Source organism: Pseudoxanthomonas sp. (assembly GCF_051953815.1).
GTDB lineage: Bacteria > Pseudomonadota > Gammaproteobacteria > Xanthomonadales > Xanthomonadaceae > Pseudoxanthomonas_A.
In genome coordinates this window covers 1-53024 of record NZ_JBQCIJ010000029.1, presented here as the reverse complement: position 1 = coordinate 53024, position 53024 = coordinate 1, and the positions used below count along the sequence as shown (strand labels likewise).

Here is a 53024-nt window from a genome sequence, read left to right as displayed (position 1 = left end):
ATACCGGCGACCTCCCCTCGGAAGTTCAATGTCAGGCGTAAGACGTCGGGTCTTCCGGCCGAGGCAGTACTACGGGATAATGGACGTCCTCCCCGATCACACCTAACGCCACCCGCCAAATTTGAACCCCGCCCCACGTCCATGAGCCCGAAGACCTGCCTCGGCCGGAAGACCCGACGTCTTCCGCCTGACCTGGAACTTCCGAGGGGAGGTCGCCGGTATGCCGTGGCCGCATCGCGCCCACGCGCCTGCCCGTGCCTGTCCTGGTGATTCCGGTTCGCCCGAGGGGGCGAAGGTCGCTGGCGTTCCATCGAACCATCGCAACGGTGCGAAAGGGCGCGGTCCTTCGTTCCTCATCCGATAACGAATGAGGACTTGCATCATGACCATTGTTGGCAATCTCGGCTTCCCGCGCATCGGCGCGCGGCGGGAGCTCAAGCGCGCGCTGGAAGCCTGTTGGCGCGGGGACATCACCGGTGCGGAGCTGCAGGCCACCGCGCGCAGCCTCCGTCACCGCCACTGGCGATTGCAGGCCGACGCGGGCGTCGACGTGGTGCCATGCAACGACTTCTCGTTGTACGACCACGTGCTCGACACCGCGTTCCTGTTCGACGCCATTCCGGCACCGTACCGGGAACTCGCCGACGCGGACGCGCTGGAGGCTTACTTCGCGCTGGCGCGCGGATGCCAGCGGGACGGCGTCGATCTGCGCGCGCTGGAAATGACCAAGTGGTTCGACACCAACTACCACTATCTGGTGCCCGAACTCCATCGCGATCAGGCCTTCCGCCTGCGCGGCGACAAGCCGCTGGCCGAATTCAACGAGGCGCGCGCGGCAGGCTTCCAGGCAAGGCCCGTGCTGTTGGGTCCGGTGAGTTTCCTGCGCCTGTCCAAGACCACCGACGGCAGCAATCCGTTGGCGCTGCTCGACCGCCTCCTGCCGGTCTATTCCGAATTGCTGTCGCGGCTCGCCGCCGCCGGTGCCGAATGGGTACAGATCGATGAGCCTTGCCTGGTGCTGGATGCGGACCCCGAGCTGCGACAAGCCTATCGGGATGCCTATGCCGCCCTGGCCGAAGCGGCGCGCCCGAAACTGCTGCTGACCACCTATTTCGGCGACCTGGGCGACAACCTGCCGTGGGTGGCGACATTGCCGGTCGAGGGCCTGCACGTGGACCTGGTGCGCGGGCTGGATCAGCTCGATGCGGTACTGAAGGCGTTGCCGCAGGGACGGGCGCTGTCGCTGGGGGTGATCGATGGCCGGAACATCTGGCGCGCCAACCTGGACAACGCGCTGGTTCTGGCGCGCTACGCGCAGGGCCATGTCGGCGCGGAGCGTCTGTGGCTGGCGCCCTCGTGTTCCCTGCTGCACGTCCCGGTGGACGCGCAAGGCGAAACCGGCCTGGATCCGGAACTGCGGAACTGGTTGGCCTTCGCGCGGCAGAAGCTGGAAGAACTGCGCTTGCTCGCCGATGCGCTTGCTGGCAATGGGCCGGAAGTCGAAGCCGCGCTGGCCGCGGCGCGCGAGCGCCACGAAGCGCGCCGGCGCTCCACGCGCGTGCACCGGCCCGAGGTGGCCTCGCGGATCGCCGGCCTGGATCCGGCCACGGCCGCCCGGTCATCACCGTACCCGGTGCGCCGCCGCCGCCAGGATGCGGGCCTGCGTCTGCCGCCCTATCCGACCACCACGATCGGCTCCTTCCCGCAGACGCATGAAGTCCGGCAGGCCCGCGCGCTGAATCGCGCCGGCAGGCTCGCCGACCGCGATTACGATGCTTTTCTCGCCACCGAGGTCGCGCGCTGCGTCCGCCTGCAGGAGGAGATCGGCATCGATGTGCTGGTGCACGGCGAGTTCGAGCGCAACGACATGGTCGAGTACTTCGGCGAGCGTCTCGACGGTTTTGCCTTCACCCGCAACGGCTGGGTGCAGAGCTATGGCTCGCGCTGCGTGAAGCCGCCGATCATCTTCGGCGACGTGGCGCGTCCGGCGCCGATGACGGTGCGCTGGTCACGGCATGCGCAATCGCTCACGTCCCGGCCGATGAAGGGCATGCTGACCGGCCCGGTGACGGTGCTGCAATGGTCGTTCGTCCGCGACGACCAGCCTCGGGCGCAGACCTGTCGCCAGATTGCGCTGGCCCTGCGCGACGAGGTCCGCGACCTGGAAGCCGCCGGCATCGGCGTGATCCAGATCGACGAACCGGCGTTGCGGGAAGGCCTGCCTCTGCGCAAGGCCGAATGGCAGCGCTATCTGGACTGGGCGGTGGAGTGCTTCCGCATCACGGCCGGGGTGGCGGCCGACGAAACCCAGATCCACACCCACATGTGCTACTCGGAATTCAACGACATCATCGAGGCGGTCGCCGCCATGGACGCCGACGTGATCTCGATAGAGACCTCGCGCTCGCGGATGGAACTGCTGGAGGCCTTCGTGAAGTTCCGCTATCCCAACCAGATCGGTCCCGGCGTCTACGACATCCATTCGCCGCGTGTGCCGGACCGCGCCGAGATGCGCGCGCTGCTGGGCAAGGCGCGGGAAGTGCTGGCGCCGGAGCAGATCTGGGTCAATCCCGATTGCGGGCTGAAAACCCGGGGTTGGCCGGAGACCCGCGCCGCGCTCGAGGAGATGGTGGCGGCGGCACGCATGATGCGGGCCGGGGCCTGAGGCGGCAAACCGGCGCCTCCCTGTCCATCCAGGGGAGGGCCGAGGTCCGCGCCGTCGGTGGGCGGGAATCAGTCCTGCACCACCGGCGGCGGCAGCGGCGGAGCCTGGGTCGGCCGGCCCAGCGGATCCAGCGCGATCATCACGAAGTGCCCGCGCGTGCACAGCTTGCGCTCGCCGCTCAGCAGGTCCTCGGTGATGACCTCGACGTCGACATTCATCGAGCTGCGGCCGACCTTGACGATGCGCGCGATGACCTCGACCAGATCGCCCTTGTGGATCGGCTGGTTGAAATCCACCTGCTCCGAGCGCGCGGTGACCACGGTGGTGCGCGCGTAGCGCGAAGCGGCGATGAAGGCGGACATGTCCATCCATGCCAGCGCCTGGCCGCCGAACAGCGTGCCCAGGTGGTTGGTGTGGTCGGGGAAGACCATGTGCAGCAGGCGCGCCTCGGTCGGGCGCGGTTCGTGCGAGGGATGTTCGGACATGCGGGTTGCTCCGTGTGGCCAGCGCCTCCCGACCGGCATCCTAGCGCAGTCGGGGAATGCCGGAATGAACCCCCGAGGGAGCGACGCCAGTCGCGAGAACTTCCGGCCGGGCCGAAGAACACCGCGACCGGCGTCGCTCCCACGAGGGATTTGCAGGGATGCGATCAGAACGCGTGGTCGAAACCGACCTCGCCCTGCACGCCGACCTGGTAGGCCGAAACGCGACGCTCGAAGAAGTTGGTCAGTTCCTGCACGTCCTGCAGTTCCATGAACGGCAGCGGGTTGCGCACGTTGTACTTCTTCTCCATGCCCAGCTTGACGAAATGCTGGTCGGCGCAATGCTGCAGGTACTGGCGCATGTCGCGGGTGGAAATCCCGGCCACGCCGCCGGACAGCACGTCCTCGGCGAACTGCACTTCGCACTCGATGGCCTCGGCCAGCATGTCGTAGACCTGCTGGCGCATGCGGTCGTCGAACAGATCCGGTTCCTCCTCGCGCACCGTGCGCACCGATTCGAATGCGAACTCCATGTGGCAGCTCTCGTCGCGGAACACCCAGTTGGTGCCCGAGGCCAGTCCCGGCAACAGCCCGCGCGAACGGAAGTAGTACACGTAGGCGAAGGCGGCGAAGAAGAACAGGCCCTCGATGCAGGCGGCGAAGCAGATCTGGTTGAGCAGGAACTGCCGGCGCTGGTCGCGCGTCTCGATCCGGCGCAGGTCCTGGAGCGAGTCGATCCACTTGAAGCAGAACTCGGCCTTCTTGCGGATCGACGGGATGTTTTCCACCGCCGCGAACGCCTTGGCGCGCTCGGCCGGATCCGGCAGGTAGTTGTCCAGCAGGGTCAGATAGAACTGCACGTGCAGCGCTTCCTCGTACAACTGGCGCGACAGGTACATGCGTGCTTCCGGCGCGTTGAGATGCTGGTAGAGATTGAGCACGAGGTTGTTGGACACGATCGAGTCGCCGGTGGCGAAGAAGGCGACCAGCCGGTGGATCAGGTGGCGATCGGCCGGGTTCATCTTGTCGTGCAGATCGCTGATGTCGATCTGGAAGTTGATCTCCTCCACCGTCCAGGTGTTCTTGATGGCGTCGCGGTACATCTCGTAGAACTGCGGATAGCGCATCGGACGCAGGGTCAATTCGAAGCCGGGGTCGAGCAGCATCTGGCGGGGGTGGGCGGACATGGTGCGTTGTTCCTGTTGGTTTGCTCCTTCCCCCGTTCGCGGGGGAAGGCCGGGATGGGGACGAACGGATCGGGACATCCATTCGCTTTTGTTCTTGCCCCCTTCCCTCGCCTGCGGGGCAAGGCCGGGATGGGGGTGAGCGGAGTGACGACGTTCGATTGCGATAAAGCGGGATGCAAAAAAAGGTCTTCGGCCTGCTCTGCATCCATTCGCCGCCAATGACTTCGGCTTTCCCGCACCCCAGCCCTTCCCCCGCAAGCGGGGGTGGGGCGGTTCAATGGGAGTGGCGCATCCGTGCGCAGGAACGTCCTCTTCCGTGGTCCGTCGGCAGCACCGGCAGGGGAGAGGGCTACTGGCAGGCCTCGCAGGCTTCCGGATTCTCCAGCGAGCAGGACACCGCCTCCACCGCCGTGTAGGCCGGCTTCGGCGCTTCGCTGCCGGCGCTGCTCACCGTGGTCTTGGCGATGCGGGTGGCCGGGCGCGAGCGCAGGTAGTAGGTGGTCTTGATGCCCTGCTTCCAGGCGTACATGTACATGGACGACAGCGCGCCGATGTTCGGGCTTTCCATGAACAGGTTGAGCGAGGCCGACTGATCGATGAAGGCGCCGCGCTCGGCGGCCATGTCGATCAGCGAACGCATCGGCAGTTCCCAGGCCGTGCGATAGATCTGCCGCAGCGGTTCCGGGATCTGCGCGATGCCCTGGATCGATCCTTCGGCCAGCTTGATGGCGTCGCGCATCTCCGGCGTCCACAGGCCCAGCTGTTTCAGTTCGGTCACCAGGTAACGATTGACCTGCAGGAAGTCGCCGGACAGGGTCTCACGCTTGAACAGGTTGGAGATCTGCGGCTCCACGCACTCGTAGCAGCCGGCGATCGAGGCGATGGTCGCGGTCGGGGCGATGGCGATCAGCAGCGAGTTGCGCAGGCCGTGCTCGCGGATGCGCCCGCGCAGCGCGTCCCAGCGCGCCATGTCCTGCGGCGCGACGTTCCAGGCGTCGAACTGCAGCTCGCCGCCGGCCGCGCGGGTATCGGCGAAGGACGGATGGCGGCCGCGTTCCTCGGCAAGTTCGCACGAGGTCTCCAACGCATGGAAATAGATGGTCTCGGCGATCTTCTGCGACAGCGCGCGGGCCTCGGCGCTGTCGAACGCCAGCCGCTTGCGGAAGAACACGTCCTGCAGGCCCATGCAGCCCAGGCCGACCGGACGCCAGCGCAGGTTGCCGCGACGCGCCGATTCGATCGGGTAGAAGTTCAGGTCGATCACGCGGTCCAGCTGGCGCACCGCCAGCCGCACGGTCTCGGCCAGGCGCTCGAAATCGAAGTCGCCGTATTCGTCGAAATGGCGCGCCAGGTTGATCGAGCCCAGGTTGCACACCGCGGTTTCCTCGGCGGAGGTGATCTCCAGGATCTCGGTGCACAGGTTGGACAGGTGGATGACGTTGTTCGCGCGCAGGGTCTGGTTGCTGGCGCGGTTGCACTTGTCCTTGAAGGTCATCCAGCCGTTGCCGGTCTCGGCCAGCGTGCGCATCATCCGCGCGTACAGCTTGCGCGCCGGCACCGCCTTGGCCGCCTTGCCCTGGGTTTCGGCCTGCAGGTAGGCCTGCTCGAACGCCTCGCCGTAGAGATCGGTCAGTTCCGGCACCACCCGCGGATCGAACAGCGACCATTCCTGATCCGCCTCCACCCGTTTCATGAACAGATCCGGCACCCAGTTGGCCAGATTGAGGTTGTGGGTGCGGCGCGATTCGTCGCCGGTGTTGTCGCGCAGTTCCAGGAAATCCTCGACATCGGCATGCCAGGTCTCCAGGTACACGCAGGCCGCGCCCTTGCGCTTGCCGCCCTGGTTGACCGCCGCGACCGAGGAATCCAGCGTCTTCAGCCACGGCACGATGCCGTTGGAATGGCCATTGGTCGACTTGATCAGCGAGCCGCGCGAACGCACCCGCGTATAGCTGACGCCGATGCCGCCGCTGAACTTGGACAGTTGGGCGATGTCGCCGTACTTCTGGTAGATCGATTCCAGCGAATCCTGCGGCGAGTCCAGCAGGAAGCACGAGGACAGCTGTTCGTGGGTGGTGCCGGCGTTGAACAGGGTCGGCGAGCTGGGCAGGTAGTCCAGGTTGCCCATGCGCCGGTACAGCGCCAATGCCTCGGACACGTCCTCGCTGAGCGCGCAGGCGATGCGCAGGAAGAACTGCTGCGGGGTCTCGATGACCTTGCGGGTGTGGGGGTGGCGCAGCAGGTAGCGGTCGTACAGCGTGCGCAGGCCGAAGTAGTCGAAGTGCAGATCCAGCGAAGCGTCCAGCGCGTCGTTGAGCTTGCGCGCGTTGGTCTGCACGAAGTTCAGCAGGCGGTCGTTGATCAGGCCGACTTCGTGCCCGCGCGTCACCGACTGCGAGAACGCGTGGATTTCCTGCCCGGTCACTTCCTTGGCGATGTAGCTGGCCAGCAGGCGCGCGGCCAGCCGGCTGTATTCGGGCTCCTCGGCGGTCAGCAGCGCGGCGGTGCGGATGGACAGTTCGTCCAGTTCGCGCGTGCTGGCGCCGTCGTACAGGCCGGAGATGGTGCGGGTGGCCACGCGCATCGGGTCGATGGCGTGCAGGCCCTCGCAGCTGCGCTGGACCGCGCGGACGATCTTGTTCAGATCCACCGGCTCGCGGCCGCCATTGCGCTTGGTCACGCTCATCGCGGTGGCGGTGGGCGGCGGGGTCAACAGGAACGCGTCCTTCTGGGACGGCGTGGTGCCGGCGTCGGCGACGGCGGTATCGGTCGGGGTCACGGGGCTTCCTCCATGCGTGATGCACGCGGCGGCCTGTCCCTCGCAGGCAGCGGAAGGCCGGATGGAGCATCAGGGTGGGGAAGCGGCGTCGCAGGGACCGCGACCGTGGGGACGGATGACGGGCCTGCTTCACCAGCCATCTCCCCCCGGAGATTCCGCGGCCGGCACCGCGCGGTGTGCAACGCGCGGCTGTCGGCAGGTCTTCGGACTCGTGGACGCGGAAGCCGAGCTTCCTCCTAGCCCGTCGCTTCCCAAGGCAGGCGCCTCAGTGCCAATGACGGGTTCGTTTCCACCTACCGCTGCGGGGCAGCGCCGGCATTCGACCGGCTTCCCTTTTCATCTCCCGGCGTGCGACCGGAAGAACCGACGGCCACAAGATAGTGGGGGCACATTGGAGCGTCAACACCAAATATGGTGATGGAGGCGGTGTGGAACGCAGCCCCTCGCAACGGCGGGCGTTCCACGTGCTGCTACTTCACGAAGCGGATGGCGTCCAGCGCCTCGCGCAACCGCGCCTGCGCGGTGGCGGTGTCGAAAGGGGGCGTGCGCGGCGGGTCGTAGACCTCGGGCCGGGTGCCGACGATCAGCAGATCGATGGCGTAGCAGCGTTGCTGGCGCACCGCGCGATAGGCGTCGACGGTCAGGTAATGGCTCATCGCGGCGTCGCTGGCGCGGAAATGCCGGAACGGCTGGCCGTCGATGCGGATCTCGTCGCGCGGCGACGGCAGCGCCGAGTCGGACACTTCCAGGCAGTTCGCCACCGCGTCGGGATCGTCGCTGATGCCCAGTCGCAATTCCGCCGCGGTGACATCGTCGGAGCCCTCCAGGACCAGCGCGGCCAGCGCCTTGCCGCGGCTGTCGGGCCGGGCGAAGGCTTTCCAGTCGTCGGTGGCCAGGTAGTCGCGGCGGAAATCGCGGCGCAGGGTGAAGCCCGGCAACGGCAGGATCGCCACGCCCATCGCCTCGTCGACGAACTGCGCCTGCAGGGCGATGCGCGATGCCTGCGCATCGGAGACCGGTGGCGGCGCCATCGGCGGAGCAGGCGTGGCATGCGCGGTTTCCACCGGATGTTCCGGCTGGCATGCGGTCAGCAGGCCCAGCAGGCAGAGCGTGCCCAGACGTTGCTTCATCGATCTTCCTTCTCGTTCACGTCAGCGCGGTCGAGTCTGGCAAAGCCAGGATGAACCTGCGCAGCGGCCTACCGTGAATGGATCCGGCGCCCGCCTTAAGCGATGTGGAGAGGAATTCAGGTTCGCGCGATCACGCGTCGCGCGGCGTGCGCGAATCATCGCGATCGGGTTTCGGCGCGACCCACTGCGCGGCGATGATGCCGGCTTCGTACAGCAGGCACATCGGAATCGCCAGCATCAGCTGCGAGACCACGTCCGGCGGCGTGATGACCGCGGCGACGATGAAGATGCCGACGACCGCGTAGCCGCGGCCCTGGCGCAGCTGCTGCGGCGTGACCCAGCCCAGCAGGGCCAGGATCACCAGCGCCACCGGCAACTCGAAACTCACGCCGAAGGCCAGGAAGATCACCAGCACGAAGTCGAGGTACTTGCCGGGATCCGGCGCGATGGTGACGATGTCCGGGGTGAACATCATCAGCGCATGGAACACGCCGGGCAGCACCAGGAAGTAGGCAAACGCGCAGCCGGCGTAGAACAACGCGATCGACGAGACCAGCAGCGGCATCGCCAGCCGTTTCTCGTGACGGTACAGGCCGGGGGCGACGAATCCCCACGCCTGGTACAGCAGCCAGGGCGCGGTCAGGAACATGGCGGCGAAGAACGCCAGCTTGATCGGCGCGAAGAAGCCGGAGGTCGGATCGTTGGCGATCATCTGCGCGGCCTGGTTGTCCGGCAACTGGCTCAGCATCGGCAGCGCCAGCCGGCTGTACAGCGTCTTCACGAACGGCAGCAGCGCCACCAGCACGATCACCACGCCCAGCAGCGCCCGCATCAGCCGCGTGCGCAGTTCCAGCAGATGGCCCATCAGGCTGCTTTCGGCCTGGTCCTCAGGTGCGTCGTGGTTCATCGCTGCTGCCGTGGGACAGGGGGGCGTCTTCTTCACCCGCGGGTGGCGCGGATTCCGGATCTTGATCTTGCGGCGGCGAAGGCGGTGCCGCCGGGTTTTCCACCGAGGCGCGCAGATCGTCGAACTCGCGTTCGGTCTCGGCCGCGCTCTCGCGGACCCTGCGTTCGGTTTCGCGCAGCGCTTCCTGGGTGTCGCGCAGGCTGCGTTTGAGTTCGTCGGCGGCCAGTTCGCGCTCCAGCTCGTCCTTCACCGAGTGCCACTGCGCGCGCGCGCGGCGTACCCACAGGCCGGCGAAACGCGCGACCTTGGGCAGGCGCTCGGGGCCGAGGACGATCAACGCCACGATGGCGATGACCACCAGTTCGGGGAAACCGATGTCGAACATGGCGGCAGGGACCGCGCTTACGGCTGCGAGTTGTCGCGATCCTTGGACGTGCTGGACTCGCTGTTGCGCGACTGCGACTGATCGTCAAGCCGTTCGACCGGCTTGTCCTCGTCCTGCATGCCCTTCTTGAAGCCCTTCACCGCCTCGCCCAGATCCTGGCCGACGTTGCGCAGGCGCTTGGTGCCGAAGATCAGCAGAACGACCACCAGAACGATGATCCAATGCCAGATGCTGAAACCGCCCATGGTCTTCTCGTGCGTTGAGTAATGAAATTCAGGCGATCAGCATAGCGCAGGCACGCCCGGAGATCCCGGGCGCGCGCTGACGTTTTCGCCCTTTCAGGGCGTACCGTTGAGCGGTTCAGTGCGGATTTCGCCTTCGGCGACCGGCTGGAAACCGGACTGGGCCGGAGCCGCGGCCGGCGCCTGGCCCAGCGGTGCGGTTTCGGCGACCGGCGCGGCCGGGCTGGCGGACGCGGGCGCCGACGTCACCGCAGCGGCCGCGACGGGTGCGGATTTGCCGCCGCGCGCGGCACGGGCCGCGGCCGTCACTTCCTCCAGCTGATCGCGGAAACCGACCACGGCGCCGGAAGGATGACCGGCGCGGCCTTCGAAGATGGCGCGCGGCGTGCTGCCGCCGCCATAGACGGCGGTGTTGGCATCGTCATCGATCTGCAACACGGCGCCGTCCAGCGCCACGCCGGCGAACAGGCCGCGGGCGCGCGACCACGACCAGATCTCGGCCTTCAGTTGGCCGTCGGTGGCGGCGGCGGCGTTGCGGCCCACCGGACCGGCGGCCACGCCGGCATCGGCGCCCAGGGTGATCTTGCCGTTGACGATGTTGTCCAGATTGCGGTCGTTGCGGAACACCAGGACGATGTCCGAGGACTGCACGCCGGCCTGGAAGCCGATGCTGCCGCCGGTCAGCTTGACGAACACCGGCTGCGACCAGGTGCCGTCCGGGTTCTTGACCGACATCAGGCCATGGCCGCGACGACCGCCGAACACCAGTCCGGCCTTGAGGGTGTCGGGGATGACCACGATGGCGCGGCCTTCGTCCAGCAGCTTGTCGGGAATGCCTTCCTCGGGGATCCGGCGGATTTCGTCCAGCACCCGCACCGCGTTGGTGGCGCGCTCGTCTTCCTTGGGACCGGCGAGGGCCTGGCCGGCGAACAGGGCGGTGGCCAGCAGGGTCGCTGCCGGCAGCATGAGCAGGCGGGAATGGCGGCGTTTCATGGGCGCTCCGAAGGTGGATTCGCAGAAATTTACTGCAACTGCTTGAAAATAGGTGCAGTCGAATGAATCGGCGCTGAGGATTCCGGGCTTCGGTCGCCGTCCATCGATCCGACCGAAGAAAGTCATTGATGGGAGAAGCGGCTCGCGAGAGTGCGCTCTGCCACAATACGCGGATGCCCGACGCACCCGATACCGCGCTGATCGCGGTCAATCTAGGCACGCCCGAGGCGCCCACGGCACCCGCCGTCCGGCGCTATCTGGGCGAGTTCCTGCAGGATCCCCGCGTGGTCCAGCTCAGCCGCTGGATCTGGCTGCCGTTGCTGTACGGCCTGATCCTGCCGCTGCGCGGTCCGCGCGCGGCCCACAAGTACGCGCAGATCTGGCTGCCGGAAGGCTCGCCGCTGGCGGTGCATACCCGCCGTCTGGCCGAGGCGCTGCAGCAGCGCCTGCCGCGCTGGCGGGTGGTCGACGCCATGCGCTACGGCCGGCCGGCGCTGCCGGAGCGGCTGCGCGAGCTGCGCCGGGCGGGCATCCGCCGACTGATCGTGCTGCCGCTCTACCCGCAATACTCGACCACCACCACCGAGTCGGTGAAGGACGTGCTGGCGCGCGAAGCCCGCGGTTTCGACGTCACCGTGATCGACGACTATTCGGTCGACGCCGGCTGGGTGCGCGCGGTGGCGGATTCGATCCGCGACTGGCGTGCGCGCAACGGCGCCGGCGAGCATCTGCTGTTCTCGTTCCATGGCCTGCCGCAGCGGCTGGCCCGCGATGGCGATCCCTACCCGCGCCGCTGCGAGGCCAGCAGTCGCGCGATCGCCGCGGCGCTGGGATTGGGCGAGGACGAATGGACCCTGACCTACCAGTCCCGTTTCGGCAAGGAACGCTGGCTGGAACCGGCCACCGACGCCACCCTCGACGCGATGGCCGCGCGCGGTCTGCGCAAGGTCGACGTGGTCTGCCCCGGTTTCGCGGTGGACTGCCTGGAAACCCTGGAGGAAGTGGGCATCGGCTTCGTCCAGCGGTTCGCCGGCCAGGGCGGCGAGCTGCGCTACATCCCCTGTCTCAATGCCACGCCGGCCCACGCCGACGCGTTGGCGGCGCTGGCGCGCCAGGTGGCCGGGGAACCGGCATGAAGCTGGAGGAATTCTCCGCCGACATCGCGATGGGCCGCATCGGCGGGCTGCGCGGCGGCGAGCCGGGCGGGTCGCGGGTGCTGGCGCTGCACGGCTGGCTGGACAATGCGGCCAGTTTCCTGCCGCTGTCCGGACACCTTTCCGGGATAGAGCTGGTGGTGCCGGATCTGCCCGGGCACGGCCACAGCGTGCACATCGGGCCGGGCGCCGAATACACCAGCGGCGTGGCGGTCAACGCGGTGCTGGACCTGGCCGATGCGCTGGGCTGGGACGAGTTCTGCCTGCTGGGGCATTCGATGGGCGCGGGCATCGCCAGCCTGTTGGCCGCATCCTCGCCGCGGCGGGTGCGCTGCCTGGTCGCGATCGAGGCGCTGGGCGGTTTGTCGGAAACCGTGGATCGCACCGCCGCGCGCTGGCAGGAGGCCATCGCCGCCGCACGCGCGCTGCCGGGCAAGCGGTTGCGCGTGTTCACCGACATCGCCACGCCGATCCGGGCCCGCATGCAGGCCAACCAGCTGAGCGAGGCCAACGCGCGCCTGCTGGTCGAACGCGGCATCCGGGCGGTGGAGGGCGGCCATGTCTGGAGCAGCGATCAGCGCCTGACCCTGCCCACGCCGCAGCGGCTGGACGAGGCGCAGATCGCCGCGCTGGTCGCGGACATCCGGTGCCCGACCCGGGTGATCTTCGCCGAACCCGCGCAGCCGTATTTCCCCGAACCGCTGCGCAGCCAGCGCGCGGGCCTGTTGCCGCACGGCGAACTGATCGTGATGGCCGGCACCCACCATCTGCACATGGAAGATCCGGCCGGGGTGGCGCGGGCGATCGGCGATTTCCTCAGCGCGCCCGGCGGCTGAAAACCGGAAGCGGCCCGCGGGCCGCTTCCGGTTGCGCTCCGTCCCGCCGAACGTCGCCTGACGTAGGCAGGACAGGCATGGCGATGACTACTGCGCGGCGGTTTCGGCTTCCGCTTCCATCACCTGCAGGCCGATCGAGACCGGTTCGCCCGCACCTTCGCCATTGAACGAAACGGTCGCCTTGCGGCCGTCCTTTTCATAGGCCAGCAGGCCCTCGTTGGCGCTGCCCTGCATCGCCATCGTCTGCTTCCAGCCCTGCTTCTCCATCGCCGTGCGCGCATCGGCGTACAGCTTGGCGACTTCGCCCGGGGCCTTGAGCGCGACCAGCTGGGTCTTGTTCACTTCCATCACGCTTTCGACCGCGTAACCGGTCGGCAGATAGACGTCCTTGGGGAAATTGACCGGCAAGGTGGCGCTGTCGCCACTGTGGATCTTCATTTCGCCTTCGTCGGTCTTGATGGTGATCGACTCGCCATCCTTGTCGACGTCGACCTTGTGGCCGGTCGCTTTTTCCAGCGCCGCTTCGGCCAGGCTTTCCTCGGCCGACTTCTTGCAGCCCGCCAGGGCCAGCGCCATGCAGCACAACAACAGCATTCCACGCATTCCCGTTTCTCCTTGTAGGTGTCCGATAAGGACCACGGCACCCGGACCGGGCCGGCCGTTACCGACAGGAACGATAGCGGAAAACTCATCCGGCCAGCAGCGCGCGCAGGCTGGCCTTGAGTCGGCGTCCATGTTCATGGAAATAGGCGCGCTCGTCGCGCCAGGCCGGGAACCGCGTCTGCACCTCGCGCCAGAACGCGCGCGAATGGTTGGCGTGGATGAGATGGCAGAGTTCATGGACCAGGACGTACTCGAACGCCGACGGCCGGGCGATGATCAGCGACAGATCCAGGGTCATCGCGCCATCCGGACTCAGCGAGCCCCACAGCGAGGACATCATCTTCAGCCGGATCGGCGACGGAGTGCGCGGCAATGCCGCCAGGTAGCGGGGCAGCCAGCGATTGATGTCCGCGCGCGCCTCGGTCTCGTAAAAGGCGCGCAGATGCCGGCGCAGGCCGGCGTCGCCGAGCCGGGTGGGCATGCGGACGCGGATGCGTCCACCGTCATGCTGGATGGCCGCGTAGCGGCCTTCCTCCCAGTCCACCGGCACGTCGTGTCCGCGCAGGGGCAGGGTCGCGGTGACGAAGGGCTCCAGGGTCGGCAATGCCTCCGCGCCGAGCTGGCGGGCCAGCTGCGCCTGCAGCCAGGCGCGGTGCTCGTGCAGGAAACGCTCGCCCGAAACAAGACTGGCGCGCATCGGCAGGGTCAGCCGCGCGCCGCGCTCGTCCACGCTCAGCTTGAGCCGGCGCGCGCGCGGGTCGCGGACCCGCTGTACCTCGATGCGGCGTCCGTCATCCAGCAACAGGGGAACGACATCGCGCTCGACGCCGCGGGGCGTCTTGGCGATCAGGCGTTGCAACCGGGGAAGCATGGCGAAAGCATCGCACGGAATGCCCGGTTGCCGGGTGTCCGGACGCAACGAGGGAGGATCGGGCAAGCGCAATGCACCGACGCTTCACCCTGGAAAGTCCAGTGAAGCTCCCTTTTGAAAAAGAGGGCGGGCACCCGCGAAGCGGATGGCGGGTCAAGGGGGAGGCAAAAGCAGGGCTCCTGCGATTCCCGATTCCCGGCTCTCAACGGCCACATGGCCGCTCATCCCGAATCAGTCTTCGGCCTTGCTCAGCTTCAGCGCGCCTTCCAGCACGGTGAACAGGCGCTTCACCTCGCCGGCCATCAGCGCGAAGCGGGCGTCCAGTTCGGCGCGCAGATCCTCGCGCTCGGTGTTCTCCAGCTGATCGACCGCGCCATCGAGGAACTTCAGCTTGCGGATGATCAGGTCCTCGCCGAGAACGAAGGAGACGTGATCGTCCAGGGTCAGGGCCAGCCGGGTGACCTGCTTGCCGGCTTCCAGGTGCTTGGCGATTTCATCGCTCTGCAGTTCCTGGTGCTGGCACTTGACCACCGCGCCGCCTTCCATCGCGTCCTTGAGTTCGCATTCCTCGCCCAGGCTCAGGCCTTCGGGCAGCGGTTCGCCGGCGATCCAGCCAGTCATGATCGCGCGCGGCGCGATTTCCGCGTTGAGCGGCAGGGCCGGGAAGCTGCCCATCGCGCGGCGGATCTCGGACACCACGTTCTCGCCGCTCTTGCGCGAGGAACTGTCCACGGCGACGAAGCCATGCTCCAGATCCAGCAGCGCGTCGGTGCGCGAGGGCTTGACGAAGGCGCGCGGCAGCAGCTCCATCAGCAGGTCGTCCTTCAGCCGCTTGCGGGTGCGTCCGCTCGGCTTGCGGCCTTCCTTCTCCTCGATTTCCTCCAGCTTGCGCGCCAGCAGGTCGTTGACCACCGCGCCGGGCAGGATCTTGTCCTCGCCGCCGACGCTCAGCCAGATCGAATCCTGGATGCGATGCGACAGCGCTTCCTCGCCCCGTCCGAACGGCGAGATGAAGCCGCGCGAGGACAGCTCCAGCGGGCCGACCGGCTTGAGCCGCGCCTCGGGAAGCAGTTCGTCGAGCTGGGAGAAATCGAGCGAGGGATTGAAACGGAACAGCGTCAGGTTGCGGAAGAACATTCAGGGGCCGGGAGTGGGGATTCGGGAATGGGAGTTCGGTCAGGGGAAAGAGATGGGGACGGTGCTACGAATCCCCACTCTCCAATCCCGAATCCCGCGCTTCCCCCGCCAGCCATGCATGCGCGTCGGCTTGCTGCGCGCCGTCGCGGTGGCCGAGGGAGAGGAAGTCGAACAGTTTCGGATCGCTCAGCTGCGAGGGCCGGATGTCGCCCAGCGCGCGCGAGATGGTTTCGATGCGGCCGGGCGATTCGCGTTCCCAGGCGTCCATCATCTTCTTGACCTGCTTGCGCTGCAGGTTCTCCTGGCTGCCGCACAGGTTGCAGGGGATGATCGGGAACGCCCTGGCTTCGGCGTAGGCCTCGATGTCCGATTCGCGCACGTAGGCCAGCGGCCGGATCACCACGTGCTTGCCGTCGTCGGAGCGCAGCTTGGGCGGCATGCCGGACAGCTTGGCGTGGAAGAACAGGTTGAGGAAGAAGGTCGCCACCAGATCGTCGCGGTGGTGGCCCAGCGCGATCTTGGTGAAACCCTGCTCCTCGGCATGGGAGTACAGCGCGCCGCGGCGCAGGCGCGAGCACAGCGAACACATGGTCTTGCCTTCCGGCACCACCCGCGACACCACCGAATAGGTGTCCTGCTCCAGGATCCGGTACGGCACCCCGATCGACGCGAGGTAGTCCGGCAGGATGTGCTCGGGGAAACCCGGCTGCTTCTGGTCCAGGTTCACCGCCACCAGCTCGAAGTTGACCGGCGCCTTCTTCTGCAACTGCAGCAGGATGTCCAGCATCGTGTAGCTGTCCTTGCCACCGGACAGGCACACCATGATCCGGTCGCCTTCCTCGATCATCCCGTAGTCGGCGATGGCCTGGCCGACCTGGCGGCGCAGGCGCTTGGCGAGCTTGCCCTGTTCGCGGGCGTGGCGACGGGGATCCGATGCGCGCGGCGTGGGATCGGCGAGGACCTGGGGCAGGGGCTGGATGACGTTCATGCGAACGGCCATTGTACCGGCCGCACCGCGATGACGACGAAACCCCGGCCGGTGTACGCTCGACGCGTGGATACCCAGAACCCCGCCGACATCGCCCAGCGCATCGCCGAACTCCGGCGCGAGCATCGCGAGCTGGACGAGGCGATCGCGCAATGGGTGGCCAGCGATCCGGAAACCGACGAAGTCGCCATCAAGCGCATGAAGAAGCGCAAGCTCTGGTTGAAGGACTGCATCGCCCGGCTGGAAAGCGCGCTGATCCCCGACGAACCGGCCTGACCCGTCCCGGGCGCTCCGCCCGCGTCCGATCCCGCCCGAAGCTGACGCGTCGCGTCACCCGCCCGGCCGCCCGATGGCGGTCCCTTGGCGGCGGATGACCCCTCGGAGGCCCCGTCTTCAGGCAATCCCGGGACTTGGCCGGAGTTGGCCCGATGCTTGCTTCATTTCTGTGAACAGGTGCCCATTTCGGGCGAGCAGGGCGTGGCCAGGAGCCGCATGAACCAGGAAAACGAAGCCATCGCGGGTCTGGCCCCGCCGCGCGAGCCGGGCGTGGCCACGGGCCCGCTGCGGGTGCGCCGGATCGCGCCCGGCGAAGCGCTGGGCGATGTCCAGCGGCTGCGGCGCGAGGTGTATTTCCTGGAACGGGGCCGGCCGGACGGGCGCGGCAAACGCATCGCCGACGGCCTGGACGGATGCGGCACCACGGTGGTGGTCGAGGTCGGCCCGCAAGCGGTGGCGACCCTGCGCCTGCATGATTTCGGCTCGCCGGCCGTGCAGGTCGAATACGGCAGCCTGTTCCAGGTCGATCGGTTCGCCCGCGCCTGGCCGCCGCAGAGCGTGGCGGTCGGCACCCGCTTCGCGGTGCAGGCGGATCAGCGCGCCAAGCGGGTGGTGGATCGGCTGATGGAAGGCACCTACCGCTGGGCCCAGGACAACGGCGTCCGTTTCTGGCTGGTGGCGTGCGAACCGTTCCTGATCGATGCGTTCGAACACTACGGTTTCCGCGAATACCTGCCACCGGTCATCCTGGCCGGCGGCGCGGAACTGCTGCGGATGGCGCTGGTGATCGACGATGCCGCGCACCTGGGCGAATGCGGCTCGCCGCTGCGCGATCTGGTGGAAGACCCGGTCGCGGGCGCCGCCGCCAAGGCGTGGCTGACCCGCAGCTTCGGGCATCTCAACTGACCGACGCCCGGCGACCGGGGCGCGCGGCTCACTCCACCGGCGCGACGGGCTCCGCCGGCGCCGCGGCTTCCGGGCTGACGCGCTCGATCGTGTGGCGCAGTTCGCGGCCCAGGATCACCTTGGCGTCCTTGGCCCACGCATCCAGGCGCTCGTCGAACACCAGCTTGCTGTTCTCGTCCGGCCACACCAGCTTGATCTCGCGCAGCTTGCGGATGAAGCCGCGGAACAGCGTCTTGTCGAAGAATTCCGGCGCGGCCGGCGCGTACAGCAGGCTCAGCCGCTGCGCGGCCTGCTGGCACAGGCTCTCCAGTTCGGCCGCGCCGAGCTTGCCGGGGCCGTTCTTCACCAGCACCGAAATGGCGATGTAATAACGCTCGAACGCCTGCTGCAGCGAGTGGCCGATGGCGCGCAGGCGGAACACCTCGTCGGTCTGGCCGGCGCTGCGCGCCAGGATGCCGCCGTCTTCCTCATTGACCTGCTGCAGCAGGCCCTCGCGGATGAACACGTCGACGGTGCGATCCATGCGCTCGACGAACTCGTCCTCGCTCCACGGCAGGAACAGTTCCTCCTGCAGGAACGGATACAGTCCACGCCCCAGGCGCAGCACGCCCGCGCGGCTCATGCGCCGGTTGTTCTGGAAGCAGCACGCGATCCACGACGACGCGGTGAACAGGTGTAGCACGTTGTTGCGGTAGTAGCTCATCAGCACCGCGGTGTCGTCGCTGTCGAAGCTGATGACGTCGCCCAGCGGGTGCTTGATGCGCTTGAGCACGCCGATTTCCTCGCCGTGGGCGATGATCCGCTCGGGCGAATGCGGGGTGACCGTGACCCGGTCCGAATACGGCAGATCCGCCAGCATCGATTTGGACAGCTCGATCTGCGCGATCAGATCCACTTCGCCCATCGCGTGCTTGGGCGTGGACAGCAGCGCCAGCGCCAGCAGGTTGATCGGGTTCACGTCGGCGGCGCGGTTGATGTTGACGTGGATGCGCTGGGCCAGGGTGTCGATGGTGTCGGACAGCCAGGCCGGCTTGTCGTCCTCGGACACCGGCTTGCCGTCCCATTCGGGCGCGTGCTCGGCCAGCACTTCGCCCAGCGGAATCGGCTCGCCGAAGTTCACCACCACCTGGCCGTAGTTCTGCTTGAGCACCTTGGGGATGTTCCACAGCAGCACCCAGATGGATTCCTTCTCCTTGGGCCGGCCGCTCAGTTCGTCCAGGTAGCTGTTGCCCTCCAGCAGCTTCTCGTAGCCGATGTAGACCGGCTGGAACAGCACCGGCTTGCGCGGCTGGCGCAGGAAAGCGCGCACGGTCATCGAGATCATGCCGCCCTTGGGCGGCAGCAGCCGGCCGGTGCGCGAGCGCCCGCCTTCGATGAAGTACTCCAGCGAATAGCCGCCGGACACCAGCTGCGCCACGTATTCGGTGAACACCGCCGAGTACAGCGGATTGCCGCGGAAACTGCGGCGCATGAAGAACGCGCCACCCTTGCGCAGGATGGTGCCGACCACCGGCAGGTTGAGGTTGATGCCGGCGGCGATGTGCGGCGGCACGATGCCGCGTTCGTACAGCAGGTACGACAGCAGCAGGTAGTCCATGTGGCTGCGGTGGCAGGGCACGTAGACCACTTCGTGGCCCGGCGCGGCCTCCTTGAATTTGTCCAGGTGATGGACCAGCACGCCGTCGTAGATCTGGTTCCAGACGTGCGAGAGCAGGAAGCTGGCCGAGCGCACCACCGGATTGGAATAGTCTGCGGCGATTTCCCAGGCGTAGGCATGCGCCTTCTTCCAGGCGTCCTCGGGCTTGCTCTTGTCGCGCTTGGCCTGTTCGGCGATCGCCTCGCGCACCGGTTCGGCGGCCAGCACCTGGTCCACCAGCAGGCGGCGGGTCGACAGATCCGGTCCGATGATCGCTTCGCGGATGCGGTGGAAGTGCGTGCGCAGCACGCGCGAGAGCTTGCGCACCGTGCGTTCCGGGTCCAGCCCTTCGGCCACGGTGTCGCGCAGTGATACCGGCGGGGCGAAGCGGACGATGGTGCCGCGGCCGTTGAGCAGGATCGCCAGTAGCCGGCGGAAGCGGCCGACGATGGCCCAGTTTTCCGAGAACAGCACCGAGAACCAGCCGCTCTGCTTATCCGGCGCGCGGCCGACGAAGATCGAGACCGGCACCAGCTGGACGTCGAGTTCGGGATTGGCGCGGTGGGCCTGGAGCAGCTTGGCCAGCGAGCCGGAATGGGTCTTGGCGCTGATCTGGTCGGGAATCAGGGTGCTGGCGTTGCGCCGGGACAGCGCCACGTAGGCGCGCTTGCGGCCGAGCGGGTCGCCGCCCACCGGCAGCGGTTCCAGCGGCGAGGGCAGGCCGGCGTCACGGCAGGCGCGATCCAGGATCAGCGCGTTGGACAGGCCGTAGTCCTCCAGCACGTAGCAGACCGGGCGACCGTCCACGACTTCCCGCGGCGACTCCGGCTCGATGCGCAGGGCCAGCCAGGGGTCGGCCAGCTTGCCCAGCAGGCGCGCCCACAGCGGACGCCGCGAGGCACGCGCGGGCGCCGCCGGCACCGGGGCGCGGGTGGAGGGAGCGGATTCGGACGCCGGCTCGCGCGGCGCTTCCGGCTTCTTGTCCGGCGGCGTCGGGGTGGGGGCTTCCGGGAACGGCAGGGGGTTCTGTTCTGGCATCGGCGGCATTATGGCCCACGGGCCTGTCCGGCTGGAAAGCGCGGACCCCCTGCGGGACCCGTGGGTTCAGGCCTGCAAGGAAGCGCTTCCGGGCCCGGAAAGACCGTCTCAGTGGCCTTGGGGCTCCGGCGGAGGCACCGTCGCTTCCGGCGCCGGGTCGCCGGGCGGCGGTGACCGGGTCGCCTCGGCCGCGCGCAGGTAGTCGCTCAGGTACCAGCGGCCGTCGCGGCGCTCCAGGCTGACCTGGCTGTCGATCTCGCGGTTGCCCAGCGGATAGTGGATCCGCACCGTGGCGCGGTCGCCCTTCTGTTCGACCAGGCCGGTGCGCAGGTCGGCCAGGGTGGTGTCCAGCGGCAGGCCGTAGCGGGCGAAACTCGCCTTGATCTCGATGAACACCGGCGCCAGCCGGCGCAGGCTGCCGTCCATGCCGGCCTCGCGCAGGTCCGCCTCGCTGGCCAGTCCGGCCTGGCGGGCGGCGGCGGCCATCCGGTTGATGGTATTGCGCGCCAGCGCCGGATCCGCCAGCGGCGCGTCCTGGGCCCATTCGCTGAAGGTCTGCACCACCTGGGTGTAGTGGAGCCGCTGGGTCGGGGTGTAGTCGCCTTCCTTCTTCAGGTACTGCACGCCGAACAGGCCCAGCGAGCGGGCGGCCTGACGCACGTCCCGGTCCTGGCGGGCGAACTGGCGGTTGAAGTCGCGCATCAGCGCCTGTTCCGAACCCGGCGCCGACAACGCGGCCAGCATCGGCACCAGTTGCCGGCTGAGCGGCAGTTCGGTCAGCGGCCAGCGGCTGCGATCCTCGCGCCAGGCGGTTTCCAGCGCCGCGTAGTCCGCCGGCGGAACCGCCGCGCGGGCGAAGCCGACCACGTCGTCGCGGCGCAGGTGGTCCACCAGTTCACGCACGGCGGCAGCCGGTTCACTGCGGGCGCCGGCGAGTTCTTCCGGCTCGCGCCTGCAGGCCACCAGCAGCGTCGCCAGCAGCAACGGCAGCAGCAACGGCAGCAGGACAGGCAAGGCGCGGCGCGCGTTCGGAGCGATAGGCATCGGCAGGACTTCCCCAAGTCGGGCCGCATCTTGGCCGGTCGGGCGCGATCCGGGCAAGCGACGCCGGTCCTGTTTTACGCGCCGGGAGCAATCCCCCGTCGCCTTTTGCAAAGGGTTGCAAGACCTCCCCCTTCGCAAAAGGGGGACTGAGGGGGATTTGCTTCCGGCGAAATAAAAAAGGAGGCGGCGATTCCGGATGGGAACCGCCCGCCTCCTGAAGCCGGCCGAAGCCGGAGGACTATGTGTTGTGGCACATGTCCGGCCGAAGCCGGATGGCGCACAGACTAGCGCCGGCCCCTATTTAAAGCAATACCTGAATAATTGCGATGTAAGCAATTGATTTATTTGAATGAATCGGCGATTTCAAGCTGAATCGCCTCCGCCGCCGCGCGCGGATCCGCCGCTTGGCGGATGGGGCGGCCCACCACGATCGCGTCCGCGCCCAGGCGGAAAGCCTCGGCCACGCCCACCGTGCGCTTCTGGTCGTCGCCCACCGGACCATCGGGACGGATGCCCGGGCAGACGATGTCGAAACCCGGACCGGTGGCGGCGCGGATGACGCCGGCCTCCTGGCCCGAGGCGATCACGCCGTCGATGCCGGCGGCTTGCGCGGCCAGCGCGCGTTGGACGACGATGTCCGCCGGTTCGCCGTCGATACCCATGGATTTGAGATCATTGCCATCCATCGACGTCAGCACGGTGACCGCGAGCAGGCGCATATCGCCGCTGCGCGCGGCAGCGGCGGCCTCCATCATCCCGGCATGCCAGCCATGGATCGTGCAGTAGCTCACCGGCCAGCGGGACAGGCCCTTGATGACGCCGGCGATGGTGGCGGGAATGTCGAAGAACTTCAGGTCGACGAAGATCTTCTTGTCGCGGCGGGCCAGTTCGTCCAGCACCCGGAAGTAGTCGCCCGACGCCAGCAGCTCCATGCCGATCTTGTAGAAGCGGACGGCGTCGCCCAGCCGATCCACCCAGGCCAGCGCCTCGGCGCCAGTGGGCTCGTCGAGCGCGACGATCAGCCGCTCGCGGGTGCCGAGCTGCAGCGGTCGCGCGCTCATCGGGCCACGTCCAGCGCGGCGCGCTTGGCCTGGCTGCGGGCTTCGGCCGGTTGCGCCCAGTCGTTGTTGAACAGCGCCGGCTCCCAGGAACCGTAGGTCGGGTTGGGCAGCATCCACCAGCGTTCGCCGAACCAGTCCTCGTATTCGTCGTACAGCTTCTGCCGGCCTTCCGGCGTATTGACCTCGACCTGCACGAAGTCGCCGATCTGATCGCCGAACTGCATCAGCACCCGGTACTTCTGCCCGGCCAGGCGACGACGGCAGTTCTTTTCCGAGCCGTTCTGCTCGCAGCCTTCCACCACCGTGCCCAGGCCCAGGAACACGCTGTCGTCGGCGACCAGCAGGCCGACCGCGCGCAGGTTGGCCAGGGTGGCTTCCTTCAGATGGACGGCGCGGTTGGAGATGTACAGCACGGTCACGCCCTTGGCGTTGGCGGCCTTGGCGAAATCGACCACGCCCGGCACGGGCTTGGCCTTCTTCTCGGCCACCCACTGGTCCCAGCTGACTTCGTCGTATTCCTTGCCGTCGCGGATCAGGCGCGCCTGGTAGGGCGAGTTGTCCAGGACGGTCTCGTCCACGTCCATCACCACCGCCGGCTTCAGGCCGGTGGCCGCGTTGCCGCGCTCGTCCGGCACCAGCGCGTCCCAGTGCTTTTCCTTCAGCGCCGCGTCCAGGTGATCGGCGGCGGCGCGGTAGCTCTGCTCGGCCAGCGCCTTGTATTCCACCGAGGTCTGCACCCAGGCCACCGCATTGAGGTTGTCGTGGAAGCCCGGCGCGGGCGCGGCGGTGGAGGCGGCCTTTGGCGCTTCCACGGCAGGGGGGGCGGCGGGGGATGGCGCCTCGGTGCGCTTGCAGCCGGACAGGGACAGGAGGGAGGCCAGGACACTGGCCGTCAGCAGGGCAGGACGCATCGCGGTTCCATCGAACGTGAGTGGCGCGATTTTAGCCGAGCGCGGTTTCAGCCGCTTTTCCCGCGCTTCCGCGCGGCGGCGACGCGGGATCGCCACGCCGGGACGGTATCCTGATCGCATGAGCACCGAATCCGACTTCTCTTCCGCATCCATTTCCTCCGAATCCGTCGCCGCGGCCCCCGTTCTCGATGCCACGGAAGCCCGCCTGCTGGGCTGCCTGATCGAGAAGGAGGCCACCACGCCGGACGTGTATCCGCTGACCGTCAACGCGGCCCAGTCCGCGGCCAACCAGAAGACCGCCCGCGATCCGGTGATGAACCTGGAACCGGGCGAGGTGAATCGCGGTCTGCGCGCGCTGGAACAGAAGGGACTGGCGCGGCAGGTGTTCTCCTCGCGCGCCGAACGTTACGAACACCGCACCGGCCAGCATTTCAGCCTGCCGCAACAGCAGGTCGCCTTGCTGGGCCTGCTCCTGCTGCGCGGTCCGCAGACGGTGCACGAACTGCTGGCGCGCGGCGAGCGCCTGGCGAAGTTCGCCGACGCCGAGGACCTGCGCCACCACCTGGATCGCCTCGCCCAGCGCCAGCCCGCGCTGGCGGTGCAGATTCCGCGCGGTCCCGGCCAGCGCGAGGACCGCTACATGCACCTGCTGTCCGGTGCCGTGGACATCGCCGCCATCGCCGCGCGCGTGCCCGTGGCGACGGCATCGAATTCCTCCGACCTGGAAGCGCGCGTGCAGGCGCTGGAAGCGGACGTGGCCGCTCTGCAGGAGCAGATCGCGCAGCTGCTCGCGCAGCGGGAAAGCTGAATCCCCTCAATCCCCCTTTTGCAAAGGGGGAAGCAAAAGCGGATTCATGCGAAAAAGTCGCTTTGGATAGCCCCCTTTGAAAAAGGGGGCGGGCGCCGCAGGCGACGGGGGATTTGCTCTTGAGAGATCCCGCCGCCTGGCGCGAAGCTGGCTTCCCGTCGGCTTCACCGATCCGCGGCGGACAGATCCGGCACCCGCACGAACAGGTCCGTCACTCCCACGTCCACGCCCATCTGCGCGAACAGCGTGGTGATCTGGCCACGGTGATGGGTCTGGTGATTGAAGAAGTGCAGCAGCGTGCCGTCCAGCGGGCGCCGGAATGGATCGCCGCGCAGGTTCAGATATTCCAGCGGCACCGCGAGCGTCGCCGCGTCCAGCGTGTCCACCCAGGCCACGATGATGCCGTCCAGCCATTCGCGGCGCGCGCGCAGCGCGGCCAGATCCGCGCACGGCCGGGCATCCAGCGCGCGCGGTGTGTCCAGCGCATCCATCTGCGCCAGGACCTCCGATCGCGAGGCATGCTGGCGGAAGCGTTTCAGCCAGATCGTGTCGGCCACCACCAGATGGCTCAGGGTGCCGAAGATGGAACCGAAGAACGCGCCACGATCGGCGAACACATCCGCTGCCGGCAGTTCCGAGGCCAGCGCGTACAGCCGCTCGTTCATCCAGCGGTTGTAGCCGGCCAGCAGCCGGAACCCGGCCGCCGGATCGCTCATTGCGGGCGCCGGCTGGAACGCAACAGCAGCAGGCTGCCGATGGCGGTGCCGATCAGCGACGCGCCCAGGCCGAGCAGGGTCGCGATCGACAATTCCCGCGACCACGCCACCGTCGCCGTGTCGTCGGCCAGCAGATGGCGCAGCACCACCGCGACCGGCACCGCGATGGCCGCCCATACCCAGATGCGCAGGAAACGTCCGGTCCCGAAGGCGCGCAGCAGCATCGCCACCGCCGCCACGGCGGCCAATCCGGGCGTGTACAGCGCGGCCGGCAGCGCCGCCTGATCCGCGGGCAGCTGCCAGTACTTGAAGCCGACGCCAATCAGCGCGATGGCGAATCCGATCGGCAACCAGACGGGACTGGAACGGGTCATGGCGACACCTGCGGGGAACTGTGTGAAGCCTAGCGAGATGATCGGGCAGGCGTCCACCTTGTGGCCGATTGACGGCGGAGATAGCCTGAAATCGTGAGTTCCAATCCCTACCTGGCATTCCTGCCCGTCGACAGACGGGCGCATCACAGATACAGACGCACGAAAGCGAATGGTCGTGGCGCGGCCATCGTGTCCACGTCGTGAAGGCGCCCCGGCCGAACGCAGCCGCGCGCGTGATCGTCGTCCACGGGGCGGGCGGGCACAGCGGCGCACTCTGGCCATTGGCCGCGCTGCTCGCCGAACAGGGGGTTGATGTCACCGCGATCGACCTTCCGCTGTACGGACGAACCGTGTCACCTCGCCCGGAGGCCGTTCGCTACGCCGACTGGGTGCGGCTGTTGAGCGATTTCGTTGCCGCCGAGCACGATGATCGTCCCCTCATCCTGTTTGGAGCCAGCATCGGCGGCATGCTCGCCTACGAGGTCGCCGCGGCATCCCCCGCCGTCGCGGCGGTGGCCGCAACCTGTCTTCTCGATCCCCGCGACTGGCGGGCACGAGCGCGGATGACCCGTTTCGGCCCGCTCGGCCTGCTGGCCGGGCCGCTGTCCGTGCTTGCGCGTGGTCCGCTCGCCGACGCGATGATTCCGATGCGCTGGGTGGCGAATCTCTCGAAGATGAGTCGCAATCCCGAACTGTCGCGGATGTGCGCCGACGATCCGCTCGGAGGTGGAGCTTCGGTTCCACTGGGCTTTCTCGCCTCCTATCTGCGCTACCGGCACGTCGCTCCGGAATCGATGACCGTGCCGGTGCTGCTCGTGCATCCCGAGCTGGATGCGTGGACCCCGGTGGAAATAAGCGCCCGCGTGCTTCGCCGAACGGCGGCGCCGACGCGGCTGGTCTTGCTGCGCGGGTGCGGGCATTTCCCGATCGAGGAGCCGGGCCTCGCCGACCTCGCGGACGCCATGCGCGACCTGGTGAATGATCTGGCGTCCGGTTTTTCCGGGTTCCCCTTGGAAGGGGAACGGGAAAAGCGGAGCGCGGGCAGGTGAGAGCGGCCTGATCTCCTGAGCGCAAAGGACCAATGCTCCCCTTCCCGGGAAGGGGCCGCCCGCTAGCCGTCCAGCAACGCCTGGATCGCCGCCAGCCCCGCGCTCGCGCGCTCCTTCTTGCGCTCGGCGTCGGCGACCGGATCGGCGCCGTCGCGTTGCAGTTCCTCGGCGGGCAGTTCGTCCAGGAAGCGGCTGGGCATCAGCCGGATGCGTTCGCCGAAGCGGCGGGTCTCGCGGCTGTGGCTCAGCCACAGCGCCTGCTTGGCGCGGGTGATGCCCACGTACATCAGGCGGCGTTCCTCGGCCAGGTTGCCTTCCTCCACGCTGATCTCGTGCGGCAAGACGCCGTCCTCGCAGCCGACGATGAAGACGTAGCGGAACTCCAGGCCCTTGGCCGCGTGCAGGCTCATCAGCCGCACCTGGTTGCCGCCGTCGTCCTTGTCGTTGCGCGACAGCAGCGCCAGCTGCGCGGCCAGATCGCCGACATTGCCGCCGCGCGGCCCGCCGTCGAACCAGTCGGCCAGTTCGTCCAGGTTGGCGCGTCGCCGTTCGAAGCCGGCCTGATCCTTGCTCTGCGCGCGCAGGTCGGCCAGCAGGCCGGAGCGCTCGATCAGGCGCAGCAGCAGTTCCTTGGCCGACAACGTTTTGGTGTGATCGCGCAGATCCCGGATCACGTCGTTGAACGCGCTCAGGCCATTGGCCGCGCGCGCCGGCAGCGCCTTCAGCACGGTCATCGACTCGGCCGCGCGCGACATCGGCATGCCCGCGTGCTGCGCCATTTCGGCCAGCTTGGCCAGCGAAGTGGTGCCGACTTCGCGCTTGGGCGACTGCACCGCGCGCAGGAACGCGGTGTCGTCGTCCGGATTGGCGACCAGCCGCAGCCACGACAGCGCGTCCTTCACTTCCTGGCGTTCCAGGAAGGCGGTGCCGCCGGTCAGATGGTAGGGCACGCGCAGCAGTTGCAGCGCCTTCTCCAGCACCCGCGACTGGTGGTTGCCGCGGAACAGGATGCAGAAATCGCTCCACGGTGCCTCGCGGGCCGTGTGCAGGAAGGCAATCTCGGCGGCGACCTTCTCGGCTTCGTGCTCGCTGTCGCGGCATTCCCACACCCGGATGCGATCGCCGTCCGGCTGATCGCTCCACAGCTTCTTCAGGTGTTCGTGCGGATTGTTGGCGATCAGCGTATTGGCGGCGCGCAGCACCCGGTTGGAGCAGCGGTAGTTCTGCTCCAGCTTGATGATCTCCAGCTTGGGATAGTCCTTGGCCATCTCCAGCAGGTTGTCCGGATTGGCGCCGCGCCAGGCGTAGATGCTCTGGTCGTCGTCGCCCACGCAGGTGAAATCGCCGCGCGGGCCGGCCAGCTGCTTCAGCAGGCGGTACTGGGCGTCGTTGGTGTCCTGGCACTCGTCCACCAGCAGGTAGCCGATGCGCTCGCGCCAGGCCTTGGCGATGTCCTCGTTGCCTTCCAGGATCTGCACCGGCAGGCGGATCAGATCGTCGAAGTCCACCGCGTTGAACGTCGACAGGCGCGCCTGGTAGCGCGCGTACAGGCTGGCGGCCTCCTGCTCGCGCGCGCTGCGCGCGGCCGCCATCGCCTCCTCGGGCGAAAGGCCGGCGTTCTTGGCGCGCGAGATCAGGTTTTTCGCCGCGTCGATGGCATCGGGTTTGGCGCCGGTCATCAGATCCTTGATCTGCGCGGCCGCGTCGTCGGCGTCGAAGATGGAAAAGCCGCGCTTCAGCCCCGCCGCCGCGTGCTCGATCTGCAGGAACTTCAAGCCCAGCGCGTGGAAGGTGCACACGGTCAGGCCGTCGGTCACGTCGCTCTTGAGCCGCTTGCCCAGGCGCTCGCGCATTTCCTTGGCGGACTTGTTGGTGAACGTGATCGCGGCGATGCGCTTGGCGGGCATCCGTCCCGAGGTGATCAGGTGCGCGATCTTCTCGATGATCACGCGCGTCTTGCCGCTGCCGGCGCCGGCAAGCACCAGCAGCGGTCCGTGCACGTGCTGGACCGCGGCGCGTTGGGGAGGGTTGAGGCCTTGCATGGGGGCGCTATTGTAGGGCCAAGCCCGCCCCGCATCGGCGCCCGGGACGGCTTGAAACAGAAAATTTTCACATTGACATCCGGCCCCGCATCGGCGGGGTGGCGTCGGCATGCGCCATGCCCGCGCCGCTGCGACACACCCGACCGGCATCCCGGTTCGTGTGGCTTTCGGACGATTCCGATGGGGCGCCGCCGACGCCCGTGGTCTCCTTCCAATTGTCATGTGATGCACTCCTGTTCGTATCCGGAGATCGCGTCGTGACGACACGAATCGATACCAACGGAGTCAGCAGATGCACCCGCCCATACGGCATGGCGCACGCAAGCGCGTGCGAGGCTTCAGCCTCGTCGAACTGATGGTGACCACCGCATTGCTCGCCATCCTGAGCGCGCTGGCGATGCCGTCGATTGAACACCTGATCAACGGCAACCGCCTGGCCAAGGCCAGCAACGAGATGCTCGCGTTCCTCAATGCGGCGCGCCTGGAAGCCGTCGCCCGCAACACGCGCGTGGATTTTTGCCGCAGCGTGGATGGCGAGCACTGCGCGGACCACGCTCCGGCCGCAGGAGGCTGGATGGCCTACCGGCGGCTTGACGGCGGGAACGGCGTGGTGGCCACCATCCGAATGGACGCCCGGATTGCCTTTCAGCTCAACCAGGCGGCCTCGGCCTGGACGGGGTACGACCCCGACGGCCGGATGCGCGCGGGCGGGGAATCCGCGCCCGCGGGTCGCATGCGTCTGTGCATTCCCACGACCCGCCCGCACGACAACATCCGCGATGTGACGATCCGCGCCAGCGGCCGGGTCGAAGTGATCGCATCCAGCGGCAACGGGAAGTGCCCGCGACCGGCGGGCTGATCCCGACACGCTCGAAGCCCGGAGGTGCGGAACCGCCATCGGCGCGCGGATCTGCGGCGTGACCGCTTCCACGGTTGGGCTTCTTTCGGAATCCTCCGATGGCCGCAGAACCACGTTCAGGTTTCCATCTTCGGTCTGCGGCTCATGGCCGCGCAGGGGGCGCTGCCGGGAGTCGGGTCTGTGACTCCCATGGACGATGACACGGTGGAGACGGAGATGAAGGGGGAGGGGAACGGAAATGGCGTGGTGCGGCCGGATACGGCGCGCCGCGCCGCGGGGTTCACCCTGACCGAACTGATGGTGACGATCGCCGTGCTGGCGATCCTGCTCGCCATCGCCGCCCCGTCCCTCGAAACCATGCTCAATCAGAACCGTCTGGCCGCGGCCAGCGACCAGGTGATCGCCACCCTGCAGAACGCCCGCATGGAGGCCGTTCGGCAGAACCGGCGGGTGATGCTTTGCGATTCCAGCGACGGCAGCCAATGCCAATGCTGCCAGCGCAAATGGAACGGCCTCCTGCTCGCGCGGCCCGAGGGCGATGACGACAGCAAGTCCCTGGCGTTCACCCAGCTGAAATCCACCGTGGAGTTCATCCCCGGCAACGCGTTCAACAGCCGCTCTTGGGAGGACAGGGTCGCCTATCGCGCGGATGGCCGGCCCGTGAGCGGGGCATCGTCGCTGTCGCGACCGCTCACGCTGCGCGTCTGCATCCCCACCACCCGGCCGGCCAACAACATCCGCGACGTGCTGCTGCACCCCAGCGGACGGATCGAGGTGACCTCCGCCAGCGGGAGCGGCGCATGCCCGCTCCCCGATAGCACATCGAATTGAGGTAAGCATGTCTGTCCAGCGACGTAACAACGCCATGGCTCGCCCGTTCTCCCGCCGTCATGCCGCGGGCATGAGCCTGCTCGAAGTGCTGGTGGCGGTGCTGGTGCTGGGCATCGGTGTGCTGGGCGCGGCCGCCACCCAGAGCGTGGCGCTGAAGGCCAACCAGGTGTCGACGATGCGCTCCCAGGCCATCATCGAGAGTTACGGGATGCTGGACGCCATCCGCGCGGCGATGCCGCCGGAGGCCGTGGGTTCTTCCGCTGCCCGGAGCACGTTCCTGGCGAACTATCAACTGCAGCGCACCTGCGACGCCGATCAGGTCGGCAAGGGCGCCACCCTGGCCAACAACGACATGCGCGAGTGGGTGAAAGCCCTGCGGGACGATCTTGGAGAAGGCGCCTGCGGCACCGTGGCCTGCGAAACCAAGACCGGCGAGTGCGCCATCACGGTGGAGTGGGATGAATCCCGGCTGCCGGGCGGCCAGTCCGGCAACACCCTCACCATCAAGAGTCGCCTGTGAGTATCGCTGTCTTCCCGTGCCGGCGTCGGATCGACGCCCGGCCGTATCGGCCGCAACGCCCATCGCGGACGGCGATGGCGGGTCTGTCCCTGATCGAACTGATGGTGACCGTGGTGCTGGGCCTGCTGGTGGTGCTGGCCGCCATCGGCCTGTTCACCAGCAACCGCGCCGTCTACGGAAGCACCGAGGCGCTGTCGCGGATCCAGGAGAACGCGCGTGCCGGTTTCGAACTGATGGCGCGGGACATCCGCGGCGCGGATGGCACCGCGTGCCGGGCTCCGGTTGACCTGCATACGGCCGCGGCCGCGTCCGCCCCGGAGAAACTTCCGCTGGTCCGCTGGATGGGCAACAACGTCGCCTCTTGGGGGAAGCTGGGCGAGTGGGGGGATGGTCTCGTGGGATGGAGCGGGACGCATGGAGACGCCATCGAGTTGCGCTCGGCCACGGAGGATGCGGTCGCCGTCACGCGGCACGAGGACCACACGCTTTACTACGCAGGCCCTCCCCGTTTCGCGCCCCTGGACCCGGTGCTGGTCTGCGACGGCAATACCGCTTATCTGCTGGGGGTAATCCTGGCGGGACAGGGCAGCCACGTCGCCTACAAGTCAGCCACATGCCAGATAGGCCCCGGATCAGAAGGCGGGATTGCCCTCCGTGCGGGCGGCCGGGCAGCGGGCGGGCCAGCCGGAGGCGGGATGAACTGCGAAACTGACGGCAATCCCACCGGGCTTCTCATCGATCCCTCCCGCCGCCCGGCGTTCCTGGCCCCGGTCGCCGCGGTGCAGTGGCTGGTGGAGACGAACTCGCGCGGCGGAAAGTCGCTGTATCGCGTGAGCCGCGGATCTGCCGGGAGCGATGAAAGGGCGGAAGTCATCGATGGCGTGCGCACGCTGGAGCTCCACTACCTGCTGCCCGGCAAGACCGAATACGTCGCCGCCAGCCAGGTCGGCGCGGACTGGAAGCAGGTGCGCGCGGTGCGCATCGCGCTGGAGCTGGAGGCTTCGCCGGGCGGAGGGTCCGGCAACGAAATAGGCCGTCGCGTCGTGCATGTCGTCAGCCTGCGGAACCGCAATCCATGAACGTTCCTCGCAACCCCGCGCACGCGCGCGCGGCGCGTGCCGTCCAACGGGGCAACACCCTGTTGACGGTGCTGGTGCTGCTGCTGGTGATGACGTTGCTGGCCCTGGCCAGCCTGCGTATCGGCAGCCTGGAGGAGCGCATGACCGCCAACCTGTTCGATCGCAGCCTGGCCTTCCAGGCCACCGAAGCCGCGTTGCGGGAAGGCGAGGCCCTGGCGCTGTCACTGGCGTCGCCTCCGGCCGCCGCCGAAAAATGCGTACAGGGCGTCTGCGGACAACCGTCGTATGCGTTGAACCCGGACGACGGGCTGGATGCCCTGTTCAAGGCCAATGCGCGTGCCGCCGCCCCGCTCGCGGACAACGCGCTGGCCGTGCCGAAGGCCGATGACGTGCGTTTCCTGGTCGTGTACCAGGGGAAGGCCGAAGTCACGCATGGGTGTTCGAGCGTTCTGGATGCCACTGGCCAGCCGCGGGATCCCCTGTGCCTGGCCCATGTCTATCACGTCGAAGCGCGCTATCAGGCCGCGGATCGCGCCTCGGTGGCCTTGCACTCGAGGGTGCAGGCGCCCGCCTCGGCTTCCTCCTCTCCCTAGTCGACCGCCATGAAACCCAGTTCCCGCCGCGTTCTTCCGCTGCCCGTTTCGCGCCTGTCCGCGGGCCTTGCCGGATTCCTCATCACCCTTGCGGTGTCGCCCGTGTCGGCGGGCGTGGACGATTTTCCGATTCCCCAGGAGCCACTGACGGCCGGGACGGCCGTACCGCCCAACCTGCTGCTGCTGCTGGATGACTCCGGCTCGATGAGTTGGGAATTCATATTCAATCCCGCCCTGGAGGTGATCCACACGTCCGCCGACAGGGCCGGTAAATTTGTCGCCGTGAAATGGAATTCGGAAGCCGGCTACCCCGGCAAGAACGCCACCCTCGCGCTCAACACGATCGCCTACGATCCCCTGAAGAATTATCGGCCGTGGCGGAACCCGGACGGCAGTGAAATGCCGGAGATGGATCCCACGGCGACGCCCAGCGATCCGTCCCTGCTCACAAAACCCATCTCGCTCTATTCCGAAGGGCGGCACTGGTTCTACCAGGCCAACCCAGGCATCACCAATCCCCGCGATCTGGAACAGTACACCCTGTACAAGCTGCTGGCCGAAAACCGGGCGCAGGCCTGCACGACTGCTGAAAGAAATGCCGCCGGCCTGTGGAAGAATCCCGGTGAGTCGATATGGCCGGAAGGCACTTGCCGGGAATTGACCGGATTCCAGTGGCGTGCCGCCGATGGCAGCGTCATCACCCGCAGCGTGGCCGAGGAATGGCGCAACTACGCCAACTGGTACGGCTACCACCGGACGCGCATGAAGGTCGCCAAGGCGGCCGTCAGCGGTGCGTTCAGCAGCCTGGACGGCGGGCAGGTGCGCGTGGGGTACGCGGTGTTGAACCAACACCAAGCCCGCAACCTCGACATTCCGGTACAAAGGGACAACGGGTTGTTCAGGGGCGCCAACCGGGCCGACTGGTTCGCCCGTGTCTATGCTGAAAGAGGCATCGGTGATACGCCGCTGCGCGAGGCACTGTGGCGTGCGGGCGAATACTTCGAAAAAAACACGGGGCCGGAGGGGCCCTGGGGGCCGGAGCCGCCGGACAGGCAGATCGCATGCCGGCAGAACTTCGTCATTCTTGCGACGGATGGCGAATGGACGAATCCCTACGACAGATTTTTCGTCAGCAACATCGATGGCACCAATGGGTCCGTTCAAACGTCGCCGAAGGGCGACACTTACCAGTACAAACCCGTGCCTCCGTATCGGGATAGCTACGACAAGACCCTGGCCGATGTGGCGATGCTGTACTGGAGGAAGGACCTGCGCAGCGACCTGCCCAACATCGTGCCGTCCACCCAGGAAAACCCCGCTTTCTGGCAGCACATGGTGACATTCACGATCGCCATCGGCATGCGGGGCAGCCTGGATCCGGTGGCGGACTGGCCCAAGCTGGTGGCCGGAACCCAGCAGTGGCCGAACCCCCACCACAACAATTTGAACAAAGTGGACGATCTGTTCCACGCCAGCGTCAACGGACACGGTGGTTACGTCAGCGCGATGGATCCCGAGGCCCTCAACAAGGGCCTGGAAGCGATACTGGGCACCATCAGCGAGCGCCAGGCATCCGCCTCCAGCCTGGCCGTGGATGGCGCCACGCTGGAAGCCGGCAGACGCAGCTTCGTGGCCAGCTTTCTTCCGGGGCCATGGACCGGCGACCTCAAGGCCTACGCCATCAATGCGAACGGGGAATCCTCCGAACTGGCCTGGAGCGCGGCCGAAGGCATCCCCGCGCAGGATCGCCGCCGGTTGTATACCCACGGATCATCCGGCCGGTCCGGAAAATGGCCGGCGACGGCGTTTCCCACCAGCGATCAGAAAACCGTGCTGACCGATGACATCGCCGCCTGGATCCGCGGCGACCGCAGTCGCGAAGGCGCCGGACTGCGCGCGCGCCGCGGCCTGCTGGGCGACATCGTCCACAGTTCGCCGGCCTACGTGAAAACCGCGGGCGCGGAGGCGGTCTTCGTCGGCGCCAACGACGGCATGCTGCACGTATTCGATGCGACGAACGGCAAAGAGCTGCTGGCCTATGTCCCGGGCCTGCTGGACATGGACCGGCTGAAGGAGCTCAGCCGGGCCAAGGGATTCCGCCATCAGTACTTCGTGGATGGCCCGCTGGCGGTGGCCCGCATGGATGGCGGCAATGGCGTGCTCGCCGTGGGTACGCTGGGGCGCGGCGGACGTGGGGTGTATGGCTTGGCGCTGGATCTGGGGCGACCGGACCAGCCGCCGTCGAGTTGGGAGTTTTCCGGTGACGGCGGCATGGGCCAGGCGCTGTCGCGACCGCAACTGGTGCGCCTGCGAACGGGCGTCGGGACACCGGACACCGTAGTGGTCGCCAATGGCATCAACAGCCAGGATGGCAAGGCCGTGCTCTATGTCCTGGACGCCGCCACCGGCGAATTGCGGAGAAAGATGGTCGCCGGCGATGAAACCGGCAATGGCCTGTCCGCGCCCACGGTGCTGGATCTGGACGGGGATGGCCGGGCGGACATCGCCTACGCAGGCGACCTGCGCGGCAACGTCTGGCAGTTCGGATTGAGGAATGGCAGCGTCCGCAAGGTATTCACCGCGGCGGATGCGAAAGGCAATCGCCAATCCATCACCGGTGGCATCGGCGTTGCTTTCCACCCCGCGACCCGCAAGCATTGGGTGTTCTTCGGCACGGGACGCTATCTGACCCTCGCCGACGGCGCCGATGTATCCACCCAGAGCTGGTATGGCGTGGAAGTGGGCGACGGCGACTCCACCATCACCCGCCGTCAACTGCTCGAACGGAAAATCACCGCCAGCGCCACGACCGACGGCAAACCGGTGCGCGCCTTTGAAAAGGCACGTCCCAACGACATGCGGGGCAAGCATGGCTGGGTGGTTGATCTGCTTACCCCCGGCGCCAAGCCCGAAGGCGAACGCATGATTGGCGAAACCCAGCAAATCATCGGTGGCCGGACCCTGCTGGCCGCGAGCATGGCGCCGACCGGAGGTGGCTGCGGCGGCAGCGGGCGCGGGTATCTGAACGCGATCGACCCCTTCACCGGCGGCGCGACCTCGGCGCCCTTCTTCGATGTCAACGGCGACGGCAAGATCGACGGAAAGGACAGCATTGACGGCACGCCCGCGGGTTCGATCGATCCGGGGCTGGGCATGATCACCGACCCCAACGTCCTGCTGGGCAAGCTGGTCGGGGGCGGCGGCGACGGCATCGATTCCCAGGCCTGTGCCAGCGGAGCCTCCGGCACCACGGCTTGCGTGGCGATGAATGCCCTGGGCAGCACGGCCGGGCGCTATGGCCGGGTGTCCTGGACAGAACGCATCCAGGGCGAGTGACGGGGCCTGTGCCATCAGTAGGAGAGACACCCGGGCGCATTCCCCCTAGGATTCGAGTCTTCGGATTCAAGGGGAAACAATCAGGATGATGTCCAAACGACTGTGGCTGCTGGCGCTGCTGCCGGTATCCGCCGCCATGGCGGCCGACAAGAAACCCGCGCCGCCGCCGGATCCCACCTCCGATCCGCTGATGATCACCGCCGGCTTCCTGACCCATCATCCGGACATGAAATACCGGCTGCTGGGCATGGAAGCCTTCAAGGCGAAGAAGTACGAGGACGCGATGCGGTTCTTCCGCCGCGCCAGCTTCTACGCCGACAAGCCTTCCCAGGGCATGGTCGCGGAAATGCTGTGGAACGGGCAGGGCGCGCCGCAGGACAAGGCGCTGGCCTACGCCTGGATGGATCTGGCGGCCGAGCGCGGCTACGCCGGTTTCCTCGGCCTGCGCGAACGTTACTGGAGCGCGTTGAGCGAAGCCGAACGCGCACGCGCGGTCGAGGAAGGGCAGGCCATCTACGCCCGCTTCGGCGACGCCGCCGCCAAGCCGCGCTACGAAACCCAGCTGCGTCGCGGCAGGATGCAGCAGACCGGCAGCCGCACCGGCTTCACCGGCAACGTGCAGATCATCGTTCCGGGTCCCGGCGGTGAGCAGACCATCGACGGCAGCAAGTTCTACGACCCCCGTTACTGGGATGCCAAGAAGTACTGGGCCTACACCGACCAGGTCTGGGCCAAGCCCCGCATCGGCCGGGTGTCGGTGGGCGAGGTGGAACAGGTCGACGAGAATCTGCCCGCCCCCGGCTCGCGGGTGCCCGAAACCGCGCCGCAGGTAGACGCTCCGGAACCGGACGTGCCCGAGGAGCCCGCGCCCGTCAATCCCTGACGGGCCGGCCATGCGCGGCAGTAGAATCCGCGCATGGCCAAGCTCTACTTCTACTACTCGGCAATGAATGCCGGGAAGACCACCACGTTGCTGCAGTCCGCCCACAACTACCGGGAGCGGGGCATGCGCGTGCTGATCCTGACCCCGCGCCTGGACGATCGGGCCGGCACCGGCGTGGTCGCCTCGCGGATCGGCCTGAAGGCCAGCGGCACGCCCTTCGTCCACGCCACCGATCTGGAGGGATTGGTCCGGGCCGACATCGCCGAACACGGCAAGCTCGACTGCGTGCTGGTGGACGAGGCCCAGTTCCTGACCAAACCGCAGGTGTGGCAGCTCAGCGAGGTGGTGGATGCGCTGCGCATCCCGGTGCTCTGCTACGGCCTGCGCACCGACTTCCGCGGCGAACTGTTCGAGGGCAGCCAGTACCTGCTGGCCTGGGCCGACGAGATTTCCGAGATCAAGACCATCTGCCACACCGGCAAGAAAGCGATCATGACCGTGCGCGTGGACGAGGAAGGCCGCGCGGTGCAGGACGGTCCCCAGGTGGAAATCGGCGGCAACGAACGCTACGTCTCGGTCAGCCGCGCCGAGTTCAAGCGGATCGCCCGCGGCGAAAGCCGCATCGAACCCATGCAGGCGCCGCTGCCGCTGTAGCAGGGGGCTTGCCTGGCGGACGGGGAAACGGGCAAAGCCGGAAGCAGATTCCCTTCAATCGCGAATCACCCTTTCCCCGCAAGCGGGGGAAATCGGGATGGGGGCGCTTTGCGCGTGGGCTTACACGCATGAGGCAGTGTTCTCTCTTTCAAGCGCTTCCCCGCTCAGCCGGATGGCGTAGGAGGCAAAGAGCCCTTCCGCCTTCCGTCTCAGATGCACGCTGCCCGGATTCGCTCGGCCTCGCGCGGAATCACGCCGCCATCCGGCTGCAGCCGGCGCAGCTCGGAGAGCAGCGCATCCAGATCGCGGCGTCCCCGCTCGCGCTGGCCCTGCTGGCAACGCAGCTCGGCCGCGTAACTGCGGGCGGTCCAGCGCAATTTTGGAATCTCGCTGCCTTCGCCCTTGCGCACCGCCAGCGCGTCCATCCGGCGCAGGGCTTCGGCGACCTGGCCGGTGCGGCCCAGCTGGCGCGCCAGCGACAACTCGGCGAACAGGGTGCGCGGGTGTTCGGTGCCGTAGCCGATGCGGGTCAGTTTCTCCGCGCGGTCGAAGTACTCGCTGGCCGCGGCCAGATCACCGCGCGCCGCCAGCACTTCGCCGATCATCCGATCGGTCTCGCCGACCAGCGCGTGGCTGGCGCCGAACAGCTCCGCGCGCAGTCCGCGCGCTTCCTGCAATGCGGCCAGGGCCTCCTCCTCGCGGCCGGCGCTGTGCAGCACCATGCCGTAGTTGTAGAGCCCGCCCGGCAGTTGCTGGCGACTGTCGGGACTGCGCCAGACCGTGATCGCGCGCTCGATGTCGGCGATGGCGCTGTCGGTATCGCCCAGCTCCCAGGCGATGATGCCCAGCGAATTCCAACTCGATCCGGTCTCGCGATGGGCCGGACCCAGCGCGCTGATCGTCTGCTCGTGCAACTGGCGCATCTGCGCCTGGGCTTCGCTGAAGTGGCCCAGATCCACCTGCACCGCGCCCATCTGCCGACGCACCGCCAGGGTCGCCGGATGGCGATCGCCGTGGATGTCGCGGGACAGGGTGAGCGCGCGCTGGTAATGCATCAGGGCGGTCTGCGAATCGCCGCGGATCCGGTACAGGCTGGCCAGACTGCGTTCGATGTCCACCGCCAGCGGGTGGCGTTGGCCGTCGTACTGGCGCAGATGCACGAGCGCGGCGTTGAAGCCGCGGATCGCGCCATCGGCGTTGCCCATGTCGCTTTCCAGGCCGGCCAGGTCATACAGGCTCTCCGCCACGCCGGTCTGATCGCGCAGACCGCGGCGGAGCAGCTGCGAGCGCAGGAAGAACTGGCGCGCGGTCTGGCGGTCGGCCACCGCGCGGCGGCAGCGTCCGTCCTGCGACAGGAAGTCGGCCGCCTGCTGCGGCAACTGGATCTGCAGGCGGGTGATATCCGGTTCCTGGCGGATCATCGCGTCGATGCAGTCGCGCGGCCTTCCCAGCAGCGAGAGCACGCGTCCGCGCTGGGTGGTGTTTTCCAGGGCCAGGGCCGGGGCCTCGCTGCCTTCGAGCAGGCGGCGCTGGCGATCCAGCAGGGCCAGCGCCTCCCGGTAATCGCCCAGGCCGATGCGCAGGCGCGCGATCACGCCCAGCAGTTCGGCATGCGCCAGCGGCTGGCGCGCCAGTTCGCGCTCGCCGCGACGTTCGCCGGCCACCAGCAGTTCGCGCGCGTCGAAGGTATTGCCGCGCTGCGCGGTGCCGGCGTTGTCGAACAGGCCGATGACGAAGTTCTGCATCGCCTGCGCGCGCGCGGCTTCGCGCACCGCCTGCTGGCTCTGCCACAGGCTGGCGCCAAGCGCGGCGATCAGGATCAGGGCGGTCACGCCGCCGGCGGCCAGTGCCCAGCGATGCCGGGAAATGTATTTGCGGGCGCGATAGCCCAGGCTCTGCGGACGCGCGTGCACGGGCCGTCCGTCCATGTGCCTGCGCAGATCCAGCGCCAGCGCCTCGACCGAGGGATAGCGCTGTTCCGGCGACTTGGCCAGCGCCTTCAGCGCGATGTTGTCCAGATCGCCGGTCAGGCGGCGGCCGTGCCGGCGCGCGTTGGGACAATCGGTGCGCCCGCCGCCGGTGGTGCGCTGCGCGGCCACCGAGGGCTTGAGCGGTTCCACCGCCAGGATCGCCTCTTCCCATTCCGCGTCGCTCTGCCGGCGCAGCCGGTAGGGCTTGGTGCCGGCCAGCAGTTCGTACAGCACCACGCCCAGCGAATACACGTCGGTCATGGTGGTGACCGGCTCGCCGCGGATCTGTTCGGGCGCGGCGTAGTGCAGGGTGAAGGCGCGGACTTCGGTGCGCGGGTTCAGCGGCGCCGGCTCGCTTTCGTCCAGCAGCTTGGCGATGCCGAAGTCGAGCAGGCGCACGTTGCGGTCCGGCGAGACCAGGATGTTGGACGGCTTGAGATCGCGATGGACGATCAGGTTGGCGTGGGCATGGCTGACCGCTTCGCAGACCTGCAGGAACAGGCGCAGGCGATCGTCGATGGACAGATCGTTGACCAGGCAGTATTCGGTCAGCGGGATGCCTTCGACGTATTCCAGCGCCAGGTAGGGCTGGCTGCCCTGGCTGACGCCGGCGTCCAGCAGGCGCGCGATGTTGGGGTGTTCCAGCCGCGCCAGGATCTCGCGCTCGCGGGTGAAGCGCAGGCGCAGGTTGGGATCGGCCAGACCGGGGCGCAGCAGTTTCAGGGCGACCCGGCGCTGGTACAGGCCGTCGGCACGGGAGGCCAGCCAGACCATGCCCATGCCGCCTTCGCCCAGCACGTCCTCCAGCCGGTAGGGGCCGATGAGCATGCCGGGCTGGAGTCCGCTCTGCGGTTTTTCCAGCAGCGGCGCTTCCATGAAGCCGTCGCTGTCATCCTCCAGCGCGAGCAGCTTCTCCAGTTCGGCCGCCTGTTCCGGATCCTCGGCGCGCAACGCATCCAGCCGGTGCGCGCGGGCGTCCGGCGCCAGCTCCAGCAGGACATCCAGCAGCGGGGAAAGCTGTTTCCAGCGTTCGACGTCCACGGTGGAGCGCCGTGATCAGGGTTCCTGCATCGACGACAGCAGGAACATCCGCGCCTTCTGCCAGTCGCGCCGGATGCTGCGTTCGGACCGTTGCAGCAGCTCGGCGATTTCCAGTTCCGAAAGGCCGGCGAAATAGCGCAGTTCCACCACCTTGGCCAGGCGTTCGTCGGCCTGTGCCAGTTGATCCAGCGCGGCGTTCAGCGCCAGCAGATCCTCGTCGAGTTTGAGGTTGCCTTCGACTTCCTCGGGAATGTCGGCGACCCGCTTGAGGTCGCCTCCGCGCTTGCGGGCCAGCCGGCTGCGCGCGTAGTCCACCACCACGCTGCGCATGGAGGAGGCGGCGTAGGCGAAGAAATGCGCGCGGTCCTCGAACTTGGCGGTGCCGGTGGAGCCGATCAGCTTGAGATAGGACTCATGGACCAGGGCGGTGGCGTCCAGGGTATAGCCGTGCTGGCCGGACAGCTGGCGCCGGGCCATGGTGTGCAGTTCCTGGTAGAGCGTGGCCAGCACCCGATCCAGCGCGGCGCGATCGCCGTTGCGGGCCGAGTCCAGCCAGATGGTGATGTCTGAAGCGTCCGCCATGTGCTTTCCCCACAAGTCAGGCGGCGAATATAGCCCCAAACGTGAGCAAAGGCATTCGGGAGAAGGTCTCTGTCACTTCTGGCAGTGGCCGCACCACACCGTGGTGCGCTGGCCGATGCTGGCTTCCTTCATCGGTCGCCGGCAGCGCGGGCACGGCTCGCCGCCGCGCCCGTAGGCCGACAGTTCCTGCTCGAAATAGCCGGGCGCGCCATCCGGACTGATGAAGTCGCGCAGGGTGGTGCCGCCGCGGGTGATGGCGTAACCGAGGATCCGCTTCACCGCCTCGGCCAGGGCGACATAGCGCTCGCGCGAGACCTTGCCGGCGGCGCGCAGTGGCGAAATCCCGGCCAGGAACAGGCTCTCGGCGGCGTAGATGTTGCCCACCCCCACCACCACGGCCTGGTCCATCAGGAAGGTCTTCACCGGCGCCTTGCGGCCCCGGCTGAGTTCGAACAGGTAGTCGCCGTCGAAATCGTCCGACAGCGGCTCCGGCCCCAGGGCCTGCAGCAGCGGATGGATCTCCCCGGCCGGCTGCCACAGCAGGCAGCCGAAACGGCGCGGATCGTTGAAGCGCAGCACCCGCCGCTGCCCGCGCGGTCCCTCCACCGCGATGTCGACGTGATCATGCGCGCGCACCGGCGTGTCCACCGGCAGCACCCGCAGGCTGCCGGACATGCCCAGGTGCAGCAGCGCGCTGCCGCCCTCCACGTCCATCAACAGGTACTTGGCACGCCGGCGAACCGCCGCGATCCGCTGGCCGGGCAGGTCCTGGGCAATCTCCGGCGGAATCGGCCAGCGCAGATCCGGCCGACGCAGGGTCACCGCCTGGATGCGCCGCCCTTCCAGGTGCGGGGCCAGGCCACGGCGGGTGGTTTCGACTTCGGGCAGTTCGGGCATGAGGCTACCGCAGGCAGGTATCTGGGAGGGGGATGGGGGTACGGGTCGCGAGGGACAAGCCCTGGCCGGGGCGGCGGAGGGAAATCCCGCCAGCCTGCGATTGTCCACATCTGTCACGGTCTATCCCAATTCCAGCGACGCGAGGGCAGCGTGGAGTGGCGACCCCAACGCTTCGACGCGCGGGACCTGGAGGATGGCAAACATGTTGGGCTGGTCGCAGGGATGCTCAGGGGGACGGAGGCGACCACCCCCGCGTTCGACCGGGTCCGGAATTCCTGTCGGGTTGCCCGTCCACGGATGCGCTCTCGCAGTACTCGGTCATACCAGCGCCTTCGCCCGTTCCTTACCTAACATTGGACGCAATCCGGGCGACGGAGCATGGAATCCGCAGATGGAGGCCATACCATGCAGACCCCTTCACGTTGTCAGGAATGTAAATCGCATGGAAGTTCGCGCACAGTTGAAGTTGGCCGGCGGTGCCTTGATGGTGGCGTTGTTGACCGTGGCTTGCTCCCCCAAAACTCCCGCCAAAGGCGCTGACACCACGAATGACAGCTCACCTCTTGTCATCGAGGAAATCGCAGTTGTCGGCAAGGATGCACGGTCAGATGCTTCGCACTCACTTCTGCGCCCTAAGAAACCGCTTCGGTTGAGCATAAAGACATCCCGGAGTGCAAAGAACAGCACCATGGAGGTCAAGGTTTTTGCGCTGTCAACGGGAGAGGTGAAGGAAGAGCGGGTCGAACACCTCGGCGATGACGCTCCCTCGACGGTGGATCTGGAACTGGACAATGCGAAAGACTGGTCCCAGGACCGCTATCTGATCGAAATCCGCCTGGATGGAAAACTGGCGGGCCAGCAGGAATTCGATCTCATTGATATTCCGGAGGAAGCGGCGCGCCCTTAGGACGGCGACGGAGGGGAGGGTTCCGCATCGTCACTGAGCGCATGAAGGAATGCCAGAAGCGCCTGCTTCTCCTCCACCGTCAGATGAATGGGTGTGCTGCGGGATAGATTCCGATAGTAGATCTCGCGTTCCAGCGCCTCTTCGAGCGTCGGAACGCTGCCGTCATGCATGTATGGCGCCGTCCGGGCGACATTCCGGAGCGAGGGCGTTCTGAATGCGCCGAGGTCCTCCACCTTGCGGCTGAAGCTGAATTTCCCCAGCTCGGAGACGCGACTGTCCGAAAGGACGGCATGTCCCAACGGCTGGGAGACAAGCACTTCATCGAGATGATCGAGGGCGGAGGAGATGTTCCCGGCGACCTGTTCGAAGCCGATGCCCGTGTGATGTGATTTGTTGTCGGTCAGCGTCGTGTTCTCGCGATTGAACACATGGCAGGTGCCGCACTCGGCTTTGCCATTGAAAAGCGCCATGCCTGCAAGCGCTTGCTCGTCCAGGACGGTTTCTTGGGCCAGGTGGCGGAAGGCCGGGCCGTCAGGCGCCGGTAAAGATCCGATATAGGCGGATAGGGCGGACGCAAGGCGATCCTGGTCCAACTGCGTCGCGCCATTGTGGTGGCGAAGGAACGCCGCGTATTCCGGTCGCGAAGCCAGCAGGACAGCCAATTGCTCCATGTCGGTGAGCCCCATTTCAACCGGGTTGGTAAAAGGCTGCAGCACAACCTCCCGCAGCGACGTTTCACGTCCATCCCAAAAAAAAGAAGCTGCTTTTCCTGTGTCAAGAAGGCTGGGCGAGTTGCGTGTCCCGGACCTTTTTCCGGTGCCGATGGAGACGATGTGACCATCGGCAAAGGAGTGTTCGGAAAGGTGGCAGCTCGCACAACTGACATCGTTGTTGGCGCTCAATCGACGATCGTTGAAGACTTCTCTTCCGAGTTCGACTAGAGATCGATCAGCGGATGGGATCGCCCCGGTAAAGCACGAAGAAAGAGAGAGCGATAACGCGGTTGCCGCTGCCAGTGTGATGCTTCTCTTTCTCAATATGGTGTCCATCCACAAAGTTAATTGACAGCATATTTTCAGCAGCTAAAAAAGAAAGTCGAATGGGGTGGCATTCAGTCGAATGTCGGAGAAGGCACAAAGGTCCGGATGCGGCATCCTGCGATCAGGGAGCGAACTTCTTGGGTGTTTGGAAAAAGGATGAGTTGTGCGGCGCAAGTCGGGAGGCGCGATGAAACATGCATGGAAGATCATGGTCGCGTTCGTGATCGCTGGTGTGGTGACGTCACTGGCGGGAGCAGCTACCTATAGCTATGACGCCAATGGTCGGCTGGTGCTGGCTGCGAACGAAGAAGGAGGCCGCGTACGTTACGTCTACGATGCGGTAGGAAATTTGCGCGGCATTGAAAGATTGCGTCCGGATGAATTGGCGATTCTTGATGTCGAGCCCGGACGCGGTGCTCCGGGCGCGCGCGTGCTGATCCGCGGACAAGGATTCTCGGCGACAGCGATGGAAAATCGGGTCGAGTTCAACGGTACGGTCGCGGAAGTTACAGATGCATCTCCGACCTCGCTGGCTGTCCTGGTCCCGGCAGGTGCGACGACAGGCCTTGTCCGGGTAGATGCCAAGGGAGCGTCAGCCGTTAGTCCGACGGCATTCATCGTGGACGAGAATGAGGCGCCGCCTGTCATCCATCGGATGGCGCCCTTGCGCGTCGCGGTGGGAGCGACCGTCGGGATCGATGGCGAGAATCTGACCCCGATTCCTGGTCAAAGCAGCGTGCACGTGGCAGCTCGTCCGGTGATGATCGCCGAAGGCGCCAAGGGGCATCACATCGATTTCGTCGTACCGGCCAATGCCAGCAGCGGAAAGGTAACGGTCACCACTCCTTTCGGCAGAGTCCGGAGCAGCGAGGACCTGGTCGTGGTTCCGGCGGGCATCTCTCCGGCCGATGTGGAGACGGTTCATCGGATCGAGCCGGGAGCGACGCCGATCTCCCTGAACGTGTCTTCGCCGGGGAAATGGGTGGTGGTGCTGTTCGATGGCAAGGAGATGGAGCACCTGAGCGTTCAGACCGACCTTGGCGCCGGGGTGGACATCGAGTACACCGTTCGCGGCCCGGCGAATCGGGTGCATGCGAACGGCGCATTGTCCGCAAGAAGCGCTTCGGCTCATTTGCCGACGCTGAAGGAGCCCGGTACCTATGCGATCTTCATGAAGCGTCTCTCTAACGCAGGTGGTTGGCGTCTGTCGATGGAAGTCGATCCGACGCTGGAAGCCGGCGGCAACGCAAGGACATTCGAAAACTGGGCGGCAGGCCAGAGCAAACGCTTCCTTCTTCCTGGACGGGGCGGTGACAATCTGGGCCTGGGCATCAGCGAACTGAGCGTGGGTGACGGTAGCAGCTACGCCAACGCCAGAGTGTATCGGCCCGATGGCAAGCAGCTGCGGGATCATACCTGCTATCTCAGCAGTGGCGATTGTCAGTTGAATCTGCAGAGCATGGCCGCGGGCGCGTATGCGGCGGTGGTTCAATCCGGGTCGGGTGGCCAGCACCTGAGATTCAAGGCAACGCTGTCGGCCGACGTAGCCGGCCGGCTGGTGCCGGACGCGTGGCAGACACTGGTGCTGGACCGGATTGGCCGAAATGGGCGGCTGAGTTTTACTGGCACCGCCGGGCAGCGGTCGGGGATACAGGTCGCGGACCAGAAGACGATGCCGGTGAACCGGGAGGTGTACTACTACGTGTATGCGCCGGATGGCAGCTTGTTCACATCCAGAACCATCAAGGTCGGCGGAACGCTAGATCTGCCTGCCTTGCCGGTCGACGGCACGTACCAGCTGTTCGTGGATCCGGCCCATGGCGAGACATTGACGGTCCAGCTGCGATTGGCGACCGGCACGATCGAAGGACTGCAATCGGACACGGGACAGGCCAACTATGCCGCCAACCAACTGGGCGAAGCGGCGTACTTTACCTTCGTGGCCAAGGAAGGCGACAACCTGGGGCTGGGCATCAGCGAATTGATGCTCAGCGAAGGTTCTTATGCCTATGTACACGTGAGCCGACCCGATGGTCGGGAACTTCGGTATGCATACTGCTACGCAAGCAATGGTGGTTGTGATCTGAACCTGCCTGAGCTGAAGGCAGGCACGTATGCAGTGGTGGTGAAACCATCGGCGCCCGCGCAACAGATGCGGTTCAAGGCCACATTGTCTTCCGATCTGATAGGCCAACTGACGCCGGATGTGTGGAAGACACTGGTATTGGGACGACCGGGGCAGAACGCGCGGTTGAGCTTCACCGGAATTGCAGGGCAGCGCTGGGGCGTGCAGGGGGCCGAGCAACAGACGATGCCGGTGAACCGAAGAGTCTACTACCGCGTGTATGCCCCGGATGGCGGCTTGTTCAGATCGACGCATATGGATGATCGCGGGGACGCGCTCGATCTGCCACCTTTGCCTATCGATGGCACCTATCAGGTGTTCATCGATCCGGAATATGGCGGAACCCTGACGACGCAGCTGCGGCTCTCCACGGGCACGACGGAGGGGATGCAACTGGACGAGGAGCAAGGCACGTATGCGGCCCGGGAAGCCGGAGAGGCGGCGTACTTCACCTTCACGGCCAAGGAAGGCGACAACCTGGGGTTTGGCATCAGCGATTTGCTGACCACCGAGGGTGTCAGTGGCTATGTCTACGTCAGATTCCATGACCCTAGTGGACACAACTGGAAGACAGAGGCTTGCTATGCATATGACAACGGCGCTGGAGGAACCTGTGGAGTCAATCTTCCAAGCTTGTCCGCAGGCTCGTATGCGATCTCGGTAACACCCGGAAAAGCGGGCCAGAAGCTTCGTTTCAAGGCGACACTGTCTTCAGATCTGAAAATGCAACTGGTGCCCGATGAATGGATGAATCTGGTGCTGGGGAGGCCGGGGCAGAACGGGCGATTGCGCTTCGACGGGGTCGTCGGACAACGGCTTGGCCTGCAGATCTCGGGTCAGCGGACCCTGCCGGCATACAAGAGCGTGAATTACCGCGTACATGGGCCTGACGGGAAGCTGCTGACATCACGCTCATTGAGTGACAGCGCCACGCTGGATTTTTCGGCGCTGCCGTCCAGTGGAACCTACGAGGTATTCGTGGACCCGGTCGACGGCAGGACATTGAACGCGCAGTTGCGTCTGGCAACCGGCACCGCCGAGGGAATGGAGCAGGATGGCGAATCAGGCACCTACGTTTCCCGTGATGACGGAGAGGTGGGGTACTTCACCTTCAAGGCGAATGCCGGCGACAATCTCGGTCTGGGTATTCACGAACTGGAAGGCGGTGGCCCAGGCTCGGGAATTCGCATCCAGGTCTATCCGCCCGATGGCTCCTGGCATCCGTCCGATTTCTGTTACACCTCTTGGGGCAGCTGTGGCATCAACCTGTCGAATCTCAAGGCTACGGGAACCTATGCGGTTCTGATTGTTCCCGAATATTCCAAGACGCCGATGCGATACAGGATCACCTTGTCCCGTGACAAGGTGGGACGACTGCCACTGGATCAATGGACGGCGCTGGCGCTGCCACGGCCCGGCCAGAACGGTCGCTTGACGTTTGCCGGTTCTGTCGGGCAGCAGTTGATCCTGCAGATAAATGGACAAGAGACGACGCCCGCTGGCAAGTATGTGTACTACCGCGTTCACGGGCCGGACGGTGCTCTGTTGCAATCCGGGAGCGCCTCAGGAAACACATGGCTAAAGTTGCCCGTGCTGCCGGTCAGTGGGGACTATCAGGTCTTCGTGGACCCGTCCCAAGGTGCGAGCGCGACCCTGAAGTTGCGACTGGACAGCGGGGTTGATGGCGAGTTGATCAAGGACGCAGAACCCAGAATGTACGAGCGCACCCATCTGGGCGAGGCGTCGTACTTCACGTTCCTGGCCCAGGAAGGCGACCATCTTGGTCTCGGTATCAGGGATGTGGTGACCGCTGAAGGACGCGAAGGGTATTTCGTCAGGGTCTACGTTTACCGACCCAACGGAAGTCGGCTGATCGAACAAAGTTGCTACATGCGTTGGGGAGGATGTGGCCTCAATCTTCCCAACCTGAAGGCAGGCGCCCACAAGGTAGTCGTGGAACCGGAATGGCCCGGCCAGCGCATCCGTTTCAGGATCGCCCTGTCCTCTGACCTGACAAGTCCGTTGGTGGTGGACGAATGGAAGGCATTGGTCCTGGGACTCCCGGGCCAGAACGGTCGGTTGAGTTTCATTGGTACCACAGGTCAGCGCCTGGGTCTGCAGATCGTCGGACAGAAAACCGCGCCGGCGGACCGAACGGTCTACTACCACGTGTACGCCCCGGATGGCAGCCTGGTCAAATCGACATCCCTGTACGGACACGCCGATGTGCTCGATCTGCCGCCTTTGCCGATGGATGGCACCTATCAGGTTCTTGTGGATCCTTTATACGGCGAGACCTTGAGTGTGCAGCTGCGCCTGGCGACGGGTACGGTCGGGGGCAAACGGTTGAATGCCGGCCCGATCACCCACGTAGCTGACCGGCCTGACGATGCAGCGTATCTCACCTTCACGGCCAACGCGGGAGACAATCTGGGGCTGGGTTTCAGCGAGTTGCTGACCAGCAAGGGCACCCGTGGTTACGCCTATGTCTGGATCCACGGGCCGGACGGAAGTCATTGGAAAACGAAAGCCTGCCATGTCCACGACGAGGGACCGGGAGGAACTTGTGGCGTCAACCTGACCAATCTGCGGGCGGGCATCTATGCGGCCGTGGTGAAGGCGGAGAAACCCAACCGGGAGTTGCGCTTTACGGCCACATTGTCTGCGGACGTGACAGACCAGCTGGTGTCGGACAGATGGACAACCCTGGTGCTGAGACGCTCGGGCCAGAACGGATGGTTGAGTTTCACCGGTGTCGCGGGGCAACGGCTCGATCTTCAGATTGCCGGACAGCAGACGTCGCCGGCGCGCGGGTATGTCTACTATGACGTCTATGCTCCGGATGGCACCCGCCTGGCATCGAAAACGGTCTACGCCGATGGAACGATGGCATTGCCGGTCTTGCCGGTGAACGGTACCTATCGGGTGTTCGTGGATCCCGACTACGGCGAGACACTTACGACGCAGTTGCGATTGGTGACCCGGCCATCCTTGTCTGATCTGGGGCGAGTGAGTCGCTTTTCCCTGGCGGATACGTGGCGCGCCGCGTCATTCCAGTCCGATCTCGACATCCGCCCGATCCAGGATGGAGAAAGGCGGCCAGCGCCCACCACTGAAACACGCATCCGCGCACAACGGGGAAAGCGCGTCCGCAAAACCGCGAGCGCCGCCTGATGCCAGCGCCCAGGAAGGACAAGGAGTACATCATGGATAAGCGCACGCATAGCCGGAACAGCCTCGTGCTGACAACACTGTTGAGCCTGCTTGCGGTCATGGCCAGCACGGGGCAGGCACCAGCGCTCCCGGCAGATCCTGCGTCGGTGGACGCTCAGGCGCATCAGCCGACGCATGTCGTTGCGGAGCGTAGAGTGTCCCTTTCCGGTGGAAGAACATTGGTTCTGTCGACTGACGGGCGCACCTTGATGGAGCGCGACGCGAAAACCGGTGTGGCCGCGCATCGATTCGACCTGAAGCCCGTACGCATTGGTGCGAGCATGACCATGTTGCCAAGCGGACGCGTGCTCATCTGGGGAGGCGCCACGCCGGACGGCAAGGTTCAGTCGGGTGGTCTCTGGTACGACCCGGCCTCGCACCGCATCGAGCCGGCATCGGGATTACCTTTGGCTGCACGGAGCGGCCACAGCGCAACGGTCTTGACGGACGGGCTCCTGTTGCTGGCGGGGGGGCGGGGTGAGGCCGCGGCTGCGGAGTTGTGGAACGAAAGAACCGGGGCACTCACTCGCGTGCAGAGCCATCCGAGCCTGCCTACAGGCCACCTCGCGTCGCTGCAGCGCGATGGAAAGGTCATGTTGCGGGGCGGAAGCATTGCCGGTCGAACCACGCCAACCCAACTTTGGTTTGATCCGGAGTCCTTGTCATTCATCGGGAAGGCCGAGGCCGCCGAGGATGCCGGGCAGGCGCCGCGAATGGCGGGATCCTTACCCCGCCAGGGGGATCGGGTGACGCCCGTCGATACGCTGATCTCGGTTCGATTCGCCCAGCGCATACGTACGCAGGATCTCGATTCCTCCACCGTATCGCTACTGGGGCCGGGCGGGATGGCGCCTGTCGATATCGTGGCAGCCGAAGAGGGCCGCCTGGTTTTTGCCCGCCCGAAACGACCGCTATACCCGGGATCCCGATACTCCTTGCTGATTGATGGAGTACATGCCATCGATGGTCGCGCCATGCCCCTCACGGTTCTGGACTTCCAGACGGAGGTCCTTGCCGACGCAAACGATGCGCGGCTTCAGGAAAGCGCTGACACATTGCCGGAACCAGCAGGCAAGTGTGGGTACCCGGGGAAACTTCAGCTTTGCCGGGCAATGGGCGTGCTGAAAGAAGGGGCCTGGCAACCGGGACGGAACAATACCGAGGGACGCTGGCGGGTTCAGGGCAGCCAGCCGGACCTGCGTAACACCGAAATCATTGACCGCATTGTCCGCGCAATGCGTTTCACCAGTGTCATGGGGCAGATCCTGCGGGTGGATGGGGTGCCGGTGGCCGATGTGGAAGTGACCATCGGCGGCAGGAGCGTCAGGACCAATCGGGATGGCTACTTCCTGTTGCACGAGGCGCCCGCCGGCAAGCAGGAGATGTATGTCGACGGCACCACCGCGAATGCTGCCGGCGTGGAGTACGGCCAGTTCGTGGCAGGCATCGACGTGAAGCCCGGACAGCTGACCCAGATTCCGTACACCATGTACCTGCCGCGCATCACGGCGCGGGACAAGAGTCGCATCGCTTCTCCGTTGGGTCGCGATACCGTGATCACCCACCCGGATATTCCGGGCCTGCAAATCCTCATTCCGCGCGATACCGTCATCCGCGACCGCAAGGGCCGCGTGGTGACCGAACTGGCCATCGTGCCGACGCCGGTCAACCGGGCGCCGTTTCCGGTCGCGGACAACTATCCGATGTACTTCACATTGGAGCCTGGCGGGGCCACCGTACAGGCGTTGACGCCGGAGGCTGCGGAAGGCATTCGGGTCTTGTACCCGAACTATGACGCCTATCCGGCGGGCACCGAGGCCAACTTCTGGATCTACGACCCCGCGGAAGGATGGCGTGTGTACGGAAAGGGGCGCGTGACCAGCGACGGAAGCCGGTTTGCCCCAGAAAAGGGCGTTGCCCTGCATCAGACAATGGGGGGCAGCTACTCGGTGGCGACCAACGATCCGCCCACCGAGCCCGACCAGCCGCCCTGCAGCGAAGCCTGTGGATCATCCGGCTCCGGCGCGGGCGCCACCGCCGGAGATCCCATCGATCTGTACACCGGCGAATTCTTCTACTCGGAGACCGACGCTGCGCTCACTGACATCCTTCCGATCGCGGTCAGCCGCCACTATCGACCCAACGATGGCGGCAAACGGGAGTTCGGCATCGGCACGGTGTCGAATTTCGGCTATCGCATGTATTCGCCGCCAGGTTCAGGCTACGACCTGATCCAGCTCATCCTCCCTGGCGGGATGCCGGTGGATTTCACCCGCATCGCGGGTTCCGGCCTCACGGGCACCTGGCAACATTCGGGTGGCACGACCGCGTTCGCGGGATCCGTACTGAAGTATGTATACGACGATCAGCGCTATGGATTTCTCCTGACCCTGCGGGATGGAACCATCATGCGCTTCGGCAACTACGCGCCCAACCCGTTGCGCTGGATGCAGGACAAGCATGGCAATCGAGTCGAGTTTGTCTACGATGCCGGTCTGCTCGTGAAGATGGTTTCCTCCAGTGGACGCTACCTGGTGCTGGAACACGATTCCAGCAACCGCGTTCGTCGCATCCGTGATCATGCGGGCAGGCATTGGACGTACGCCTATGACAGCAGCGGCCTGTTGACGCAGGTGACTTATCCTGATGGCGCTTCCCGGCGATATGCGTACCGCGTCGAAACCCTTGCCGGTGGGAAGCTCAAGTCGCGGCTGGAATCGATCCATGACCAGAACGGCCATCGCATCGTTCACAACGAGTTCGAGGCGCAAGGCGTGGGCGGCTGGAGCGGTCGTGTGGTCAAGCAGACCCAGGCCGACGGTGGCGTTTATCGTCTGCAATACGACCACGTGGATGGCGATACCACCGGAACCTTGGTGACCCGGCCAGACGGCAGCCAACGCCGGATTGTGTTCGATCCCGCCAGCCACTACCCGGTCAGCGATACTGTGGGTTATGGCACCGCACTGGCGCAGATCACGCGCTTCGAGCGCGACGCCGCGGGACGTCTGCGTGCGAAGGTGGATCCCTTGGGGCGTCGCATCGAGTATCGCCATGATGCCGATGGCCTGTTGACGGGTCAGATCATGATGTCGGGTACGCCCGACGCCAGGCAGGCCACCTTCCGCTACAACGCCGTGGGCGACCTGGTCTCCATGACCGACAGCCTGGGCAGGACGACCACGCTGGGCTACACCGATCGCTGCGTCTCCTCGATAGCCGACGCCGCAGGTCAGATCCAGCAAACCGAATGCAATTTCGCCGGACAACCGCTCGCCGTGACGGATCCCTTGGGTCACCGCACAAGCTTCGAGTACGAAGGCTATGACCTGGCGGCCGTGACCGATCCCATGGGGCGTCGCATCGAAATGCGTCACGATGCGCTCGGTCGCGTCATCGCGGTGCGTGATGGCGCCGGGCGTACCACGCGGCGTGTGCACGATGTCATGGGGCGGGTCAGTCGCCAGATCGATGCCTCCGGTGGCGTCACCGAGTTCGGCTATGACGCCAACGGGAATGTCATGGCGGTGCTGCTCCCGCACGGCGCCGGCATCACCTATGCCTACGATGCGCGCAACCGGCTGACCACGCGCACCGACAGCCTGGGCCAGGCCGAGCACTGGACCTACGACACGATGGACCGGGTCACCTCCTACACCGACCGGAATGGCGCCATCACCCGCTTCGAATACGACGTGCTGGGGCGGCTGGTCCGGACCCGGCAGTCCGACAGCGTCGTCACCGCCCGCTACGACGCGGGCAACCGTCTCGTCAGTCTGGAAGACCCGGCCACCGGCACGCTGGCCTGGTCCTACAACGGGTTCGACGAGGTCGTGCAGGCCAGCAGTCCACAAGGCATCGTCCGCTATGAGTATGACCGTGGCGGCCAGCGCACCGCCATGACGGTGGACGCCCAGCCGCGCATCGACTATCGCTATGACGCGGTGGGCAGGCTGGTGCGCCTGTGGCAGGGCAGCGAAAACGTGGCGTTCACCTACGACGCCACCGGCCGCCTCACCCGCACCACCCTGCCCAATGGCGTGGAGACGGGCTACGCCTACAACGCGGCCAGCCAGCTCACCGGCCTGGCCTGGACCAAGCCGGGTCAGGCGACGTTGGGTACGCTGGGTTACGGCTACGACGCGCTCGGTCGCCGGGTGGCCCAGACCGGCACCTATGCTCCGCAGCCGCTGCCGGAAGCCAGTCAGGGCGGCAACGCCTTCGACGACAACAACCGGCAGCTCCTGCACGACGGCAAGGACCTGAGCTATGAC

General features: G+C 66.5%; 41 protein-coding genes and 1 riboswitch. Of the genes, 18 read left to right on the top strand and 23 right to left on the bottom strand.

Annotation, left to right across the window (positions count from 1 at the left end; genetic code table 11):
* Positions 1 to 382 precede the first annotated feature (382 nt).
* The gene (metE, locus tag ACTHN1_RS07680; RefSeq protein WP_440470364.1) at positions 383 to 2665 is read left to right on the top strand and encodes a 5-methyltetrahydropteroyltriglutamate--homocysteine S-methyltransferase; all 2283 of its coding nucleotides are present in this window, start codon (positions 383 to 385) and stop codon (positions 2663 to 2665) included.
* 68 nt (positions 2666 to 2733) lie between these two features.
* On the opposite strand, the gene ACTHN1_RS07675 is transcribed toward metE, so the two are convergent.
* The 8 genes from ACTHN1_RS07675 to ACTHN1_RS07640 form a co-directional block, all read right to left on the bottom strand.
* Positions 2734 to 3150, bottom strand: coding sequence for an acyl-CoA thioesterase (locus ACTHN1_RS07675; RefSeq protein ID WP_440470363.1), 417 nt, complete (start codon positions 3148 to 3150; stop codon positions 2734 to 2736).
* A 164-nt stretch (positions 3151 to 3314) separates the two neighbouring features.
* Positions 3315 to 4334 (bottom strand): ribonucleotide-diphosphate reductase subunit beta, encoded by a 1020-nt coding sequence (locus tag ACTHN1_RS07670; protein ID WP_440470362.1) that lies wholly within the window; start codon positions 4332 to 4334, stop codon positions 3315 to 3317.
* A 349-nt stretch (positions 4335 to 4683) separates the two neighbouring features.
* Positions 4684 to 7020: a ribonucleoside-diphosphate reductase subunit alpha gene (locus tag ACTHN1_RS07665; protein ID WP_440470366.1), complete on the bottom strand. Its 2337-nt coding sequence runs from the start codon at positions 7018 to 7020 to the stop codon at positions 4684 to 4686.
* A gap of 270 nt (positions 7021 to 7290) precedes the next feature.
* Positions 7291 to 7496: riboswitch (cobalamin riboswitch) on the bottom strand.
* A gap of 87 nt (positions 7497 to 7583) precedes the next feature.
* The gene (locus ACTHN1_RS07660; protein ID WP_440470361.1) at positions 7584 to 8243 is read right to left on the bottom strand and encodes a hypothetical protein; all 660 of its coding nucleotides are present in this window, start codon (positions 8241 to 8243) and stop codon (positions 7584 to 7586) included.
* Positions 8244 to 8373: 130 nt separating this feature from the next.
* Positions 8374 to 9150: a twin-arginine translocase subunit TatC gene (gene tatC, locus ACTHN1_RS07655; RefSeq protein ID WP_440470360.1), complete on the bottom strand. Its 777-nt coding sequence runs from the start codon at positions 9148 to 9150 to the stop codon at positions 8374 to 8376.
* Positions 9131 to 9535 carry a Sec-independent protein translocase protein TatB gene (gene tatB / locus ACTHN1_RS07650; protein ID WP_440470359.1) on the bottom strand — a complete coding sequence of 135 codons (405 nt, stop codon included), beginning with the start codon at positions 9533 to 9535 and terminating at the stop codon, positions 9131 to 9133. The genes tatC and tatB overlap by 20 nt, the downstream gene beginning before the upstream one ends.
* Positions 9536 to 9552: 17 nt before the next feature.
* Positions 9553 to 9780: a Sec-independent protein translocase subunit TatA gene (gene tatA, locus ACTHN1_RS07645; RefSeq protein WP_440470358.1), complete on the bottom strand. Its 228-nt coding sequence runs from the start codon at positions 9778 to 9780 to the stop codon at positions 9553 to 9555.
* Positions 9781 to 9873: 93 nt separating this feature from the next.
* Positions 9874 to 10743, bottom strand: a complete 870-nt coding sequence (locus ACTHN1_RS07640) for a lipid-binding SYLF domain-containing protein (protein ID WP_440470365.1) — start codon at positions 10741 to 10743, stop codon at positions 9874 to 9876.
* A gap of 200 nt (positions 10744 to 10943) precedes the next feature.
* On the opposite strand from ACTHN1_RS07640, the gene hemH reads away from it, so the two are divergent.
* Both hemH and ACTHN1_RS07630 read left to right on the top strand, forming a co-directional pair.
* Positions 10944 to 11906, top strand: a complete 963-nt coding sequence (hemH, locus tag ACTHN1_RS07635; RefSeq protein ID WP_440470357.1) for a ferrochelatase — start codon at positions 10944 to 10946, stop codon at positions 11904 to 11906.
* Positions 11903 to 12760, top strand: coding sequence for an alpha/beta fold hydrolase (locus ACTHN1_RS07630; RefSeq protein WP_440470356.1), 858 nt, complete (start codon positions 11903 to 11905; stop codon positions 12758 to 12760). Before hemH ends, ACTHN1_RS07630 begins: the two co-directional genes overlap by 4 nt.
* An 87-nt stretch (positions 12761 to 12847) precedes the next feature.
* Here the strand turns inward: ACTHN1_RS07630 and ACTHN1_RS07625 are convergent, their stop codons facing one another.
* The 4 genes from ACTHN1_RS07625 to ttcA form a co-directional block, all read right to left on the bottom strand.
* Positions 12848 to 13363, bottom strand: a complete 516-nt coding sequence (locus ACTHN1_RS07625; protein ID WP_440470355.1) for a hypothetical protein — start codon at positions 13361 to 13363, stop codon at positions 12848 to 12850.
* An 85-nt stretch (positions 13364 to 13448) separates the two neighbouring features.
* Positions 13449 to 14234 carry a M48 family metallopeptidase gene (locus ACTHN1_RS07620; RefSeq protein ID WP_440470354.1) on the bottom strand — a complete coding sequence of 262 codons (786 nt, stop codon included), beginning with the start codon at positions 14232 to 14234 and terminating at the stop codon, positions 13449 to 13451.
* Positions 14235 to 14465: 231 nt separating this feature from the next.
* Positions 14466 to 15371 (bottom strand): recombination-associated protein RdgC, encoded by a 906-nt coding sequence (locus ACTHN1_RS07615; RefSeq protein ID WP_440470353.1) that lies wholly within the window; start codon positions 15369 to 15371, stop codon positions 14466 to 14468.
* A gap of 64 nt (positions 15372 to 15435) precedes the next feature.
* Positions 15436 to 16359 (bottom strand): tRNA 2-thiocytidine(32) synthetase TtcA, encoded by a 924-nt coding sequence (ttcA, locus tag ACTHN1_RS07610; RefSeq protein WP_440470352.1) that lies wholly within the window; start codon positions 16357 to 16359, stop codon positions 15436 to 15438.
* Positions 16360 to 16425: 66 nt separating this feature from the next.
* Here ttcA and ACTHN1_RS07605 point away from each other — a divergent pair, with 66 nt between their 5' ends.
* Both ACTHN1_RS07605 and ACTHN1_RS07600 read left to right on the top strand, forming a co-directional pair.
* Positions 16426 to 16635 (top strand): YdcH family protein, encoded by a 210-nt coding sequence (locus tag ACTHN1_RS07605; RefSeq protein ID WP_295382649.1) that lies wholly within the window; start codon positions 16426 to 16428, stop codon positions 16633 to 16635.
* Positions 16636 to 16851: 216 nt separating this feature from the next.
* Positions 16852 to 17541 (top strand): N-acyl amino acid synthase FeeM domain-containing protein, encoded by a 690-nt coding sequence (locus tag ACTHN1_RS07600; protein ID WP_440470351.1) that lies wholly within the window; start codon positions 16852 to 16854, stop codon positions 17539 to 17541.
* A 28-nt stretch (positions 17542 to 17569) separates the two neighbouring features.
* On the opposite strand, the gene plsB is transcribed toward ACTHN1_RS07600, so the two are convergent.
* From plsB to ACTHN1_RS07580, 4 genes are all read right to left on the bottom strand, one after another.
* Positions 17570 to 20224 (bottom strand): glycerol-3-phosphate 1-O-acyltransferase PlsB, encoded by a 2655-nt coding sequence (gene plsB / locus ACTHN1_RS07595; RefSeq protein WP_440470350.1) that lies wholly within the window; start codon positions 20222 to 20224, stop codon positions 17570 to 17572.
* Between the two features lie 99 nt (positions 20225 to 20323).
* Positions 20324 to 21259 (bottom strand): hypothetical protein, encoded by a 936-nt coding sequence (locus ACTHN1_RS07590; protein ID WP_440470349.1) that lies wholly within the window; start codon positions 21257 to 21259, stop codon positions 20324 to 20326.
* Between the two features lie 341 nt (positions 21260 to 21600).
* A complete protein-coding gene (pyrF, locus tag ACTHN1_RS07585) occupies positions 21601 to 22320 on the bottom strand; it encodes an orotidine-5'-phosphate decarboxylase (RefSeq protein WP_440470348.1) in 720 nt (239 codons plus the stop codon).
* Positions 22317 to 23231: a 5'-nucleotidase, lipoprotein e(P4) family gene (locus ACTHN1_RS07580; RefSeq protein WP_440470347.1), complete on the bottom strand. Its 915-nt coding sequence runs from the start codon at positions 23229 to 23231 to the stop codon at positions 22317 to 22319. Before ACTHN1_RS07580 ends, pyrF begins: the two co-directional genes overlap by 4 nt.
* A gap of 118 nt (positions 23232 to 23349) precedes the next feature.
* Here ACTHN1_RS07580 and ACTHN1_RS07575 point away from each other — a divergent pair, with 118 nt between their 5' ends.
* Entirely contained in the window at positions 23350 to 24039 is a 690-nt protein-coding gene (locus ACTHN1_RS07575; RefSeq protein ID WP_440470346.1) for a YceH family protein, read from the top strand.
* A 164-nt stretch (positions 24040 to 24203) separates the two neighbouring features.
* Here the strand turns inward: ACTHN1_RS07575 and ACTHN1_RS07570 are convergent, their stop codons facing one another.
* Together ACTHN1_RS07570 and ACTHN1_RS07565 are read right to left on the bottom strand one after the other, a co-directional pair.
* A complete protein-coding gene (locus tag ACTHN1_RS07570) occupies positions 24204 to 24755 on the bottom strand; it encodes a DinB family protein (RefSeq protein WP_440470345.1) in 552 nt (183 codons plus the stop codon).
* Positions 24752 to 25129, bottom strand: a complete 378-nt coding sequence (locus tag ACTHN1_RS07565; protein ID WP_440470344.1) for a hypothetical protein — start codon at positions 25127 to 25129, stop codon at positions 24752 to 24754. Before ACTHN1_RS07565 ends, ACTHN1_RS07570 begins: the two co-directional genes overlap by 4 nt.
* A gap of 233 nt (positions 25130 to 25362) precedes the next feature.
* On the opposite strand from ACTHN1_RS07565, the gene ACTHN1_RS07560 reads away from it, so the two are divergent.
* A complete protein-coding gene (locus ACTHN1_RS07560) occupies positions 25363 to 26178 on the top strand; it encodes an alpha/beta hydrolase (RefSeq protein ID WP_440470343.1) in 816 nt (271 codons plus the stop codon).
* A gap of 62 nt (positions 26179 to 26240) precedes the next feature.
* Here ACTHN1_RS07560 and ACTHN1_RS07555 read toward each other — a convergent pair whose 3' ends face one another.
* Positions 26241 to 28220: a UvrD-helicase domain-containing protein gene (locus tag ACTHN1_RS07555; protein ID WP_440470342.1), complete on the bottom strand. Its 1980-nt coding sequence runs from the start codon at positions 28218 to 28220 to the stop codon at positions 26241 to 26243.
* A 292-nt stretch (positions 28221 to 28512) separates the two neighbouring features.
* On the opposite strand from ACTHN1_RS07555, the gene ACTHN1_RS07550 reads away from it, so the two are divergent.
* From ACTHN1_RS07550 to ACTHN1_RS07515, 8 genes are all read left to right on the top strand, one after another.
* On the top strand, positions 28513 to 29079 hold the full coding sequence (locus ACTHN1_RS07550; protein WP_440470341.1) for a GspH/FimT family pseudopilin: 567 nt from the start codon (positions 28513 to 28515) through the stop codon (positions 29077 to 29079).
* Positions 29080 to 29268: 189 nt separating this feature from the next.
* Entirely contained in the window at positions 29269 to 29910 is a 642-nt protein-coding gene (locus tag ACTHN1_RS07545) for a GspH/FimT family pseudopilin (protein ID WP_440470340.1), read from the top strand.
* A gap of 7 nt (positions 29911 to 29917) precedes the next feature.
* The gene (gene pilV / locus ACTHN1_RS07540; RefSeq protein ID WP_440470339.1) at positions 29918 to 30430 is read left to right on the top strand and encodes a type IV pilus modification protein PilV; all 513 of its coding nucleotides are present in this window, start codon (positions 29918 to 29920) and stop codon (positions 30428 to 30430) included.
* Between the two features lie 74 nt (positions 30431 to 30504).
* Complete coding sequence (locus ACTHN1_RS07535) at positions 30505 to 31509, top strand: PilW family protein (RefSeq protein WP_440470338.1); 1005 nt, start codon at positions 30505 to 30507, stop codon at positions 31507 to 31509.
* A complete protein-coding gene (locus ACTHN1_RS07530; protein ID WP_440470337.1) occupies positions 31506 to 32102 on the top strand; it encodes a pilus assembly PilX family protein in 597 nt (198 codons plus the stop codon). Before ACTHN1_RS07535 ends, ACTHN1_RS07530 begins: the two co-directional genes overlap by 4 nt.
* 9 nt (positions 32103 to 32111) lie before the next feature.
* Positions 32112 to 35438: a pilus assembly protein gene (locus tag ACTHN1_RS07525; protein WP_440470336.1), complete on the top strand. Its 3327-nt coding sequence runs from the start codon at positions 32112 to 32114 to the stop codon at positions 35436 to 35438.
* An 88-nt stretch (positions 35439 to 35526) separates the two neighbouring features.
* Complete coding sequence (locus ACTHN1_RS07520) at positions 35527 to 36321, top strand: hypothetical protein (RefSeq protein ID WP_440470335.1); 795 nt, start codon at positions 35527 to 35529, stop codon at positions 36319 to 36321.
* Positions 36322 to 36354: 33 nt separating this feature from the next.
* Positions 36355 to 36975, top strand: coding sequence for a thymidine kinase (locus ACTHN1_RS07515; RefSeq protein WP_440470334.1), 621 nt, complete (start codon positions 36355 to 36357; stop codon positions 36973 to 36975).
* A 209-nt stretch (positions 36976 to 37184) separates the two neighbouring features.
* Here the strand turns inward: ACTHN1_RS07515 and ACTHN1_RS07510 are convergent, their stop codons facing one another.
* The 3 genes from ACTHN1_RS07510 to mutM all read right to left on the bottom strand — a co-directional run bounded on the left by ACTHN1_RS07510 (position 37185) and on the right by mutM (position 41465).
* A complete protein-coding gene (locus ACTHN1_RS07510; protein WP_440470333.1) occupies positions 37185 to 39986 on the bottom strand; it encodes a protein kinase domain-containing protein in 2802 nt (933 codons plus the stop codon).
* Between the two features lie 15 nt (positions 39987 to 40001).
* Positions 40002 to 40568: an ECF-type sigma factor gene (locus ACTHN1_RS07505; protein WP_295375474.1), complete on the bottom strand. Its 567-nt coding sequence runs from the start codon at positions 40566 to 40568 to the stop codon at positions 40002 to 40004.
* A gap of 72 nt (positions 40569 to 40640) precedes the next feature.
* Positions 40641 to 41465: a bifunctional DNA-formamidopyrimidine glycosylase/DNA-(apurinic or apyrimidinic site) lyase gene (gene mutM / locus ACTHN1_RS07500; RefSeq protein WP_440470332.1), complete on the bottom strand. Its 825-nt coding sequence runs from the start codon at positions 41463 to 41465 to the stop codon at positions 40641 to 40643.
* 442 nt (positions 41466 to 41907) lie between these two features.
* Between mutM and ACTHN1_RS07495 the strand changes: the two genes are divergently transcribed.
* Positions 41908 to 42372 carry a hypothetical protein gene (locus ACTHN1_RS07495; protein ID WP_440470331.1) on the top strand — a complete coding sequence of 155 codons (465 nt, stop codon included), beginning with the start codon at positions 41908 to 41910 and terminating at the stop codon, positions 42370 to 42372.
* Here ACTHN1_RS07495 and ACTHN1_RS07490 read toward each other — a convergent pair.
* Complete coding sequence (locus tag ACTHN1_RS07490; RefSeq protein ID WP_440470330.1) at positions 42369 to 43421, bottom strand: cytochrome-c peroxidase; 1053 nt, start codon at positions 43419 to 43421, stop codon at positions 42369 to 42371. The genes ACTHN1_RS07495 and ACTHN1_RS07490 overlap by 4 nt on opposite strands.
* A 178-nt stretch (positions 43422 to 43599) precedes the next feature.
* Between ACTHN1_RS07490 and ACTHN1_RS07485 the strand changes: the two genes are divergently transcribed.
* Positions 43600 to 48711, top strand: a complete 5112-nt coding sequence (locus ACTHN1_RS07485) for an IPT/TIG domain-containing protein (RefSeq protein ID WP_440470329.1) — start codon at positions 43600 to 43602, stop codon at positions 48709 to 48711.
* Positions 48712 to 48743: 32 nt separating this feature from the next.
* Positions 48744 to 53024 (top strand): DUF6531 domain-containing protein (locus ACTHN1_RS07480; RefSeq protein WP_440470328.1); only part of this gene is annotated, 4281 nt, incomplete at its 3' end.

Excerpts from the sequence above, each read along its gene's own strand:
- metE (WP_440470364.1), top strand. The coding sequence starts at position 383 with ATGACCATTGTTGGCAATCTCGGCTTCCCGCGCATCGGCGCGCGGCGG.
- ACTHN1_RS07675 (WP_440470363.1), bottom strand. The coding sequence starts at position 3,150 with ATGTCCGAACATCCCTCGCACGAACCGCGCCCGACCGAGGCGCGCCTG.
- ACTHN1_RS07670 (WP_440470362.1), bottom strand. The coding sequence starts at position 4,334 with ATGTCCGCCCACCCCCGCCAGATGCTGCTCGACCCCGGCTTCGAATTG.
- ACTHN1_RS07665 (WP_440470366.1), bottom strand. The coding sequence starts at position 7,020 with ATGAGCGTGACCAAGCGCAATGGCGGCCGCGAGCCGGTGGATCTGAAC.
- ACTHN1_RS07660 (WP_440470361.1), bottom strand. The coding sequence starts at position 8,243 with ATGAAGCAACGTCTGGGCACGCTCTGCCTGCTGGGCCTGCTGACCGCA.
- tatC (WP_440470360.1), bottom strand. The coding sequence starts at position 9,150 with ATGAACCACGACGCACCTGAGGACCAGGCCGAAAGCAGCCTGATGGGC.
- tatB (WP_440470359.1), bottom strand. The coding sequence starts at position 9,535 with ATGTTCGACATCGGTTTCCCCGAACTGGTGGTCATCGCCATCGTGGCG.
- tatA (WP_440470358.1), bottom strand. The coding sequence starts at position 9,780 with ATGGGCGGTTTCAGCATCTGGCATTGGATCATCGTTCTGGTGGTCGTT.
- ACTHN1_RS07640 (WP_440470365.1), bottom strand. The coding sequence starts at position 10,743 with ATGCTGCCGGCAGCGACCCTGCTGGCCACCGCCCTGTTCGCCGGCCAG.
- hemH (WP_440470357.1), top strand. The coding sequence starts at position 10,944 with ATGCCCGACGCACCCGATACCGCGCTGATCGCGGTCAATCTAGGCACG.
- ACTHN1_RS07630 (WP_440470356.1), top strand. The coding sequence starts at position 11,903 with ATGAAGCTGGAGGAATTCTCCGCCGACATCGCGATGGGCCGCATCGGC.
- ACTHN1_RS07625 (WP_440470355.1), bottom strand. The coding sequence starts at position 13,363 with ATGCGTGGAATGCTGTTGTTGTGCTGCATGGCGCTGGCCCTGGCGGGC.
- ACTHN1_RS07620 (WP_440470354.1), bottom strand. The coding sequence starts at position 14,234 with ATGCTTCCCCGGTTGCAACGCCTGATCGCCAAGACGCCCCGCGGCGTC.
- ACTHN1_RS07615 (WP_440470353.1), bottom strand. The coding sequence starts at position 15,371 with ATGTTCTTCCGCAACCTGACGCTGTTCCGTTTCAATCCCTCGCTCGAT.
- ttcA (WP_440470352.1), bottom strand. The coding sequence starts at position 16,359 with ATGAACGTCATCCAGCCCCTGCCCCAGGTCCTCGCCGATCCCACGCCG.
- ACTHN1_RS07600 (WP_440470351.1), top strand. The coding sequence starts at position 16,852 with ATGAACCAGGAAAACGAAGCCATCGCGGGTCTGGCCCCGCCGCGCGAG.
- plsB (WP_440470350.1), bottom strand. The coding sequence starts at position 20,224 with ATGCCGCCGATGCCAGAACAGAACCCCCTGCCGTTCCCGGAAGCCCCC.
- ACTHN1_RS07590 (WP_440470349.1), bottom strand. The coding sequence starts at position 21,259 with ATGCCTATCGCTCCGAACGCGCGCCGCGCCTTGCCTGTCCTGCTGCCG.
- pyrF (WP_440470348.1), bottom strand. The coding sequence starts at position 22,320 with ATGAGCGCGCGACCGCTGCAGCTCGGCACCCGCGAGCGGCTGATCGTC.
- ACTHN1_RS07580 (WP_440470347.1), bottom strand. The coding sequence starts at position 23,231 with ATGCGTCCTGCCCTGCTGACGGCCAGTGTCCTGGCCTCCCTCCTGTCC.
- ACTHN1_RS07575 (WP_440470346.1), top strand. The coding sequence starts at position 23,350 with ATGAGCACCGAATCCGACTTCTCTTCCGCATCCATTTCCTCCGAATCC.
- ACTHN1_RS07570 (WP_440470345.1), bottom strand. The coding sequence starts at position 24,755 with ATGAGCGATCCGGCGGCCGGGTTCCGGCTGCTGGCCGGCTACAACCGC.
- ACTHN1_RS07565 (WP_440470344.1), bottom strand. The coding sequence starts at position 25,129 with ATGACCCGTTCCAGTCCCGTCTGGTTGCCGATCGGATTCGCCATCGCG.
- ACTHN1_RS07555 (WP_440470342.1), bottom strand. The coding sequence starts at position 28,220 with ATGCAAGGCCTCAACCCTCCCCAACGCGCCGCGGTCCAGCACGTGCAC.
- ACTHN1_RS07550 (WP_440470341.1), top strand. The coding sequence starts at position 28,513 with ATGCACCCGCCCATACGGCATGGCGCACGCAAGCGCGTGCGAGGCTTC.
- ACTHN1_RS07545 (WP_440470340.1), top strand. The coding sequence starts at position 29,269 with ATGGACGATGACACGGTGGAGACGGAGATGAAGGGGGAGGGGAACGGA.
- pilV (WP_440470339.1), top strand. The coding sequence starts at position 29,918 with ATGTCTGTCCAGCGACGTAACAACGCCATGGCTCGCCCGTTCTCCCGC.
- ACTHN1_RS07535 (WP_440470338.1), top strand. The coding sequence starts at position 30,505 with ATGGCGGGTCTGTCCCTGATCGAACTGATGGTGACCGTGGTGCTGGGC.
- ACTHN1_RS07530 (WP_440470337.1), top strand. The coding sequence starts at position 31,506 with ATGAACGTTCCTCGCAACCCCGCGCACGCGCGCGCGGCGCGTGCCGTC.
- ACTHN1_RS07525 (WP_440470336.1), top strand. The coding sequence starts at position 32,112 with ATGAAACCCAGTTCCCGCCGCGTTCTTCCGCTGCCCGTTTCGCGCCTG.
- ACTHN1_RS07520 (WP_440470335.1), top strand. The coding sequence starts at position 35,527 with ATGTCCAAACGACTGTGGCTGCTGGCGCTGCTGCCGGTATCCGCCGCC.
- ACTHN1_RS07515 (WP_440470334.1), top strand. The coding sequence starts at position 36,355 with ATGGCCAAGCTCTACTTCTACTACTCGGCAATGAATGCCGGGAAGACC.
- ACTHN1_RS07505 (WP_295375474.1), bottom strand. The coding sequence starts at position 40,568 with ATGGCGGACGCTTCAGACATCACCATCTGGCTGGACTCGGCCCGCAAC.
- mutM (WP_440470332.1), bottom strand. The coding sequence starts at position 41,465 with ATGCCCGAACTGCCCGAAGTCGAAACCACCCGCCGTGGCCTGGCCCCG.
- ACTHN1_RS07495 (WP_440470331.1), top strand. The coding sequence starts at position 41,908 with ATGGAAGTTCGCGCACAGTTGAAGTTGGCCGGCGGTGCCTTGATGGTG.
- ACTHN1_RS07490 (WP_440470330.1), bottom strand. The coding sequence starts at position 43,421 with ATGGACACCATATTGAGAAAGAGAAGCATCACACTGGCAGCGGCAACC.
- ACTHN1_RS07485 (WP_440470329.1), top strand. The coding sequence starts at position 43,600 with ATGAAACATGCATGGAAGATCATGGTCGCGTTCGTGATCGCTGGTGTG.